The organism is Stenotrophomonas rhizophila (assembly GCF_003751305.1).
Taxonomy (GTDB): Bacteria; Pseudomonadota; Gammaproteobacteria; order Xanthomonadales; family Xanthomonadaceae; genus Stenotrophomonas; species Stenotrophomonas rhizophila_B.
Map to the genome: position 1 here is coordinate 950,976 of NZ_RJKV01000001.1, position 54,443 is coordinate 1,005,418.

Genomic DNA, 54,443 nt, shown 5'->3' on the forward strand with positions numbered 1-54,443 from the left:
CGCTCGGCACTGGATTCGGCGGAGACCGCCGTGGAGCTGGGCCTGCCGCGCGACCGCATCGTGCTGTCGGCCAAGGTCAGTGGCGTGCAGGAGCTGATCGCGGTGTACCGCGACCTGGCCCAGCGCTCGGATTTCGCCCTCCACCTGGGCCTGACCGAAGCCGGCATCGGCAGCAAGGGCATCGTCGCCTCCTCGGCGGCGCTGGCGGTGCTGCTGCAGGAGGGTATCGGCGACACCATCCGTATTTCGCTGACCCCCGAACCGGGCCAGTCGCGCACGGCCGAAGTGATCGTTGCGCAGGAGCTGCTGCAGACCACCGGGCAGCGGGCCTTCACGCCGCTGGTCACGGCCTGTCCTGGCTGCGGCCGGACCACCTCGGAGTTCTTCCAGGAGCTGGCCAAGGTCGTGCAGAACCACGTGCGCGAGAAAATGCCGGTCTGGAAGGTGAGCCACCCGGGTGCGGAGAACATGACCCTGGCGGTCATGGGCTGCATCGTCAACGGGCCGGGCGAATCGCGCCATGCCAACATCGGCATCTCGCTGCCGGGCACGGGTGAAACGCCGGCCGCGCCGGTGTTCGTGGATGGCGAGAAGACGGTCACCCTGCGCGGCGAGAACATTGCCCAGGACTTCGTCACGCTGATCGATGAGTACGTCGAACGCACCTATGTCCGACGCGTTGGATAAGCCGGCGGTGCTGGCCGCGCCGGAGCCGGCCGCCGGCGTCCGCCACTGGATGGGCCGCAACGCATGGCGCTTCGTGCTGCTGTTCGTGGGCGTGCTGCTGCCGTTGGCGGGCTTCGTGGCCCTGGCCGATGAAGTGCACGAGCTGGAGGCGATCTACTTCGACGACCTGTTGTTGTGGAAGCTGCACGCGCTGCATTCGCCGGGCCTGGACCGCTTCTTCGTGCTGCTGTCCAAGCTGGGCTACGAGTGGTTCCTGATTCCGGCCGACGTGCTGATCGTGGGCCTGCTTGCCTGGCGCAGACGCTGGCGCGAGGCCAGTTTCGTCGCGATCTGCTTTGCCGGCTCGGCCCTGTTGAACCTGGGCAGCAAGCGCTTCTTCCAGCGCGACCGGCCCAGCCTGTGGGAGTCCATCGCCCCGGAAAGCACCTTCAGCTTCCCCAGCGGCCACGCGATGGGCTCGATGACCTTGGCCGTCACGCTGATGCTGTTGGCCTGGAACACCCGCTGGCGCTGGCCGGTGGCCCTTGCCGCACTTACCTTTGCGGTCCTGGTGAGCGTCTCGCGCATGTACCTGGGGGTGCATTACCCCTCCGACATCCTGGCCGGCTGGTGTGCTGCCCTGGTGTGGGTGGTAGGGTGCTTCCTGGTCATGTTCCGCCGCCGGCATCCGTGGCGGCACCGCCACTGAGGGCATTACGGCGGTAAACTGGCCGAAAACGGCATGAAGGCCGGCCGCATCGATAGGCTGTCCCTTTGGAACAGGCTAGGATGAGAGGCGCAGGGGGAGGGGCAGGACAGCATGTCTGTGATGCGCGGACCAGAACGCGATGATGGGGAACCCGGTTCCTTGTGATCGACACATCCCGCGGCTAGGCTTGCCCCCGTTCACAGTGTTTGACGAGGTTGGCGGATGACGATTCGAGTGTATCTGGTGGACGATCATGCTCTGGTGCGTACGGGCATGAAGATGATCCTCTCCAACGAGACCGACATCGAGGTAGTCGGTGAGGCGGAGAGCGGTGAAGATGCGCTGCCGGATATCCGCCGCCTGCGGCCCGACGTCGTGCTGTGCGATCTGCACCTGCCGGGCGTGAGTGGCATGGAAGTCACCGAGCGCGTGGTCCGTGGCGATCACGGCACCCGCGTGGTGATCGTCTCCGTGCTTGAAGATGGCCCGATGCCCAAGCGCCTGCTCGAAGCCGGCGCGTCCGGTTACATCGGCAAGGCCTGCGATGCACAGGAACTGCTGCGCGCGGTGCGTGATGCCGCACTCGGCCGCCGTTACCTGGGCAACAGCATCGCGCAGAACCTGGCGTTGTCGAACGTGGAAGGCAACCATTCGCCGTTCGACACCCTGTCCCCACGCGAACTGGAAGTGGCGCTGCTGCTCACCCAGGGCCTGCGCCAGGAAGACATCGCCAAGCGCCTGAGCCTGAGTGCGAAAACCGTCAACACGCACAAGGCCCGCCTGTTCGAGAAGATGGGCATCAACGACAACATCGCGCTGGCGCGCATGGCCAGCCAGTATGGCCTGGTGAATCCGGCACGCCCGATGTAATCCGCGCACGCGATGGCCGACAAAAAAAACGCCCGGGCATGCCCGGGCGTTTTCGTTCAGTGCGCGCGCACCCGCGCCACGATCTTCGCGGCCTGGGCCGCACTCTCGCGCACCTTGTCCCACTCACCGCGCTCGATCCAACCGCCCGGCACCATCCACGAACCGCCGATGCAGACCACGTTCTTCTGCTCCAGATACTCGGCTGCCGTGTCTTCGGTGATGCCGCCGGTCGGGCACAGTTTCAGGTCCGGAATCGGACCGGCCAGACCCTTGATCATCGCCAGCCCGCCCACGGCCGAGGCCGGGAACAACTTGCAGACCCGGAAGCCGCGCGCATACAGCGCCAGCATTTCCGTCGGCGAGGCCGCGCCCGGCACCACCGGCAGCGGTGCCTGCGCCAACGCATCGGCCATATGCGCCGGCGTACCCGGCGTGACCAGGAAATCCGCACCCGCATCGATCGACTGCTGCATCTGCGCCACGGTCAACACCGTGCCCGCACCCACCACCACGTCCGGCAGCTCGCGCTTGAGCATGGCGAGCGCGTCCATCGCCACCGGCGTACGCAGCGTCAGCTCGATCGCCGGCAGCCCGCCCTCCAACAACGCCGCACTGACCGCACGGGCCTGATCCAGCGTATGCACGGTCACCACCGGCAGAATGCCGGCAGCCTTCAACAGGGTTTCAGCGCGTTTCTGATGTTCGGCGATGCTCATGCGTTTCCAATCCTTCTATCAAAAAGTACGACGCCACTGACGCGCCGAAATGTGTCCAAGGGCAGCGGATAGCCCTGGCCGGGACCGTTGTGCGGCATGGATGCCGCTCACGAGCCCCCATGGATGGGTTTACGGCGCGTCCCGGCCAGGGCTATCCGCTGCCCTGGCCAAGGAATCCCACCGCTGCGTCAGCTCAGGCGTCTTTCGCCTCATGCGGCGCATCCGCCGCCGCCGCATCGTGCCCAAGCTCATATTCCGCATCGTAATTCCAGATGCTGCCGTCATCGGCCGCCGGCCCGCACGAAATCGACATCGCGCCCTGATCGGCCGGACCCACCAGGCGGCGGCTCATCGCGAACAGATTGCGGCCCAGATCATGCGCCGCCGGCGCGGTGTTGGGCGCCGGCTCACGTGCCGCGAACTCCGCCGCATCCACCAACAGCTCCAGCGTGCCGGCCTCACCATCCAGACGGATGATGTCGCCCTCGCGCACCCGTGCCAGCGGACCGCCACGCGAGGCTTCCGGCGTCATATGGATCGCCGCCGGGAACTTGCCCGACGCACCTGACAGACGACCATCGGTGACCAGCGCCACGCGACGGCCCTGGTTCTGCAGCAGGCCCAGCAGCGGCGCCAGCGAATGCAGCTCCGGCATGCCATTGGAGCGCGGGCCCTGGTAACGGACCACCGCCACGAAATCGTGCGGCAGTACACCGGCGGCGTGCAGCTTGTTCAGCACCTGCGGCGCATCGACGACCACCGCCGGTGCCTCGATCGTGCGGAACTCCGGCTTCACCGCCGACAGCTTGATCAGCGAACGGCCGAGGTTGCCGCGCAGCAGGCGCAGGCCGCCCTGCGACTCGAACGGATTGGCCACGCCGCGCACCACATCCGGATCGGCACTCTCGCGCACGCCATCGATGTAGGTCAGCTTGCCGTCGCGCAGTGCCGGCTCCTGGCCGTACTGGTGCATGCCGCCTTCGGCCACGGTCTGCAGGTCGGCATGCATCAGGCCGGCCTCCATCAGCTCGCGGAACACGAACGCGGTGCCGCCGGCCGCGGCGAAGCGGTTCACGTCGGCTTCGCCGTTCGGATAGACCCGGGCCAGCAACGGGATCAGCTGCGAGAGCTGGTCCATGTCGTCCCAGGTCAGCACGATGCCGGCCGCACGCGCTACTGCGATCCAGTGGATGGTGTGGTTGGTCGAGCCGCCGGTGGCCATCAGGGTGACCACCGCGTTGACGATCGCGCGCTCGTCGATCAGGCGGCCGAGCGGACGGAAGTCGTCGCCCAGGGCACTGATTTCCAGTGCGCGTACTGCCGCGTGGCGGGTCAGTGCATCGCGCAGCGGCGTATCCGGATTGACGAACGAGGCGCCCGGCATCTGCACGCCCATCGCCTCGAGCAGGGTCTGGTTGGAATTGGCGGTGCCGTAGAAGGTGCAGGTGCCGGCGCCATGGTACGAAGCGGCTTCGGCTTCCAGCAGTTCCTCGCGGGTCGCCTGGCCGGCCGCATAGCGCTCGCGCACTTCGGCCTTCTGCTTGTTCGGGATGCCCGGGGTCATCGGGCCGGCCGGCAGGAAGATCGCCGGCAGGTGACCGAAGGCCAGCGCGCCGATCAGCAGGCCGGGCACGATCTTGTCGCAGACGCCGAGGTAGACACTGGCGTCGAACATGTCATGGCTCAGGCCGATAGCGGTCGACTGGGCGATGACATCACGCGAGAACAGCGACAGTTCCATGCCGCCGCGGCCCTGGGTGACGCCGTCGCACATCGCCGGCACGCCACCGGCAACCTGTGCGGTCGCACCGAGTTCCCGCGCGGTCTCGCGCAGGATCTCCGGGTAGTGCTCGAACGGCTGATGCGCCGAGAGCATGTCGTTGTACGCGGTGATGATGCCCAGGTTGGGCGTCACGCCGCCGCGCAGGCGCGACTTGTCGGTCGGGCCGCACGCGGCGAACCCGTGGGCGAGGTTGCCGCAGCTCAGGCGCGAACGGAACGGACCGTCGCGCAGTGCCGCGTCGACACCGGCCAGGTAGGCGGCGCGGGAGGCGACGCTGCGCTGGACGATGCGCTCGGTGATGGCATGGAGTTTGGGATGCAGGCTCATTGGCTACCGGCTATGAGAAGGCGAACGGAACAACACCGGGGCAACTCAGTCACACCAGTGGACGCGCAGTTTCGCGCCGTCGAGATCGATCGCATTGAGGATGGGATACAGCTGCGGATTGTTGCTTTCCAGCGCGTGCTTGAGCACTTCCAGCTTCTGCTTGCCACGCAGCAGCAACAGGCGCTGGCGGCTCTGCTTCAAGCCATGCGGGGTGAGGGTGATGCGCAGCGGCCACTGATTGGCACCGGGGCAGCCGGTGGCGTCCAGCGCTGCGTAGGGCAGGGTGCTTTCCAATGCGCGGGTCAGATCCTTCGAACCCGGGAACAGCGAGGCGGTGTGGCCGTCGTTGCCCATGCCGATCACGCTCAGGCACGGCCGCTGGCTGTGCTGGGCCTGCAGGTTGGCGCTGTAGACGCATTCGGGCAGCGGCTTGCCGACCCGCACCAGCGGATCGAAATGCGCGCCTTCGGCACGGGTGAGGAAACTCTCCCGCACCAGCCAGGCATTGCTGTCGCGATCCTGCGGAGACAGCCAGCGCTCATCGACCAGGCTCACTTCCACCCGGTCCCATTGAACGTCCAGCTCGGCCAGTGCCTGGTAGATCGGCGCCGGCGTGGTGCCGCCGGAGAGCAGCATGCGCGCCCGGCCGAATTCGGCAATGTCACGGTTGAGCTCGGCGGCCATTTCAGCGGCCACGGCCTCGATCCAGCCATCGGCATCGCCATGGCGGATCAGGGTGAAACGATCGGACGTATCCAGGGTATTCATGCAGTGCCTCCCGGCAGATCGCGTTCCACATCCGCCGCATACGCGGCCGCGCCGAGCAGGCCCGGGCTGGGGTGCATCACGGCCAGTGACGGCACCTTGGACATGATCGAAGAGAAGCGGCCCTTGTGTTCAAAGCGCTGGCGGAAGCCGGAGTGCTGCAGTGAATCCAGCATCTTCGGCACCAGGCCGCCGGTCAGGAACACGCCATCCCAGGCGCCCTGCATCAGCACCAGGTCACCGGCGATCGCGCCGAACACCGCGCAGAACACATCCACGGTCCGCATCGCCTGCGGGTCGCCATGCAGCGCACGCGCGGTGACGTCCACCGGCTGCAGCTGGCCCGGGTCGATGCCGGCCATCTCGCACACCGCGCGATGGATGTTGACCAGCCCGGGGCCACAGATCAGGCGCTCATTGGAGACACGGCCGAACTGCTCGGAGAGGATCTCCAGAATACGGATCTCTTCCGGCGTGCCCGGCGGGAAGCTGACGTGGCCACCCTCGGTTTCCAGCGGATAGCAGCGGCCGTGGCGCAGGATCAAGCCGCCCACGCCCAGCCCGGTGCCCGGACCGATCACCGCATAGTTGCGCGGCTGGCCGGGCTTGCCCGGCACCCACGCTGCGCCGCCGACCTGGATCACGTCCTGCGGCTGCAGCAGCGAAATGGCCATCGCCTGGGCGGCGAAGTCGTTGATCAGGTGCAGTTCGTCGAAGCCGAGCATGTGCGCGGTGCGCATGCGCGAAATCACCCAGGGGTGATTGGTGATGCGCGCCTCGTCGCCGTCCACGCGGCCGGCCACGGCGAACACGCCGCGTTTGGCCTGCGCGCCGATCTCTTCCAGGTAATGGCGTGCCGCTTCACCCAGCGAGGGGAACTCGGCGACGCGGAACTCGCGGATGCTGTCCTGCTGCAGCGGGGCATCGAGTGAGGTATCGGCAAGCGCGAAGCGTGCGTTGGTACCGCCGATGTCCGCCACGAGGACCGGTTGGGACACCAGCGTCATGCCTGGCCACCACGGCCAGCCTCGGCATCCACATCGGCCGGCAGGAAGCCAGCCGCTTCCTGCGGTCCCCATTCACCAGCCGGGTAGGGCTGCAGCGGCAGGCTGGCCGCTTTCCAGGCATCGCTGACGCTGTCGATCCAGGCCCAGGCGGCGCGCACTTCGTCATCGCGCACGAACAGCGCATGGTTGCCGTTGAAGGCATCCAGGAACAGGCGTTCATAGGCGATGCGGCGATGCAGGCCGGTGGGTACGGACAGTTCCAGTTCCAGCGGGTGCAGTTCCAGCGCGCCCCATTCCGGGCCCGCCAACGAGCTCATCAGGCCCAGCTCGATGTTCTCCTGTGGCTGCAGCTGGAAGGTGATGCGGTTCGGCGTGGCGTTGCCGCGGGCTGGACGTTCGAACAGCCAATGCGTGACCGGCTTGAGGTTGACCACCACGCGCGTGGTGCGCTCGGCCAGGCGCTTGCCGGTGACCAGGTGGAACGGCACACCACTCCAGCGCCAGTTGTCGATATGCGCGGTGACCCCGGCGAAGGTTTCCACGTCGCTGCCTTCCGGCGGCTGGTAGGCCTGCGCAGGCTGCCCGTTGATGGTGCCGGCGGTATAGCGGCCGCGCACGCTGTCACGTGCGGCGTGCTTGGCGTCCAGCGGGCGCAGGGCGCGCAGCACTTTGACCTTTTCATCGCGGATGCGGTCGGCTTCCAGCGACGCTGGCGGTTCCATCGCGACCAGGCACAGCAGCTGCAGGATGTGGCTCTGGACCATGTCGCGCAGTGCGCCGGAGCGGGCGTAGTACGCGTCACGGCCATCCACACCCTCGCTCTCGGCGACCAGGATGTGCACCGATTCGATGTAGTTGCGGTTCCAGACCGCCTCGAGCAGCGTGTTGCCGAAGCGCAGCGCGATCAGGTTCTGGACCGCGGCCTTGCCCAGGTAGTGATCCAGGCGGAACACGCGGTCTTCGTCGATCCACTGGCCGATGGTGGAGATGATCTCCTCGGCGCTGGCGCTGTCGCTGCCGATCGGCTTTTCCAGCATCAGCCGGTGCGGTGCGGCCAGTGCGCCGCCCTTGGCCAGACCTTCGCAGGTGGAGATGTACAGGCCCGGCGGAATCGCCAGGTAGCTCACGCAGTGGCGGTCGACCAGGTCATGCACCGATTCGGCCACGGACTCGGGATTGCGCAGGTCCACCGAGCGGTAGTCGATGCGCTGCAGCAGCGAGTGGATGTCGTCCTGGCTGGCCATCGGCATGGCCTGCTGCAGGCGCGGCCGCAGGATCTCGCGGAAGGCCTCGGTGTCGTGCGGCGACAATGCCAGCGCACGGACCTTGAAGTCTTCGGGGAGCAGACCGTCGCCGAGCAATCGCAGCAGCGAGGGGAACAGATAGCGCTGGGCCAGGTCACCTGTGGCGCCAAACAGGAAAAGGGTGTCGTGCATCGCTCGAGTTTCAGATCCGGGTGACATCGTTGTCAATCGCTTCTCGTCTATGTTCTCGGGGGTCGGGCGGGGTAGCTTGTCTGCCCGACATGATGGCCTGCCGACCCGGTGTCGGGAGAGATTTCGCATCCTCCCCGGCAATCAGGTCACGGCCGACCATCGGATAGTGCCACGTGAAAACGTTTACATGGCAGAATGCGCAGACTGTATTCGATTGCAGTGGTCGCCGTCATGCGGCACCACGCCATCGACCTGCCATCGGGAGGGCCGAAGGCAGTTCCGCATAACAGCCCGGAGACCGGGCGGACTGGAATGGTGATATGGCAAAAGTGCAGCTGCAGGGCGTTCGCAAGGTCTATGACAACGGTCAGGTGGCCGTGCAGGGCGCAACCTTCGAAGTGGCCGATGGTGAGTTGATGGTGCTGGTGGGGCCGTCGGGGTGTGGCAAGTCCACACTGCTGCGCATGGTCGCCGGCCTGGAAGAGATCAGTGGCGGCACGCTGACGATCGGCGACCGCGTGGTCAACGACGTGGCGCCCAAGGATCGCGACATCGCGATGGTGTTCCAGAGCTACGCGCTGTACCCGCACATGACCGTGGCCGAGAACCTGGCCTTCGGCCTGAAACTGCGCGGCCACGACAAGGCGACGATCAGCAAGCGGGTCAGCGAGGCGGCCGAAACGCTGGGCCTGACCGACATGCTGGACAAGCTGCCCAAGGCGATGTCCGGTGGTCAGCGTCAGCGCGTTGCGCTGGGTCGCGCCCTGGTGCGTGAGCCGGCGGTGTTCCTGCTCGATGAGCCGCTGTCCAACCTGGATGCCAAGCTGCGCCACAGCGTGCGCACGGAAATCGCGCAGCTGCACCGCAAGCTGGGCACCACCATGATCTACGTGACGCATGACCAGGTCGAAGCCATGACCCTGGGCCAGCGCATCGTGGTGCTCAAGGATGGTGTCATCCAGCAGATCGATACGCCGATGGCGCTGTATGACCGTCCGGCCAACCTGTTCGTGGCCGGCTTCCTCGGCAGCCCGGCGATGAACGTGCTGCGTGGCACTCTGCAGCGCACCGAGAACGGGTTTGCGGTGCAGGACACGGCGCTGACCGCGCCGCTGGGCCAGGCGCGTATCGCGCAGGACTGGGTCGGCAAGGCGATTGCCGTGGGCGTGCGCCCGGAGCATCTGCAGCCTGCCGCTGCCGGTGATGCGACCGCCTTCGAGGCGATGATCGACGGCATCGAACCGGTCGGCAACGAGATCTTCGTCAACATGACCAGTGGCGGCCAGCCGTTGGTGATGCGCGTGGCGCCGCAGGCGTTGCCGTCCGTCGGTGAGCCGATCCGGGTGGCGATCCAGCCGCAGGGTCTGCACTTCTTCGACGCAGGCACCGGCGAGCGCTTGAACGACGCGTAACGCGCGGAGGGGGTTACGGGGTTCGCCGACCAGCGGTCGGCGCCTACCCGGGCGGCAGGTCACGACCGCTGGTCGTGACCGCGATGCTTACCGCGCCAGACCGTCCAGCAACGGCAGGTGGGCGGCTTCAACCCCGCCGACCGTCAACGGCTCCGGCGCGATCTCCAGCGGCAGCACGGCCAGGGCCAGGTCACCGGCCACCGAGGCCACCGTGCCGATCCCCGCCGCGTTCTGGTGCACCTGCGTGCCGCTGGTCGTGCCCTCCACGACCCGCAGCAGCTGCAGGGCGCGCTTGGCCTTGCCGAGGAAATGGGTGCGGGCCACGATTTCCTGGCCCGGGTAGCAGCCCTTCTTGACGCTGTACCCGTTCAGGCGGTCCAGCCCGAGCTGCTGCGGCGTCCACTGCTCGCGCTGATCGGCATCCAGGCGCGGCAGGCCGTAGCGCAGATCGGACTGGCGCCAGGCCAGCGCGATATCCGCGCTGTCGGCCGCGGCGGCCACGGCATCGGCCGCACCGATCCGCAGGCTGCGCGGAAGTGCATCGCTGCCCAGGTCCAGTTCGAGGTTTTCGCCGGCAAGTTGCGCAATCGCGGCGCCGGAGGCCGATTCCGGCGCGGTGAAGCTCGCCACCACGGCGAGGTCATCGCGCACCTCGATCCGCACCTTGCGGCGGAACACGAAACGCTGCAACTGCGACGCAATCGCATCGGCGTCACCATCGGCGAGCACCAGCACGATGCGCTCCTCCTCCAGCCGCAACAGCTGGAACACAGCAATGGTGCGGCCCTTGGCCGTCAGCCAGGCGCTCCACTGCCAATGCCGCAGGGGCAGGGCGGTGACGTCGCTTGAGAATTGGGCATGGGCGAACGCGGCCGCATCGGCACCGCTGAGGCTGAGCAGCTGGTGACCGGGGAGGCGCGAAAAGCCGGCGAAATCGGAGGGCAGGTTGTCAGGCACGTGAACGGGGTCTAAAATTTGTGCGTTGCGAGAACACCCATGATAGGCCAAACAACCCCCACTCCAGATTCTGAAGCTGAAGGCACGCTGGTACCGGAGGAGCAACCGCTCCCCGAGACGCCGGCAGTGCCTTTGGAAATCGGCGGCCGCGGCGGACTTGATCCGGTGCGGTACGGAGATTGGGAAAAAAACGGACGCTGCATCGATTTTTGATCAGCATTGAGCCAACGCGGCATTGTGCCGCCCAGCCGAGATAACGAGCCCAGCGAATGGCCGCCAGAGAACGTCCCCTTTCCCCGCACCTTCAGGTGTATCGCTGGCAGATTCAGATGGCCACCTCGATCCTGCATCGAGCGACCGGCATCTTTCTGTCTGTTGGAGCCCTGATCATTGCCGGCGGCCTGCTCGCCCTGATGATGGGTCCTGAATCCTGGAACTGCTTCACCGGCCACGCCGGCAGCTGGTACGGCAAGCTCTTCCTGTTCGCCTGGACCTGGTCCTTCGCCTACCACCTGTGCAATGGCATCCGCCATATCGTGCAGGACTTCGCGATCGGCTTCTCCATCCCCGCCTTCGTGCGCAGCAGCTGGGTCTCGGTCTTCGCCAGCCTGGTGATCACCGCCCTGATCTGGGCCTATGTCTTCATGGGAGCGGCCGCATGAACAAGTACCGTACCCCGCTGAAGAACGTGCGTGGCCTGGGCGCCGCCAAGACCGGCACCGAACACTTCGTGATGCAGCGCCTGACCGCCACCGCGCTGGTCGGCCTGACCATCTGGTTCCTGGTGTTCGTGCTGAGCCTGATCGGTGCCGATTACGTGACCGCCACCGACGCGGTGTCCAAGCCGTGGAATGCGGTGCTGCTGGTCGGCTTCCTGGTCGCGATGTTCTGGCATGCCCAGCTCGGCCTGCAGGTCGTGCTGGAAGACTACATCCACAATTCGCTGCTGGCCCTGGCGCTGCAGACGACGGTGAAGTTCATCGCCGTGCTCGGCGCGATCGTCAGTGTGTTTGCGGTCGCCCGCATTACGCTCGGCGTTGCCTGAGTCCAGGCACCAAGACAGGAATCCAGATTAGATGTCCGCTTACAAGATTACGGAACACAAGTACGACATGGTCGTGGTCGGCGCCGGCGGTGCTGGCCTGCGCGCTACGTTCGGTCTTGCCGCCAAGGGCCTGCAGACGGTCTGCCTGACCAAGGTCTTCCCGACCCGTTCGCACACCGTGGCCGCGCAGGGCGGTATTTCCGCCGCGCTGGGCAACATGGGCGAAGACGACTGGCGCTACCACTTCTTCGACACCATCAAGGGTTCGGATTGGCTGGGTGACCAGGACGCCATCGAGTACATGTGCCGCGAAGCGATCCCGGCCATCATCGAACTGGAACACTACGGTGTGCCGTTCAGCCGTACCGAAGAAGGCAAGATCTACCAGCGCCCGTTCGGCGGCATGACCACCAAGTACGGCGAAGGCCCGTCCGCGCAGCGCACCTGCGCCGCCGCCGACCGTACCGGCCACGCCATGCTGCACACGCTGTACCAGCAGTCGCTGGCGCACAACGCGCGCTTCATGATCGAGTACTTCGCCCTCGACCTGATCTTCGATGACGAAGGCGTCTGCCGCGGCGTGCTCGCGCTGGACATGGCCGACGGCTCGCTGCACCTGTTCCGCGCCCATGGCGTGGTGCTGGCCACCGGCGGCTACGGCCGCGCCTACTTCAGCGCCACCTCGGCCCACACCTGCACCGGCGACGGCGGCGGTCTGGTCATGCGTGCCGGCCTGCCGATGCAGGACATGGAGTTCGTGCAGTTCCACCCGACCGGTATCTATGGCGCGGGCTGCCTGATCACCGAAGGCGTGCGTGGCGAAGGCGGCATCCTGCGCAACAGCAACGGCGAGCGCTTCATGGAGCGCTATGCACCGCACTACAAGGATCTGGCCTCGCGCGACGTGGTGTCGCGTTCGATGACCATCGAGATCCGCGAAGGCCGCGGCGTCGGCGAGCACAAGGATCACATCCTGCTCGACCTGACCCATCTCGGCCCGGGCGTCATCGACGACAAGCTGCCTGGCATCGCTGAAAGCGCCCGCATCTTCGCCGGCGTGGACGTGCACAAGCAGCCGATTCCGGTCATCCCGACCGTGCACTACAACATGGGCGGCATCCCGACCAACTACCACGGCGAAGTCGTGCGCAAGGTCGGCGACAACCCCGATGCGGTCGTGCCGGGCCTGTACGCCATCGGCGAAGCGGCCTGCGTGTCCGTGCACGGCGCCAACCGCCTGGGCTCGAACTCGCTGCTGGATCTGGTCGTGTTCGGCCGTGCGGTGGCCAACCGCTGCGCGGACACCATCAAGTCCGGCGCACCGCACAAGACCCTGCCGTCCGATGCCTGCGACAAGGCCCTGGGCCTGCTCGACAAGCTGCGTTACGCGAACGGCGACACCCCGACCTCGGTCATCCGCGATCGCATGCAGCGCACCATGCAGAACGACGCGGCGGTGTTCCGTACCAGCAAGACGCTGGAAGAGGGCTGCACCAAGATGGCCGAGATCTTCGACTCCTTCCAGGACGTCAAGGTCTCCGACCGTTCGCTGGTGTGGAACTCGGACCTGATCGAAACCTACGAGCTGAACAACCTGCTGCTCAATGCGGTGGCGACGATCAACTCGGCCGAACAGCGCAAGGAAAGCCGCGGCGCGCATGCGCATGAGGACTTCCCGGACCGCGACGACGTCAACTGGCAGAAGCACACGCTGGTCAACGTCGACGAGAACGGCAAGTGCGAGTTCGACTACCGTCCGGTCCACATGTACACGCTGAGCAAGGACGTGGACGTCGTCCCGCCCAAGCCGCGCGTTTACTAAGAGACCTGCGGCATGACCTCCGTCCACGCAGCGCTCGCCACCGCCACCACCCGCACGGGTGGGGTGGTGCGTGCGCCGCGGGCCGGTGGTGTCGACTTCCTCATCTTCCGTGCTACCCGCGCCTGCCCTGCAGCGCGAGCCGCCTGAGCCAACGAGAACAGCCATGGCCGAGTTTTCCCTCCCCAAGAATTCCAAGATCGGAAAGGGCAAGCACTTCCCCGCCCAGACCGGTGCGAAGAACACCCGCACCTTCAAGATCTACCGCTGGAGTCCCGACGACGACAGCAATCCGCGCACCGATACGTATGAGATCGATCTGGACGCCTGCGGCCCGATGGTCCTGGACGCGCTGATCAAGATCAAGAACGAGATCGATCCGACCCTGACCTTCCGCCGTTCGTGCCGCGAGGGCATCTGCGGTTCGTGCGCGATGAACATCGACGGCACCAACACGCTGGCCTGCACCCGCGCGATTGCCGATTGCGGCAAGGCCGAAGTGCCGATCTACCCGCTGCCGCACATGAGCGTGGTCAAGGATCTGGTGCCGGACCTGACCCACTTCTACGCGCAGTACGCCTCGATCAAGCCGTGGATCCGCACCCAGACCCCGCCGCCGCCGGATCGTGAGCGCCTGCAGTCGCCGGAAGACCGCAAGAAGCTCGATGGCCTGTACGAGTGCATCCTGTGCGCGTGCTGCTCGACCAGCTGCCCGAGCTACTGGTGGAACGGCGAGCGTTACCTGGGTCCGGCGATCCTGCTGCAGGCCTACCGCTGGATCATCGACTCGCGCGATGAAGACACCGGTGCGCGCCTGGACGAGCTGGAAGACCCGTTCAAGCTGTACCGCTGCCACACCATCATGAACTGCTCGCGGACCTGCCCGAAGGGCCTGAACCCGGCGCTGGCCATTGCTGAGATCAAGAAGCTGATGATGGCGCGTCGCGCCTGATCCAGACGTGCCCTGTAGCGCCACGCCATGCGTGGCCCTGCAACAAAGGATCGAAACGGTAGAGCCACGCCATGCGTGGCTTTGCCTTATCTGGAAACGTAGAAAAATGGACGAAGCAACCGAACTGAAAAAGCTGCGCTGGCGTTGCCGCCGCGGCATGCGCGAGCTGGACCAGCTGTTCGGCCGTTACCTGGACCGTTGCTGGCTGCAGGCACCGACAGACGAGCGCGAGGTTTTCCTGTTCCTGCTCGAGAGCGAGGACGATAAGTTGTGGCGCTGGTTCATGGGTTACGAGGAGTGCCCGCATGCCGCGCCCGCCGCCCTCATCGCCCGGATCCGCGCCCTTCCTGCGTGAGTGGCATCCCTCGCGCTGGCAGTGCCGCGCGCTGATCGCCATGGGCGTTGTGATGCCCTGGGCGTTGTGGGCGACCGATCTGCCCGCGCCGTGGGGCCTGGCGCTGGGCGTGGTGGCGATGGCCGGCACCTGGTGGGAGGCATGGCGGTATGCGCGCCGCCCGGGCTGCGTCTTTGTGATTCCGGCGGACGAAGACCCGGCGCAGGTGGATGGCGAACCCGTCGAGGCACTGCAGATGCGGCGCCGTGGCCCGCTGGTGCAGCTGGGGTGGCGGCAGGACGGGCGCCGCCACTGGCGCCTGTTCTGGCCCGATACCCTTCCAGCAGGGCAGGCACGTGAACTGCGACTAGCCGTCCGGGCACACTGCATTTCCCGTTCACCCCCTGCAGTGGCACCATAGCCTGAATTGTCCGGCGTACCTGCATGTTCAAACCCATACCTGTCTCGATTGGCCTGCGCTACCTGCGGGCCAAACGCCGCAACGGCTTCATCTCCTTCATCTCCATGGCCTCGATCCTCGGCATTGCCCTGGGCGTGACCGTGCTGATCACCACGCTGGCGGTCATGAGCGGTTTCCAGAAGGAGATCCGTGATCGCCTGCTGCAGATGACCGCGCATACCACCATCACCACCGACGGCGCCCCCATGGCCGATTGGGCGCATGCGGTGGAGGTGGCCAAGAAGGATCCGCGGGTTGCCGGCGCGGCGCCGTACATCGAAATCCAGGCCATGCTCAGCGGCCCCCGCGTGCAGGGCGCCATCGTGCAGGGCATCGACCCGGCGCTGGAGCCGAACGTCTCGGTGATCAACCAGAAGGTCAAGAAAGGCAGCTTCGACAGCCTGACCGCGGGCAGCTACAACCTGCTGGTCGGCCAGGAGCTGGCGATCTACCTGGGCGTCGGCGTCGGCGACACCGTGCTGGTCACGTTGGCCGAAGTGCAGGGCACGCCGATCGGTGCGATCCCGCGCATGAAGCGCTTCACCGTGAGCGGCATTTTCGAAGCCGGCTACAACGAGGTCGACCGCGGCGTGGCCTACGCCAACATGGCCGATCTGGAAAAAGTACTGCGCATCGATGGCGTCACCGGCGTGCGCCTGAAACTGCATGACATGGACAAGGCGCTGGAGGTCGGCGTCGATCTGGCCCACAACCTGACCGGTGCCTACCGGGTCAGCGACTGGACCCAGCAGAACGCGAACCTGTATCACTCGCTGCGCATGGAGAAGGTGGTGATGGGCATCCTGCTCTCGCTGATCATCGCCATGGGCGCGTTCAACCTGGTCTCGTCGCAGGTGATGCTGGTCACCGACAAGCAGGCTGACATCGCGATCCTGCGCACCCTGGGCCTGACCCCGGGTGGTGTCATGCAGGTGTTCATGGTGCAGGGCTCGCTGATCGGCATCTTCGGTACCGTGCTCGGCGTGATCGGTGGCATCACCCTGACCTTGAACCTGGAGCGCATCCTCGGCGCGATCGAGACGCTGTTCAACGTCAAGCTGCTGCCGGAGGACGTGTACTACATCACCGGCCTGCCGACCGACATGCAGACCCCGGACATCATCGTGATCACCGCCGTGGCGCTGATCATGAGCTTCCTTGCCACCCTGTATCCCGCCTGGCGCGCGGCACGTACCCAGCCGGCGGAGGCCCTGCGTTATGAATGAAGCACTCACCCTGGGCCAGGAAGTCATCCGCGCCGAAGCCCTGGCCAAGACCTATGCCGAAGGCCGTATGCAGACCCCGGTGTTCAACGGGCTGGACCTGCGCGTGGCGGCCGGCGAGACCGTGGCCATCATCGGTGCCTCCGGTGCCGGCAAGAGCACCCTGCTGCATCTGCTCGGTGGGCTGGATACGCCGACGGCGGGCGAGGTCTACGTGGCCGGCCAGCGCATGTCCGGCCTGTCCGACAGCCAGCGCGGCCAGCTGCGCAACCGCGCGCTCGGCTTCGTGTACCAGTTCCATCACCTGCTGCCCGAATTCACCGCGCTGGAAAACGTGATGATGCCGGTGCTGCTCGGCGGCGAAGAAGTGGTCGACGCGCGCACCCGTGCGCAGGCGCTGCTGGAATCGGTCGGCCTGGGCCATCGCCTGGACCACAAGCCGGGCGAGCTGTCCGGCGGTGAGCGCCAGCGTGCGGCCGTAGCCCGCGCCTTGGTCAACCGCCCGGCCTGCGTGCTCGGTGATGAGCCGACCGGCAACCTCGATGACAAGACTGCCGCGACCGTGTTCGAGCTGATGCTCGAGCTCAACCGCGCGCACCACACCAGCCTGGTGCTGGTGACCCATGACCGCTCCCTGGCGCGCAAGCTGGACCGCGTGCTGGAGCTGCGCGAAGGGCGGTTGCACAGCCTCGCGCACAGCGAGGTCTGAGTAGGCATCGCTGCCCGCCTGATCGCTGAACACCCGGCGGGGTCCTCTCGCCGGGACCACGCCGGGCGGCGCATGATCGCCGCACAGTCCCCAGCAGGAGGCGTCATGAAGCAGACCCTTGCCATCGCGGCCCTGTGCCTCGGCCTGGCCGCGTGTGCCAGTACCGGCCGGTTGTCCACCGCGCAGAAGCTCGACCTTTATCGGGCCCATGCCGGGCCGCCGCAGCAGGACATGCCGTTGTATGGCTCGCTGTCGGGCTGGAACGAGCTGGGTGACAGCGCGCTGGCGGTGTGGACACGCCCGAGCGAGGGCTATCTGCTGGAACTGGCCGGGCCGTGCCAAGGGCTGGACTACGCCCCGGCGATCGGCCTGACCAGCCGCGTCGGTCGTGTCTCGGCGCGCTTCGACAAGGTGCTGGTGCGCGACCCCACGCCTGGCCCGATGAACATGCCGTGCTTCATCAGCAGCATCCGCAAGCTGGATACCAAGGCCCTGCGCAGCTCGGAACAGGCGCTGCGCCAGGCACAGGTGCAGGAGCGCGAAGAGGGCCAGCAGCCACCGACCCGGTAGTGCCGGCCGCTGGCCGGCCAAGGTATATCGACGAGGGCACCGCGATCTGCCGGACGCCACATCCTCGCTGTCGCTACGACCTCGCGGTCGTCACAACCTCACGGTCGCCCCAACCTCGCGGTCGCCCCAACCTCGCGGTAGATACCGACCGTTGGTCGGTATCAGCAACGATCAGGCCTCCGGTACGAACCCGGCCGGCTTCTCCGCGCCACCGCTGAACAGGTACTTCACCAGCTCCTCTTCCAGGAACGCGCGGTGCTTGGGATCGCGCGGCGACAGCCGGTTTTCGTTGATCAACATGGTCTGGTGCGCCAGCCACGCGGCCCATGCCGGCTTGCCGATGTGGCTGAAAATGCGCTGGCCCAGTTCGCCGGGGTAGGGCACGAAGTCCAGGCCTTCGGCGTCGCGTTGTTCGTACTGGCAGAAAACGGTGCGGGGCATAGCGTTACTCGATGTCTTGGGATGTTGCTGCGCGCCGCATTGTACGGCGCTTGGGCTGAGCGGGCGGTGCACCGGTCTCCAGCAACTTGCGGATCGGTGCGGGCAGGCCCAGCGTGGCCAGCGCCTCGGCAGCGACCCAGCGCAGGTCAGCCTTCTCGTCGCGCAGCCCCTGTACCGTTGCCTTCAGCACCTGCAGATGCAGCCGGTAGTGGCTGAAGGTGTGCTCCAGCACCGGCAGCGGCTCGGCGTCGTCCAGCGAGCCGTCGATGTGCGCGTCGAACCAGTCCTGCAACGCGATCCCGCTGTCGGCCTGGGGCAGGGTCCACAGCTGCGCCCAGATGCCGGTGTCAGGCCGCTTCTGCAGCAGCACCCGGCCGCGCGCATCGCGCAGCAGCAGCGCCACCGCCTCGCGCTCGGGCAAGGTCTTGCCGGGCTTCGGCGTCGGCAGCTGATCGGTGCGCCCCTCGCGACGGGCGACGCAGGTGGCCTGCAGCGGACAGATCACGCAGGCAGGCTTGCTGCGGCTGCAGACACTAGCGCCGAGGTCCATCTGCGCCTGGGTGTAATCGACCATGCGCGTGTCAGGCACATGCTCGGCGTGCGCCTCGGCCACTGCCCACAGCTGCTTTTCGACGACCGGCAGGCCGGGAAAGCCCTCGATGCCGTGATAGCGGGTCAGTACGCGTTTGACGTTGCCATCCAGGATTGCGAACCGATCATTCCAGGCCTGGCTGAGGATCGCGCCCGCGGTGCTGCGGCCGATGCCCGGCAGCGCATGCAATGCATCGAAATCGCGCGGCAGCTCGCCGCCATGCAGGTCCACGCAGCGCTGTGCGGCGGCATGCAGGTTGCGCGCACGAGCGTAGTAACCCAGCCCAGCCCACTGCGCCATCACCGCATCGTTGCTGGCCGCGGCCAGGTCGGGCAGGGTCGGGAACGCCGCGAGGAACTTCAGGAAATACGGGATGACCGTGCTGACCTGGGTCTGCTGCAGCATGATCTCCGACAGCCACACCCGGTACGGCGAGCGCGGGTGCTGCCACGGCAGGTCATGCCGGCCGTGATCGTCGAACCAGTGCAGCAGCCGCGCGACGAAGACATCGTCGGTCGGCAACGTGGCGCTGGCGGGAGGCTGGCGGGTCATGCAGGTTCCGGAGGAGGGCTGGTGCCACGCCATGCGTGGCTGCATCAGCTCAGGCGCCGAGTGCTTCGGGCAGCAGTGCGTCGACAAAGGCTTCCGGATCGAACACGCGCAGGTCTTCGGGGCGCTCGCCGATGCCGCAGAAACGGATCGGAATGCCGAATTCACGCGCCAGCGCGAACACCACGCCGCCCTTGGCGGTACCGTCCAGCTTGGTCACCACCAGGCCGGTCACGTTGACCGCGGCATGGAACTGACGCAGCTGCGAGAGCGCGTTCTGGCCGGTGGTGCCATCGATGACCATCAGCACTTCGTGTGGTGCATTGGCATCGATCTTGCCGAGCACGCGGCGGATCTTGCCGAGCTCGTTCATCAGGCCGGCCTGGGTGTGCAGGCGGCCGGCGGTATCGGCGATCAGCACCTCGGTGCCGCGTGCCTTGCCGGCCTGCAGTGCATCGAAGGCGACGGAGGCGGCATCGGCGTTCTGGCCCTGCGCAACCACGGCCACGCCGTTGCGCTCGCCCCAGGCCTGCAGCTGCGCGACAGCAGCGGCACGGAAGGTATCGCCGGCGGCCAGCATCAGGCTGTGGCCGTCGTCCTTGAAGCGCTTGGCGAGCTTGCCGATGGTGGTGGTCTTGCCGACGCCGTTGACGCCGACGGTGAGCACCACGAAGGGCTTGGCGGTGCGGTCGATCACCAGCGGCTTGGCCACCGGCTGCAGGATCGCGATCAGCTCGGCGCGCAGCGCGGTGAGCAGCGCGTTGGCATCGGTGAACTCGCGCGCCTTCATGCGCTTGCGCAGGCCTTCGACCAGCGCCGTGGTCGCGCCGACGCCGACATCGGCGGTGATCAGCGCGGTTTCCAGTTCGTCGAGCAGGTCGTCATCGAGCTTGGGATTGCGCGAGAACAGACCTCCGAAGCTGCGTGCGATCACGCTGTTGCGCAGGCGCTCGCGCCAGCCGCTCTTGCCGGCGGCGGCGGGGGCCATGTCCTGGGAGGACGGGCGCTCGGTCACGATGGTGGGGGCGACCGGGGCAGCCGGGGTAACTGGAGTGATCGGAGCTGGAACAGCCGACGGCGCAACGACGGCCGGCGCCGGGTTGCTCACAGGAGCGGCCGGAATCGGGGTGGGCGCGGCGGGCGCGACACGGGCCTCCAGCGGAGGCGCTTGAACCGGTGCAGCCACCGTCGGGACGGGGGCGATAGGCTCCTGAACAACTGGCGCGGCCACCGCGTCCACCGCGGGTGCAGGGGCTGCCGGCGCCGGGGTCACCGGAGCAGGCACCACAGGTGTAGCCACCACGGGCGCGGGAATGACCGGGGCGGGAACCACGGGGGTCGGCGCGATTACCCGCTCGGCCGGCGCGGCAGCGGGAACAGGCGTTTCCACCGCGGGCGGCATCGGCTCAGGCGCTGGCGGTGCAGCGGGCTCGGCCCTGGCCTGCGGGAACGCGGCAGCCAGCTCCTCGGCGGAGTAATGCTGGGTCTTGGCCGCCTCTTGCGGGGCGTCCTGGGGCTTTTTGCGACGGAAGAAGCTGAGCATTGGCAAAAGACGCTGAAATCAGAGGGCTATGCTACCACTGCGCCCCGAATGCCCATGGGCGTGCAGGTGCGGTGGGGCGGGACTCAAGTAATGGCCGATGCGGCCGTTACCGGTTGTGAAGGGCTGCGCCATGCGGGCGCGGCCGGGACGGCGAAACGGGAAACGGTGAACGATGAGCGTGATGTCCATTGCCAGCGCCGGCATGCGTGCCGCCTCGCTGGGCGTACAGGCGGCCGCCTCCAACGTGGCGCGATTGCCGGTGGCTGATTCCACACGCCTGGGTGTGGCGCAGGCCGCAACGGCAGGCGGCGGAGTCACCGCCACCGTGGTCGCCGCCCCCGACGATGCCAACGCGCCGATCGCGGATATGCTCACGGCCAAGCAGGCTGCGCTGGCGTTTGCCGCCAACGCGACCGTGATCCGGCGTCAGGACGAGATGCTCGGCACCTTGCTCGACCGCTGGGCCTGACCCTAGCGCGCGCGGTGTCCGCCGTGCGGCGCCATGCATCATCAACCGCGGTGGGCGCCGACCGATGGCCGGCGCCCCTCTGCCGCACGACTTACGCCGACAGCTCCAGCAGCAGCTTGTTGAGCCGGCGCACATACGCCGCCGGGTCCTTCAGCGTGTCGCCCGCGGCCAGCGCGGCCTGATCGAACAGAACGCGGCTCAGGTCGTCGAAGCGTGCGGCATCGCCTTCCTGGTCCAGCTTGCCGATCAGCGGATGGGCCGGGTTGAACTCGAACACCGGCTTGCTGTCCGGCACCTTCTGCCCACTGGCTTCCAGGATCTGGCGCATCTGCAGGCCCAGATCCTGCTCGCCGATCGCCAGGATCGCCGGGGAATCGGTCAGGCGGTGCGAGACGCGCACGTCGGCGACGTCCTCCCCCAGTGCGGACTTGATGCGGTCCACCAGTGCCTGCTTGTCCTTGGCGACGGCTTCCTGGGCCTGCTTGTCTTCGGCGCTTTCCAGCGCGCCCAGGTCCAGATCGCCACGCGCGACATCGACGAACGACTTGCCGTCGAATTCGGTCAGGTACCCCATCAGCCATTCGTCGATGCGGTCGGTGAGCAGCAGCACTTCGATGTTCTTCTTGCGGAAGACTTCCAGGTGCGGGCTGTCCTTGACCTGGGTGTGGCTGTCGCCGGTCAGGAAGTAGATCTTGTCCTGGCCCTCGATCATGCGGCCCACGTAATCGGCCAGCGAGACGCTGGGCTCGCCACTGGCATCATGGGTCGAGGCGAAGCGCAGCAGGCCGGCGATCTTTTCGCGGTTGTTGAAGTCTTCGGCCGGACCTTCCTTGAGCACCTGGCCGAACTGCTTCCAGAAGCCGGCATAGATCTCCGGCTTGTCCTTGGCCAGCTTTTCCAGCATGTCCAGCGAGCGCTTGGTCAGCGCCGACTTCATCGAATCGATGACCGGGCCGGACTGCAGGATTTCGCGCGAGACGTTCAACGACAGATCGTTGGAATCCACCACACCCTTGATGAAACGCAGATACAGCGGCAGGAACTGCTCGGCCTGGTCCATCACGAACACGCGCTGCACGTAAAGCTTCAGGCCCTTGGGCGCGTCGCGGTGGTACAGATCGAACGGCGCATGGCCGGGGACATACAGCAGCGAGGTGTACTCGAGCTTGCCTTCCACCTTGTTGTGGCTCCACGCCAGCGGGTCCTGGTGGTCGTGCGCGGCGTGCTTGTAGAACTCCTGGTACTCGGCGTCGGTGATCTCGGTGCGCGGGCGCGTCCACAGGGCGCTGGCACGGTTCACGGTCTCCCATTCGATCTCGGCCGGGGCGTCTTCACCGTGGTGTTCCTTGACCATCTGGATCGGCAGGCCGATGTGGTCGGAGTACTTCTTGATGATGCCGCGCAGGCGCCAGCCATCGGCGAAGTCGCGCTGGTCGTCCTTCAGGTGCAGCACGATGCGGGTGCCGCGCTCGGGCTTGTCGATGCCTTCCACGTCGAACTCGCCTTCGCCGCGCGAAGACCAGTGCACGCCCTCGCTGGCGGGCAGGCCGGCGCGACGGGAATAGACATCGACCTGGTCGGCGACGATGAAGGCGCTGTAGAAGCCGACGCCGAACTGGCCGATCAGCTGCGAGTCCTTCTTCTGGTCACCGGAGAGCTGGCGCAGGAAGTCGCCGGTGCCGGACTTGGCGATGGTGCCCAGGTGCGCGATCGCCTCGTCACGGCTCATGCCGATGCCGTTGTCGTCGATGGTCAGGGTGTTGGCGGTGGCGTCGAAGCTGACGCGGATGCGCAGGTCGCCGTCGTTCTCGAGCAGGGCCGGCTGGGTCAGCGCTTCGAAGCGCAGTTTGTCCGAGGCGTCGGCGGCGTTGGAGATGAGCTCGCGAAGGAAGATTTCCTTGTTGGAGTACAGCGAGTGAATCATCAGCTGCAGCAGCTGTTTGACTTCGGTCTGGAAGCCCAGGGTTTCTTTTTGGGTCTGCACGGTCATGGGTCGTGTTGCTCCTTGGGGCATTGCCGCGCCCGGCGCGGCGGCTGGCTCAAGGGGTAGGGGTGGATTGTCCCGAATTCAAGAGTGTCGGCAGCCTCGGGGGCTGAATCGCAAGCAGGAGCGCGGCGCCTGCATGTCCGTGTGGGAGGGCGGCGGGTACGGGGGGCCGGGACGCGGCGTGAACCCATCCATGGGGCCTCGTGGGCAGCATCCATGCTGCCCAACGGTCCCGGCCCCCCGTACCCGCCACCCTCTACAAGGTGGGTCGGACGTGCGACAGGTAGAGCCACGCCATGCGTGGCTGCATTTCATTCCAGCATCGGGATGCCTGGCGGAGACAGCGACCGGACCGCCTAGAATGTCGTCCTGAACCGCCTGCCATCCGTGCCCATGACTCTCTTCCGCCCGTTCGCCCATCCCGCTTCCATCTGCCTCCGGAGCCACGCATGAAGCCGCGTCAGCCGGCGGGCGCCGTGGGCCAGGTGCGGATCATCGGGGGCAAGTGGCGCAATACGAAGCTGCCGGTGCCGCTGTCACCGGGGCTGCGGCCCAGCAGTGACCGGGTGCGCGAGACGCTGTTCAATTGGCTGATGCCGCGGCTGGGCGGGGCGCGGGTGCTGGATCTGTTCGCCGGCAGCGGGGCGCTGGGGCTGGAGGCGGTGTCGCGGGGGGCAGCGCAGGCGACGCTGGTGGAGCGGGATGTGGCGTTGTCCCGGCAGCTGCGCGAGTCGGTCGCCAAGCTGGGGGCGCAGGACCAGATCGCGGTGGTGCAGGCCGATGCGCTGCAGTGGCTGCGGCAGCCGGCCGGGGCGCTGGCGGATATCGTGTTCATCGATCCGCCGTTCGCCGATGGGCTGTGGGAGGCCGTGATCGCCGGGCTGCCGTCGCATCTGGCCGCCGAGGCCTGGCTGTACGTGGAGTCCCCGGCCGATCAGGCGCCGAAGATGCCCGCGCCGTGGCTGCTGCACCGTGAGGGGGGCACCCGGGAGGTCCGTTTTGCCCTGTATCGGCGCGCCACTGCTACACTTTCACCAGACCAACACGCGTAGCTGACGTATGACCGTGGCCAACCGCCGCATTGCTGTCTACCCGGGCACCTTCGATCCGATCACCAACGGTCACATCGATCTGGTGAACCGCGCTGCACCCCTGTTCGAGAAGGTGGTGGTGGGCGTGGCGCAGAGCCCGTCCAAGGGGCCGACCCTGCCGCTGGAGCAGCGCGTGCAGCTGGCTCGCGATGCGCTGGGCCACAACCGCAACGTGGAAGTGCGTGGTTTCGACACCCTGCTGGCGCATTTCGTGCGTTCGGTCCAGGGCGGCATCCTGCTGCGCGGCCTGCGCGCGGTGTCCGATTTCGAGTACGAATTCCAGATGGCGAGCATGAACCGCCATCTGATCCCGGAGGTCGAGACCCTGTTCCTGACCCCGGCCGAGCAACACAGCTTCATTTCGTCTTCGCTGGTCCGCGAGATCGCCCGTCTGGGCGGCGACGTGTCCGGCTTTGTGCCGTCCGCTGTGCTTGAGGCGCTGCGCAAGGTCCGTGAAGCGAAGTCGGCCCAAGCGTAGTACCTGCAAGACCCATACATACCAAGAATCACCAAGGGAGGAATTCCATGAACAACACCATGCGTGCCATGTTGATCGCGTCGTTCGCGCTGGCCTTCACCGCCTGCAAGAAGGAAGAGGCCGCGCCGGTCGTCGAAGCCCAGCAGGCGCTGGTCGCCCCGGCTGCCGATGACGATGCCGGCTGGAAGAAGTACCTGCAGGCCGTGGCCGTGCAGAACATGGGCAACATCAGCAACAGCCCGTACCTGTACTACCTCGCCCCGGAATCGGATCCGGAATTCGCGGCCAAGTATGAGCGTCAGGTCGAAAGCGCCACCCAGGCCGTGGGCCGTGGCGTGCAGCCGGGCAACATGCTGGCCTTCGGTTCCTCGGCCTCGGCCAAGATGGCCGACATGATCCAGGCCGTGTTCAAGGACGTCTCGCCGGACTCGATGAAGGGTGTGCGCGTGGTGTTCATCGGCAAGGCCGCCGACAACGCCCGCGTCCAGTCGATCATCCAGCCGACCGGCGCCGAGTACATCTTCGTCGAAGCCAAGTAACCCGTGCAGTGGCGGCTGCGCCGTGTGCGCAGCCCGGGTGGCGCCCGCAGGGGCGTCACCGATGACCGGCCCGCGCGCCCGCGTGGGCCGGTTCTCATCCGCCGGCGCGGGCGTGGAGTAACGCCATGTCGCTGAAAATCAATGAGCTCTGCGTCAATTGCGACGTCTGTGAGCCGGCCTGTCCCAATCAGGCCATTTCGATGGGTGAAACCATCTACGTGATCGATCCGGCCCGCTGCACCGAGTGCGTGGGGCATTTCGACGAACCCCAGTGCGTGGTCGTCTGCCCGGTCGAATGCATCGATCCCGATCCGGACATTCCGGAAACCCAGGACGCTCTGCTGGCCAAATTGCATGGGCTGCAGCGCGATCATCCCGAATTGTATGTCACGGAGTTTGTGCCCAAATGAGAACGCTGTCGCGTCGCTGGTTGCTGCTTGTCCTGCTGGTGGCCCCGGGTGCCTGGGCCGCGGAACCCGCGCAGGCGGCCCTGGCCAAACATCCTGACGGTGCCGCCGTCGCCAGTGGCCATCACCTGGCTACCGAAGCCGGCATGGAAATCCTGGCCAAGGGCGGCAACGCGTTCGATGCGGCCGTCGCGGTTTCGGCCACGCTGGCGGTGGTCGAGCCGATCAGTTCCGGCCTTGGCGGCGGCGGCTTCTTCCTGCTGCACGATGCGGCCACCGGCAAGGATGTGATGCTGGACGCGCGCGAAACCGCGCCGCAGTCCGCCACCCCCGAAGCCTTCCTGGACAAGAAGGGCGAGCTGGACCGCGACCGTTCGGTCAATGGTGCCTGGTCGGCCGGTATCCCGGGCCTGCCGGCAGCACTGGTGGAGCTGTCCTCCAAGCACGGCAAGCTGCCGCTGAAGACCTCGCTGGAACCGGCCATGCGCATCGCGCGCGAGGGCTTCCCGGTGTATGCACGCATGGCCAAGGGCTATCAGTCCCGGCGTGAGGTGATGCAGCGCTACCCTGGCACGCGCGAGGTGTATGAGCGCAACGGCAAGCCGATCGCCGAAGGCGACGTGTTCCGCCAGCCGGAGTTGGCCAGGACCATGGAGCGCCTGGCCGACCAGGGCTTCGATGGCTTCTATCGTGGCGAGACCGGCAAGCTGCTGCTCAAGGGCGTGAAGCAGGCCGGTGGCCAGTGGACCGCCGAGGAACTGGCCGGCTACCGGGTCAAGCTGCGCGAGCCGATCGCCTTCAAGTACCGCGACTGGACCATCACCACCGCCTCGCCGCCGTCTTCCGGTGGCATCGCGCTGGCGGCCATGCTGCAGATCCTGGAAGGCTGGGATCTGAAGTCGATGGACCAGGCCCACCGCACCCACCTGGTAGTGGAAGCGATGCGCCGCGCCTACCGCGACCGCACCTTCTTCCTGGGGGATCCGGACTTCGTGGATATCCCGCAGAAAGTGCTGACCAGCAAGGATTACGCGCAGGGCCTGCGTGCCACCATCCATCCGGAGAAGGCGACGCCGAGCGATCTGCTGTCGGGCAACCCGACCCCGCTGGAAGATGATGAGACCACGCATTTCTCGATCATCGACCGCGAAGGCAACCGCGTCGGTGCGACCCAGACCGTGAACCTGCTCTACGGCTCGGGCCTGATTCCGTCGGGTACCGGCGTGCTGCTGAACAACGAAATGGACGATTTCGCGCTGAAGCCGGGCACCCCCAACGCCTTCGGCGTGATGGGCTATGCGGCCAATGCGCCGAAGCCGGGCAAGCGCATGCTCAGCTCGATGACCCCGACGTTCATGGAGTCCGCCGACAAGGTCGTGGTGCTCGGCACGCCCGGTGGCAGCCGCATCATCACCATGGTGCTGCTGGGCATCCTCGGCTACGACGACGGCCTGACCGCGCAGCAGGTCGCCGCGCTGCCGCGCTACCACCACCAGTGGCTGCCCGACCGCATCGAGGCCGAGGACGGCACCTTCGATACGGACACCATCAAGCAGCTGCAGGCGATGGGCCACAAGATCGATCTGCCCGGCGATACCGCCGCGGGCGGTCGCGGCTCCAGCCATGTCTGGGGCAACCTGCAGACGGTGGAATGGGACCGCCGCAGCAATGTCCTCAGCGGTGGCAGCGACCCGCGCAACCCGGTCGGCAGCGCCGCGGTCAGCCAAGCGCATTGATTGATCGCAGCAACGAGAAACCCCGTCCCAGTGGCGGGGTTTTTTCATGGGCGACGGCTAGCGAATATTTAACGTGCGCCGCCGGATAATTTGCGAATGAAACTATGGTCCATCCGCGGTAACTCCCAGAAACTCGACGGCGGCGCGATGTTCGGCAATGCGCCGCGCGCGGTCTGGGAAAAATGGGCGGCACCGGACGATCTCAACCGGATCGAACTGGCGTGCCGTGCATTGCTTGCCAGCCCGCTGGCCGGCAAGACGGTGCTGTTCGAAACCGGTATCGGCGCGTTCTTCGAGCCGAAACTGCGGGACCGTTACGGCGTGCAGGAACCCAGCCACGTGCTGATCGAATCCCTGCGCGAGGCCGGGTTCGAGCACGAAGACATCGACGTGGTGGTGCTGAGCCACCTGCACTTCGATCATGCCGGCGGCCTGCTGGCACCGTGGAGCGAAGGGCGCTCGCCGGAACTGTTGTTCCCGAATGCGATCTTCCTGGTCGGTGCCGAACACTGGGCGCGTGCGCTGCATCCGCACCCGCGCGACCGGGCCAGTTTCATTCCGGAGCTTCCCGGCCTGCTGGAGGCGAGTGGGCGACTGGAAATCGTCGAGGGCCCGTACTCGACCACCCTGGGTGACAGTGTGCGTTTCAGCTTCAGCGACGGGCATACCCCGGGCCTGATGCTGGCCGAGATCATCGGGCCCGAAACAGTGGACGGCCAGGCGCGGGGTGGCGTGGTGTTCTGCGCGGACCTGATCCCGGGCCGGTCGTGGGTGCATGTGCCGATCACCATGGGTTACGACCGCAATGCCGAACTGCTGATCGACGAGAAGCGCAGCTTTCTGGAAGACAAGCTGGCCCGCAACGTCCATCTGTTCTTCACCCACGACCCCCAGTGCGCGCTGGCGCAGGTGTCACGCGATGAAAAGGGCCGCTTCGGCACCGTGCACGAACAGGGCGAACTGAAGGCCCGCGCGCTGGCGTAACGCCTGCGCAACCACACCGGTAGGTGCCGACCGTTGGTCGGTACGCGATCACGGGCACGGCCGACCGTCGTTCGGCACGTCATGACGGGTAGTGCCGGCCGCTGGCCGGCTCCACGTTACGCGTCCGAGGTTCATGAGGAGCCGGCCAGCGGCCGGCACTACCGTGGGGCGTCCGTCCAAGCAAGCCGGTAGGTGCCGACCGTTGGTCGGCACGGCACCCCACGGCACCGGGCATGAACCCGGTCCGAGGCGTCAATGCGCCTTCAAACACCCACTCATGAACGTCTTGCGCGCATCGCCGGCCAGCTTCTTCGCGGCCGCATCGGCGTTGCAGGTCTTCATGCGCTCCTGCGGGGTGCTCGCCATCGGGGCGGGGCCACTCAGACACGCCTTCTGCGCGGTCTTGTAGTCCTCGCCGGTCTTGCCTTTGTTCTTGGCCGAGCAATCGGCCATGCGCTGTTGCTGCGGCGTCGCCGCACTGACAACGGCCGGGCCACCCAGAAGCAGCAGACAAGCCAGCAGGGACAGGGTCTTCATGAGGCAGCTCCACGCACGGGGTGAGGATGCGCGCAGCTTCTGCCCGGGCCTGGCTAGGCCGTGTGAAGCACCGGCGGCTGGTGGTGGCCGCCGGTCAGAACGACGGAATCAACCGACCACGCGGGTCCCGAAAATCCGGTCGCCGGCGTCGCCCAGGCCCGGCAGGATGTAGCCCTTCTCATTGAGCTGGGCATCGATGGCGGCAGTGAAGATCTCCACATCCGGATGCACGGCCTGCACGGCCGCGATGCCTTCCGGTGCGGCGACCAGGAAGATGCCCTTGATCCGGCGTGCGCCAGCGCGCTTGAGCATGTCGATGGTGGCGATCAGGGTGCCACCGGTGGCCAGCATCGGGTCCAGGATCAGCGCATCGCGCTCTTCCAGGCGGCCGGTCAGGCGCTCGAAGTAGGGCACCGGTTGCAGGGTTTCCTCATCGCGCTGCAGGCCGACCACGCTCACGCGCGCGGCCGGAATCAGCGACAGCACGCCACTGAGCATGCCCAGGCCGGCGCGCAGGATCGGCACCACGGTGATCTTGGCGCCGGCAATGCGCTGCACCGTCACCGGGCCCGCCCAGCCGGCCATGGTGTGGGCTTCGGTATCCAGATCGGCCGTGGCCTCATAGGCCAGCAGCCCACCGAGCTCATTGGCCAGCTCGCGGAAGTCCTTCGTGCTCAGCGACGCATCGCGCATCAGGCCGATCTTGTGCTGCACCAGCGGATGGCGCACTTCGACGATTTTCATGGGGGGAATCAGGCGAGAGAAGAGACCGATAGTGTGCCGCAACACCCCACCGAAGCCAAAAGCCGACGCCGCCACCGACCGTTCGATGTCCCCGGTGTCATCCCCATGCAACCTCCCGGACATACCGTGCTGACCCATTCTTTACACAGATTGGGGAAGGCAGTGCAGAAGAAGCGTCCGTTGGGCCTGGCGATCAGCCTTTCGTTGCTGGCGGTGATCACCCCGTCGGCCCATGCCGCCGATACGCCCGATGGCGGCACGGTGGCCGGCAGCGCCGCCGCCAGTGCCGCCGCGATCGATCTGGACCGGGTCGAAGTCCGCCCGCAGCTGGAGTCGCAGACCCGGGCGGTCGACCTCAAGCGCAGCAGCGATGCGATCGAAGATGCGGTGTCTTCCGATGCCATGGGCGTCTACCCGGACCAGAACGTGGCCGAATCGCTGCAGCGCCTGCCGGGCGTCAGCGTTACCCGTGACCAGGGCGAGGGGCGCTTCGTGGTCATCCGTGGCCTGGATGCCAATCTCAACAGCGTCAGCGTCGATGGCATCGCGATTGGTACCCCGGAAGACTCCAGCCGCGCGGCCCCGCTGGACGTGATTCCCTCCGACTCGACCGAGCGCCTGCGCGTGGTCAAGTCGCCCACCCCGGACATGCCCGGCGACGCTATCGGCGGTGCGATCCTGGTCGAGTCCGCCTCGGCGTTCGATCGCGAAGGCCGCAACCTGCGCGGCAAGATCGAAGCCAGCCATCAGCAGCTCTCCGGCAACACCAGCCCGAAGGCCGCGATCAACTACAGCGAAGTGTTCGCTGATACCTTCGGCGTGGCGCTGGGGGTGAACTACCAGAACCGCAAGTTCGAATCGGACAACACCGAAGTGGAGTACGGCGAGTTCGACGGCGGTGCCGAGGACGACCTGTTCGCCAACAGCCTGCAGCAGCGCAAGTACGAGATCGAGCGCAAGCGCATCGGTGCGAACCTCAACCTGGATTGGCGCCCGGATGACGACAACCGCTACTACCTGCGCACGCTGTACAGCCAGTTCGATGATGCCGAGACGCGCCAGCGCACGATCTTCAATTTCGGCGATGGCGACGTCACCGCGCTGGGCAGCAATCAGTACCGTGTCGATGACCTGCCGGCCGATGCCATCCAGAAGCGCATGCGCTACCGCACCAAGAAGGAAAACACCTTTACCACCAGCGCCGGCGGCGAGAACCGCCTGACCAATGCGGTGGTCGATTACAAGGTGGGTTACACGCGTACCGAAGAGCGCGTCAACGATGAGATGGAGGCGCGCTTCGAGTACAACGGCGACGACCTCGGCGCCCGCGTCGATCAGAACAGTGGCATCCCGCGCTACAGCCTGACCAGCGCGGAGTGGATGGATAACGGCAACTACGATTTCGATCGTTTCGTGGTGTCGCCCAAGCAGGTCAACGACAGCGAACGCAGTGCGCAGATCAACGTGCGCTTCGATGGCGATTCCTCCAGCATCAAGCTTGGCCTGCTCGGTCGCTGGCGCGATCGCGACGTCAATGTCGATGAGCGCGAACTGCGCGTCGGTCCGGACGTGGCGTTGTCCGACTGGACCACCTCCACCCCCGATCACCGTGGCGGCAGCCTCGGCCAGGGCATGAGCTCGGATGCCATGCGCCGCTACTGGGCACAGTCCGGCAGCCGCTACAGCGCCCGCCCGCAGGATGCCGGCGGTAACGCGCTGACCTCGCTGGAAGAGGATTACACCGCCAGCGAAGATATCTTCGCCAGCTACGTGATGGGCACCTGGGATGTCGGCGCGCTGCGCATCATCGGCGGTGTCCGCGTGGAAAACACCCAGTTCAGCGCCACCGGCAACAGCGTCGAGGTGGCCGGTAACGGCCGCAGCTTCACGGTTACCCCGTTGAGCGTGAGCCGCAGCTACACCAACGTGCTGCCCGGCCTGCACCTGCGCTACGACGCCGGTGATGACTGGGTGCTGCGCGCGGCCGCCAACAAGACCGTCTCGCGTCCGTCGTTCGGCGATGTGGCACCGCGTGTCGGCCTGAGCCGGGGTGACGAGGAAGTCCGGATCGGCAATCCGCAGCTGGATCCGTATGAATCCAGGAACATCGACCTCTCGCTCGAGAAGTACATCGGCAGCACCGGCATCGTCTCGCTGGGCGTGTTCCACAAGTCGATCGACGGCTACATCGTCAACACGGTGAGCAACAACGATCCGGCGTATCCGGGCTTCGAGGTCACCCGGGTGATCAACGGCAACAAGGCCACGGTCAAGGGCGCCGAGTTCAACTGGCAGCAGCAGCTCGCCTTCCTGCCGGCCGGCTGGGATGGCCTGCTGGTGGGTGCCAGCGGTACCTGGCTGGATACCGATTTCGACCCCGGCGTGGCTGGCCGCGAGGCCGACGACTTCATGCTGCCGCGCGCCTCCAAACACGTGTACAGCGCGCACATCGGCTATGAAAAGGCCGGCTTCAGCACCCGCGTGGCCGCGGTCTACCGCAGCGAGTACCTGGATTCACTCGGCGACAGCCGCGCCTATGACATCTATGTGGCGCCCAACACCCAGCTCGATTTCAGCATGGACTACAAGATCACCTCGAACGTCAGCGTTTACTTCGAAGCGCAGAACCTGCTCGACAAGCCGCTGGAGCTGTACCAGGGCGTGCGCTCGCGCACTCTGCAGAACGAGGAATATGGTCGCACCTACGCCCTTGGCCTGAAGGTGGCCCTGTGATGCGCGCGTCCCATGGCCTGAGCCTGCTCGCACTGGCGCTGTTGACCGCCTGCAGGCCGGCAGCCGCGCCCGACGCAGCGGCGCCGGCCCCGGTGGTCGCACCGACCGGCACCGACGCCTCCACGCCACGTGATGTGGCCACCGTCGCCGAAGCGTTCCTCACTCCGATGACCCCGGACGACAACATCGACTCGCCGGCCAGCTGGACCACGCCCGACGGCCAGGTCTGGCTGATCGCGACCGCCAAGGCCACCGACAAGCTGGTGGTCTACGACGGGCAGACCGGGGCGAAGCTGCGTGACGTCGGCAGCCTCGGCACCGCCCCGGGTCAGTTCGATCGCCCCAACGGCATCGCCGTGGTCGATGACCTGGTGCTGATCGTGGAGCGCGACAACCACCGCGTGCAGGTGCTGCAGCTGCCGGACTTCACCCCGCTGGGCGTGTTCGGCGCCGACGATCTGCGCAAGCCGTACGGGCTGTGGGTGAACAAGCAGGGCAATGGCTACGACGTGTACGTCACCGATTCCTACGATGCGGGCGAAGACGCGCAGGGCAACGATGTGCTGCCGCCGCTGGCCGAACTGGACAAGCGCGTGCGTCGTTACGCGGTCACCGTGCAGGGCGGCAAGGCGCTGGCTGCATTGACGGCCAGTTTCGGTGACACCACCGAGGCCGGCGCGCTGCGCGTGGTCGAATCGATCTGGGGCGACCCGGCCAACGACCGCCTCCTGATCGCCGAAGAAGACGAAACCTACGCCAGCGAGTTCAAGGTCTATACGCTGGAAGGCCGCTTCAGCGGCACCACGTTCGGCCGCGATGCCTTCCAGGCCCAGGCCGAAGGCGTGATGCTGCGCACCTGCGGCAAGGACGGCTGGTGGATCACCACCGAGCAGGGCAAGCAGCGCAGCGTGTTCCATCTGTTCGACCGGCACAGCCTGAAACATGTCGGTGCATTCCAGGGCAACACGGTGGCCAACACCGACGGCATCTGGTCGATGCAGGCACCGTCCGCGCGCTTCCCGCATGGCGCGCTCTATGCCGTGCACGATGACCAGGGCGTGGTGGCCTTCGACTGGGCGAGCATCGCCAAGCAGTTGTCGCTGCCGCTGGAGTGTGGCGCGTGAGCCGCGTTCCCGCCGCCCTGACCGCGCTGGCGATGGCGCTGCTGCTGTGCAGTGGCAGCGCCCTGGCAAAGAAGGACGCCGGGACCGGTGCCGAGCCCAACACCCAGGTGCCGGCCGGCAGCCGTCACTACGCGGCGACCGGCTTCCCGGATCGATTGGTCGCCTCGCCGGCGCAGGACGCGGCGCGTGGCTTCTCGGTTGCGTGGCGGACCGATACCTCGGTCAAGGCCCCGGTGCTGGAATGGGTGCTGGCCGGTGATTCGCCGGATGTGGGGACGCCCACCCGGATCACCGCCACCACGCAGGCGCTGACCACCGAGCTGGGCGGGTCCCATCATCACCGTGCCGATGTGACCGGCCTGCAGCCGGACACGCTGTACCTGTGGCGCGTGCAGGGTCAGAACACCTGGAGTGCCTGGAACCAACTGCGTACCGCCGGCCGCGCCGACCAGCCGCTCACCCTGTTGTATTTTGGCGACACCCAGAACAAGAACCTCAGCCACGTTTCGCGCGTCATGCGGGCCGGCATCAAGGCCGCCCCGGACGCACGCCTGAGCCTGTTCGCCGGTGACCTGGTCAGCGGCGGCGACGGGCAGGACGACAGCGAGTGGGGCGAGTGGTTCGCCGCCGCCGGCTGGCTGCCGCAGGAAACCGCCGTGGCCCCGGCGATCGGCAACCATGAGTACTTCGAGGAATTCGAAGACACGCCGCAGGAGCGTCGCGTGCTCGGTAGTCACTGGCCGGTGACGTTCGCGCTGCCGCGTAATGGTGTGGACGCCGCGGATACCAGCACCTACTGGTTCGACTACCAGGGCGTGCGCATCGCCGTGCTCGACGGCACCTCCGCACTCGATCTCGGCACCGCCAAGGCGCAGGCCGCCTGGCTGGACACGGTGCTGGCCGATAATCCTCACCCGTGGAGCATCGTGCTGCTGCACCAGCCGTTCTACTCCCCGCGCGAAGGCCGTGAGAACACCGAGCTGCGCGATGTGCTGCTTCCCGTGGTGCGCCGCCACCAGGTCGATCTGGTGCTGCAGGGGCATGACCACACCTATGGCCGCCGTGGCGAAGGGCAGGGCGCGACGCCGCAGTTCGTGGTCACCGTGGCCGGGCCGAAGCAGTACCGGCTTTCGGATGAAGCCCGTGCCACCATGGCCCCGGTCGGCGAGGACACCCAGCTGTTCCAGGTGTTGAAGATCGATCCGAGCCGCCTGCGTTACGAGGCGCGCACCGTCACCGGCCGCCTGTACGACGGCTTCGAGTTGACACGCGGCGCCGATGGCCGCAAACAGAGAGCCGAACTGACGCAGGGCCGCATCGCCCCCCGTGACTGCGCGCGCGCCCAGACCCTGAAGGGCCGCGCCGACCGTTGCTGGGAATGACCGACCGACCGGCTGGGCCGCTGCGGCGCGCCCGGCCTTCCGTGGAGATCAAGATGATCCATCGCCGTTCCATCGCGCGGGCCGCCTTGGCCACCTCGCTGCTGCTGCTCGCCGGTGCCAGCGTAGCCGGCAATGCCGTCCTGCACCCCTTCCTCGCCGCGCAGCCGAAGAACGCGCCGGACGAAGTGCATCTGGCCGTGGAGATCCCGGCCGGCAGCTTCACCAAGTACGAGATCAAGGAAGACGGTCTGGTCCATGTGGACCGCTTCCAGTCCATGCCGGTGGCGTACCCGGCCAACTACGGCTCAATGCCGCGCACCCTGGCCGGCGACAACGACCCGCTGGATGCGCTGGTGTTGACCCGCGAGCCGCTGCATCCCGGCGTCATCGTGCGGTTCCGCCCGATCGGCTTCCTGAAGATGGTCGATGACGGCGAGCAGGATGAAAAGGTCATCGGCGTGCCGACCGACAAGATCGATCCCACCTACGCCACCATCCGCGATCTGGACGACCTGCCGCTGATCGAACGGCAGCGCATCGAAGCCTTCTTCCGCGTCTACAAAGACCTGCCGGCCGGCCGTAATCCGGTCCAGCTCAACGGCTGGGGCAATGCCGCCGAGGCCAAGGCGCTGATCCGTGCGTCCATGCAGCGCTTCGATGCGCAGCAGCGGCGCGCGAAGGGCGACTGATCAGCCACGTGCCATCCCGGGCGATCACGCCCGGCCCGCAGTTGCCTTCTGCAGCCGCCGCAGGAACACGGCCATCTCCTTGACCGCCTGTTTGTCGCCGTTGGCCCCGGCGACAGTACTACCTTCCTGCCAAGCCTGTGCCGCCGCGTCGGTATCGCCTGCGGCCAGCTGCGCCTTGCCCAGCCATTTCCAGCCCGCCGAATAGCGCGGATCCTGCGCGACACAGTGCTGCAGATGGATGACCGCCTCCGCGGTGTCACCCGCGTCGAGCAGGGCCTTGCCCAGGCCGAAGCGGAGCAGGGCGCTGTCGCGACCCCGCTCGAGCAGGCGTTGCAGTGCGGGGATATCCATCGGATGCGTCTACCGTGCAGGGCCCGCGTCCATCAACGGCCGCCGGCGGCCTCGTAGCGGCGCGCGACTTCGGTCCAGTCGATCAGTTCGAAGAAGGCGGCGATGTAGTCCGGGCGCCGGTTCTGGTAGTTGAGGTAGTAGGCGTGTTCCCACACATCCAGCCCGAGGATCGGGGTACCGCCGGAGAGGCCCGCGAAGTCGCCCATCAACGGGTTGTCCTGGTTCGGGCTGCTCTCCACCAGCAACTTGCCATCACGGCTCAACGTCAACCATGCCCAGCCACTGCCGAAACGGGTCTGCGCAGCCTTGGTGAAGGCGTCCTTGAACGCTGCGTAGCCGCCGAGGTCGCGCTCGATCGCCTGGGCCACGGCGCCTTCCGGCGTGCCGCCGCTGGCGGTCAGCACTGTCCAGAACAGGCTGTGGTTGGCATGCCCGCCGCCGTTGTTGCGGACGACGTTGCGCACACCCTCCGGCAGAGCCCCGATATCGGCGATCAGCGCGTCGATGTCGGTGCCCTCGATCCCGGCATCGGTGAGGGCGGCATTGAGGTTGCTGACGTAGGTCTGGTGGTGCTTGGCATGATGGATTTCCATCGTGCGTGCATCGAAGTGCGGTTCGAGCGCGTCGTAAGCGTAGGGCAGGGCGGGGAGGGTGTAGGCCATGTGCATCTCCAGAGGGGAAGCGGGAGGGAGGACGCCACGATAGAACCTCAAGCATGATTGAGGTCAAGCGCGGCGATGTGGAACAGTGCGGGCCATCCACGCGCGATCGCTGCCTCTCCTTCACCTGCACTGGCTATCATTGCCCTTCGAATCTTCCGGGGTAGTCTCGTGTCGGTAGCGTTGGTGTGGTTTCGCCGTGACCTGCGGTTGCAGGACAACCCGGCCCTGCAGGCCGCTCTGGATGCCGGCCATGTGCCGGTGCCGGTCTACATCCACGCGCCACACGAAGAAGGCGACTGGGCGCCCGGTGGCGCGTCGAACACCTGGCTGCATCGCTCGTTGGCCGCGCTCGACACGGACCTCCGCGAGCGCGGCTCGTCGCTGGTGCTGCGCCAAGGCGACAGTCAGGCACAGCTGCAGCAGCTGATCGAGCAGACCGGTGCGGTCGCGGTGTACTGGAACCGCAAGTACGAGCCGGCCACGCAGCCGCGCGATGCGAAAATCAAACGGGAGCTGCGCGAGCAGGGCATCGAGGCCGAAAGCCACAACGGCAGCCTGATGTTCGAACCGTGGGACGTAGCGACCCAGCAGGGCGGGCCGTACAAGGTGTTCACCCCGTTCTGGCGCAATGCGCTGACCCGTCTGCAGTTGCCGGCCCCGACCCGCTTGCCCGAGCGGCTGCCCGCGCACAGCGCCAGCGGCGAGAGTCTCGACACGCTTGGCCTGGCACCGTCGATTCCGTGGGATCGACAGTTCTGGGACCATTGGCAACCGGGCGAGGCGGGCGCGCACGAGGCGCTGACCGTCTTCATCGATGGGGCGCTCAACGGCTATCGCGAGCAGCGTGATCTACCAGACCGGGTCGGCACCTCGCTGCTGTCGCCGCACCTGCATTTTGGCGAGATCGCCCCGTGGCAGATCGCGCGCCGGCTGCAGGGCGAGCGCAGTGCCAGCCGCGATGCCGATATCGACGGCTACATCCGCGAGCTGGGCTGGCGCGAGTTCTCCTACCACCTGCTGCATCACTTCCCGCAGACCCCGGAGCACAACCTCAATCCACGCTTCGATCAGTTCCAGTGGGCCACACCGGACCCGGCGGCATTGCAGGCGTGGCAGCAGGGCCGCACCGGCATCCCGATCGTTGATGCCGGCCTGCGCGAGCTGTGGGCCACCGGCTACATGCACAACCGCGTGCGCATGATCGTCGCCAGCTACCTGTGCAAGCACATGCGCCAGCATTGGCGCGAAGGTGCACGCTGGTTCTGGGACACGCTGGTCGATGCAGACCTGGCCAACAACACCATGGGCTGGCAATGGGTTGCCGGCACCGGTGCGGATGCGGCGCCGTACTTCCGGATTTTCAACCCGGTCACGCAGTCGCAGAAGTTCGACCCGCAAGCGCGCTACATCGCGCGCTGGGTGCCGGAACTGGAAGCGCTTCCGTTGAAGGCACGCTTCGCACCGTGGCAATCGCCGCAGTTGCTGGCCGAGCTCGCACCGGGCTACCCGGCATTGCCACTGGTGGATCTGAGCGAGGGTCGGGATGCCGCGTTGGCAGCGTATCGGCATACCGGCGGGGCGTGACCGGCGTCCCGGAAAGGTCGCTTTCGCCGTAACCGTTTACCTGAACAGGGAGCTGCCGGGCGTGCCATTCATCATGCCGGCATCGCGTTCGGCTGTTTATGCTCTTCACCGCCCGCACGCCGGCGCCGTCCGGTAACCAAGGAGAAACCTCATGATTCGACCCGCAACCCGCAACGTGGCCTTGGCCCTGATGACTGCTGCCGCCCTGACGGCCTGCGCCACCGGTGGCTCCTACGTGCAGAGTGACCAGTACGGCAACCCCGTCGAACAGCAGAACCGTACCGGCCGCAATGCCCTGATCGGTACCGCCGTCGGCGTCGCTGCCGGCCTGCTCAGCGGCAACAGCGCCACCGAACGCCGCCAGCACGCCATGATCGGTGCCGGTATCGGTGCACTCAGCGGCGCGGCCGTGGGCCAGTACCAGGACCGCCAGGAACGCGCGCTGCGCGAACGTACCGCCAACACCGGTATCGACGTCTCCCGTAATGGCGACAACCTGGTCCTGAACCTGCCGGACGGCATCACCTTCGATTTCGGCAAGTCCACGCTGAAGCCGCAGTTCTACGGTTCGCTCAACGGCGTGGCCAGCACGCTGGCCGAGTACAACCAGACCATCATCGAAGTGGTCGGCCACACCGACAGCATCGGCAGCGACGCGGTCAACAACCGCCTGTCCAAGGAACGCGCCGACTCCGTCGCCGCCTACCTGGCCGGCCAGGGTGTGCAGCGCGCCCGCATTGAGACCCTGGGTGCCGGCAAGGCCTACCCGATTGCCGACAACAACACCGATGCCGGCCGCGCGCAGAACCGCCGCGTCGAGATCCGTGTGATTCCCTTGCAGCAATAACAGCGCGCCAGCGCGCTGTTATTGCGTGTTGCGAGCCCAGGTTCGCAACACGAAAATGCCGCCCTTACAGGCGGCATTTTTTGTAGGTACCGGCCGCTGGCCGGTACGCCCGGAACAACTCCGTCCGCTCGCACACCCACACGACCGCACCGCCCAAACGACAACGCCGCCCAAGGGCGGCGTTGTCGTTCATACGGCACTTCGCTGATGAAGCATCGACAGCATTACCCCGCGGTCACCGTCTCCAGAATCCGCTTCCCGGCCGCCTGCAGCTCCGTTTCCACCTGGGTCTGCTGCTGCTTGGCCAGCTTCGCGGCCGGGCACTGGGCCAGCATGTAGTTGGCGTCGAAGTTCATCTTCTCGACCAGGAAATCGACGAACGCGCGCACCTTTGGCGAGACCAGCCGGCCGCCTGCGAACACCGCGTTGAAGTCCACTTCCGGCCCGGTCCAGCCGGCGAGCACGCGGCGCACCATCCCCGATTCAACGAACGGCTTGGCCATCACGTCACCGGTCAACAGCAACCCTTCGCCGCACACCAGTGCACCGTTCAACGCGGACGGATCATTGGCCACCAGCAGCGGATTCACCGGGAAATCGAGCAGCTCGCCCCCGTTCTCGCCCAACTGCCAGAAGAAGCGGTTGTTGTTGAGGTTGCGCGCTTTGCGCATGGCCAGGATGCGGTGGAACTGCAGCTCATCCGGATGCAGCGGCTCGCCGTAGCGTTCGATGTAGGCCGGGCTGGCGAATACCTGCGTGCGCAGGCTGCCAAGCTTGCGTGCGACCAGGTTGGAGTCGGGCAGGGTGCCCACGCGCAGCGCAAGATCCGCTTCACCGGCGATCAGGTCGAGCTTCTCGTTGCCAAGATGCATGTCCAGCTGGATTTCCGGGTACTGCGCATGGAACTGGCCGAGCAGCGGTGCAATCCAGGTGATGCCGATCGAGTAGGGCACGGTGAAGCGCAGCCAGCCGCGCGGGCCGGACTGCAGCTGGTTGACCGCGCCTTCGGCTTCTTCGAGCTCCCGTGCGATGCGCTGGCAATGCTCGTGATAGACCGAGCCCGCTTCGGTAAGGCCGAGGCGGCGGGTGGTCCGGTGCAGCAGGCGCGCGCCGAGGCGCGTTTCCAGTTCCTGCACTTTGCGGCTGACCGTCGTCTTGGGCAGCCCCAGAGCAGTGGCGGCGGCAATGAAACTGCCTTGCTCGACCACTTTGACGAAGATCAGCGTGTCGTTGAGATCGTGGGCCATGACGGGATCCAAGGTCGGGGGAGGAGAGAGTGCCGCAAATGATTGTGCCGGGCACGGGATGATTATTCCCCTAAATCCGGACTAATCAAGGGGGAGTTTGAGGACTAATCTGGCGCCATTCCAGATATGAAGGACGACAACCATGTGGTTGCGGAACATTCTTGGCCGCCTGCGTAGCGGCCCAAACGCCCCGCTGGACCTGGCGCTGACCGTGGAACCCCGCTTGGGGTCCCTGTCCCGCAAGGCTTTCCGGGAATTCACGCCGCCTGCCAACATGCAGCGTGGCGGCAGCATTCGCCTTGGCGCCCGTGGCGGTGACCGACTGGGCCGAATTGGGATTATCCCGGCGACGGGAGTGAAAGTCCCATGAATGGGACATTGGCCCCCGAAGTGCTGGTGCTCGGTGGCACCGGCAGCGTGGGCCAGGGCATCGTGGCTGCGCTGCTGGAGGCCGGAAGCCCCGTGCTGGTGGTCGGCCGCGATCCCGCACGGCTGACCGCGCTGCAGGAGCAGTTCGCCGATGAGCCCGGGCTGGAAGTGCTGCTCGGCTCGTTGGGCGATGACGGCTCGGCGCGCACCGTGGCCCAGCGCCTGGCCGGGCGTCGGCGCACGCTGGCGGCCGTGGTCGATGCGATGGGCGGCCCGTACAACCGCGGCCGCGTGACCGACCGCAGCGGCGATGCGCTGCTGCAGGCGCTGCAGGCCGATGTGATGCCACATGTGCACGCCGGTCGGCATCTGCTGCCGCTGCTGCGTGGTGGCGCGCAGACGCGACGCTATGTGCTCGTCGGCGGCCCGGCCGGGTTCAAGCCGTGGGCCGGGCACGGTGAATCTTCCATCACCATGTCGGCCACGCGCATGTACGCGCAGGTGCTCCACCAGGAAGCCCAGGCGCTGGGCGTGCGCGCGCAGATGCTGGAAGTGTCCGACCCGGTCTGTACTCCCGCCAATGCAGCCAAAGCCTGCATCGAATGGCCGAGCGCGCTGCTGGTCGGCCGTCGCGTGGTCTCCCTGCTCGACAACTGCGCCGACAACCGCGCCATCGTCCGCTGCGACGCGCGAGATGCCGAACTGCCGCGCGGACTGCTGCATCTGGATTGGCCTCCCTCGCTGTCGCGCAACACCGCCGGCACCGCTTGACCTTCACCTAGGTTCAGGTCCCAGGCTACGCCCCCACGTCGCCCCGTCTCTTCGATTTCCCTGTATCACCACCCCTACGTACGGATGCATGTCATGACTTCTTCCTCTTCCACCCCGCACCGTTTCACCCGACGGCTGGCCCTGGCCGGCGTGTCGATTCTTGCCGCCGCGGTGCTGACCGCCTGCAGCGGCAGCCATGCTGAAGAAGCCGGCATTCCGCCGCCGCCCTCGGTCAGTGCCGCCCCGGTCCTGGTCAAGCAGGTCAGCCAATGGGACGACTTCAGCGGCCGCGTCGAAGCGGTCGAAAGCGTTGAACTGCGCCCGCGTGTCTCCGGCTACATCGACAAGGTCAACTATGTCGAAGGCCAGGAGGTCAAGAAGGGCGATGTGCTGTTCACCATCGATGCCCGCAGCTACCGCGCCGAACTGGACCGCGCCACCGCCGAGCTCAACCGCGCGCGCACCCAGGCCCAGGTGAGCCGCAGCGAAGCCGACCGTGCCCGCCGCCTCTCCGACCAGCAGGCGATCTCCACCGAGACCTGGGAACAGCGCCGTGCCGTGTCCGAGCAGGCCCTGGCGCAGGTGCAGGCCGCTCAGGCGGCTGTCGATGCGGCCCGCTTGAACATGGAGTTCACCCAGGTGCGCGCACCGATCAACGGCCGCGCCGGTCGCGCGATGGTGACCGCCGGCAACCTCGTCACCGCCGGCGACAGTGCCAGCGTGCTGACCACGCTGGTCTCGCTGGACAAGGTGCATGTGTACTTCGATGCCGATGAAGGCACCTTCCTGCGCTACGCCCAGATGGCGCGCAAGGGTGAACGCCCGAGCGAGCGCGACAGCGAACTGCCGGTGAAGGTCGGCCTGTCCGGTGAGGAGGGCTTCCCGCACGAAGGCAAGGTCGACTTTCTGGACAACCAGGTGACCCGCAGCACCGGCACCATCCGCGTCCGCGCGCTGCTGGACAATGCCGACCGCGCCTTCACCCCGGGCCTGTTCGCCCGCGTGCAGCTGCTCGGCAGCGGCCAGTTCCAGGCCATGCTGATCGATGACAAGGCCGTGCTGACCGATCAGGACCGCAAGTTCGTTTACGTGGTCGACAAGGACAACAAGGCACAGCGCCGCGATATCGAACTCGGTCGCACGGCCGACGGCCTGCGCATTGTCGAGCAGGGCCTGAAGGCTGGTGACCGCGTGATCATCGACGGCGTGCAGAAAGTCTTCATGCCCGGCATGCCGGTCCAGGCCAAGGCGGTTGCGATGCAGCCGGTTGCCGCACCGGTAGCCGCGCCGGCTGTTGCAAAGAATTGAAGGGCTGCCGACTGACCGTCGGTTCTACATAGCAGCCGACCAACGGTCGGCTCTACCGTGACTGCCATCGCCCCGTGCAGGGGAACCCGCCACCGCTGTCGCCTGCGACAGCGGCCGGGGTCGTGCACGCCGGCGCTGGTGAAACCCCAGGAATCCACCCATGGACTTTTCCCGTTTTTTCATTGACAGGCCGATCTTCGCGGCGGTGCTGTCGATCGTGATCTTCGCCGCCGGCCTGATCGCGATTCCCATGCTGCCGATCAGCGAGTACCCCGAAGTGGTGCCGCCCTCGGTGGTGGTGCGCACGGTGTACCCGGGCGCCAACCCCAAGGTGATTGCTGAAACCGTGGCCACACCACTGGAAGAAGCGATCAACGGCGTGGAGGACATGATGTACATCAAGTCCGTCGCCGGCTCCGACGGCGTGCTGCAGATGACCGTGACCTTCCGCCCGGGCACCGACCCGGACGAAGCCGCGGTCAAGGTGCAGAACCGTGTGGCCCAGGCGCAGGCGCGCCTGCCTGAAGACGTGCGCCGCCAGGGTGTGTCCACCCAGAAGCAGTCGCCGACCTTCCTGATGGTGGTTCACCTGACCTCGCCGGACGGCAAGTACGACTCGCTGTACCTGCGCAACTACGCGCGCCTGCACGTCAAGGATTCCCTGGCACGCCTGCAGGGCGTCGGCGATGCACAGATGTTCGGTGGCGGTGACTACGCGATGCGTGCGTGGCTGGACCCGGACAAGATCGCCGCCCGTGGCCTGACCGCCAGCGACGTGGTGCGCGCGATGCGCGAGCAGAACGTGCAGGTCTCGGCCGGCCAGCTCGGCGCCGAACCGATGCCGAGCAGCGACTTCCTGACCCTGATCAACGCCCAGGGTCGCCTGCGCAGCGAGCAGGAGTTCCGCGACATCGTGCTCAAGGCCGGTGACGACGGTGAAGTGGTGCGCCTGTCCGATGTCGCCCGCCTGGAACTGGGCGCCGGTGACTACACGCTGCGCTCGCAGCTGGACGGCAAGAACGCGGTCGGCATCGGTATCTTCCAGGCCCCGGGTGCCAACGCGCTGGAGATCCGTGACTCGGTGATCCATACGATGGACGAGCTGACCAAGCAGTTCCCGGCCGGCGTGAAGTACGAAGCGGTGTATGACACCACCATCTTCGTGCGTGACTCGGTCAAGGCCGTGGTTTCCACGCTGCTGGAAGCGATCGCGCTGGTGGTGCTGGTGGTGATCCTGTTCCTGCAGACCTGGCGCGCCTCGATCATTCCGTTGATCGCCGTGCCGGTGTCCATCGTGGGTACGTTCGCGGCGCTGTACGTGCTGGGCTTCTCGATCAACACCTTGACCCTGTTCGGGCTGGTGCTGGCGATCGGCATCGTGGTCGATGACGCGATCGTGGTGGTGGAGAACGTCGAGCGCAACATCGAAGAAGGCCTGACCCCGCTGGCCGCTGCGCACCAGGCGATGCGTGAAGTGTCCGGGCCGATCGTGGCGATCGCGCTGGTGCTGTGCGCGGTGTTCGTGCCGATGGCGTTCCTGTCGGGCGTGACCGGTGCGTTCTACAAGCAGTTCGCCGTCACCATCGCGATCTCGACCGTGATCTCGGCGATCAACTCGCTGACCCTGTCGCCGGCGCTGGCCGCACGCCTGCTCAAGCCGCACGGTGCACCGAAGGATGGCCTGACCCGTCTGATCGATCGTCTGTTCGGCTGGATCTTCCGTCCGTTCAACCGCTTCTTCAAGACCAGCTCGGAGAAGTACCACGGTTCGGTCGGCCGCCTGCTGGGCCGCCGTGGCCTGGTGTTCGTGGTCTACGCGGGCCTGCTGCTGGCCACCGGTCTGATGTTCAAGGCGGTGCCGGCCGGCTTCATCCCGACCCAGGACAAGCTGTACCTGATCGCCGGTGTGAAGCTGCCGGAAGGCTCCTCGATCGCACGGACCGACGCCATGCTGGCCAAGGTCGCCGAGATCGCGCGCAACACCGATGGCGTGGCGCACACGATCCAGTTCCCGGGTCTGAACGCGCTGCAGTTCACCAATACACCCAACACCGGTGTGGCGTTTGTTCCGCTCAAGCCGTTCAGTGAACGCAAGGGCCGCACCGCCGCGCAGATCAATGCCGAGATCAACGCCAAGATCGCCGGGCTGCAGGAGGGCTTCGCGTTCTCCATGATGCCGCCGCCGATCCTCGGCCTGGGCAACGGCAATGGCTACCAGATGTTCATCCAGGACCGTGGCAACCTCGGTTACGGCGCACTGCAGACCGCGGTGAGCACGATGCAGGGTGCCGTCGCGCAGACCCCGGGCATGGCGTTCCCGATCACCAGTTACCAGGCCAACGTGCCGCAGCTGGATGCCGAAGTGGACCGCGTCAAGGCCAAGGCCCAGGGCGTGGAACTGACCGAGTTGTTCGACACCCTGCAGACTTACCTGGGCTCGTCGTACGTAAATGACTTCAACCAGTTCGGTCGTACCTGGCAGGTGATTGCCCAGGCCGACGGCCAGTTCCGTGACAGCGTGGAAGACATCGGTCGCCTGCGTACCCGCAACAACCGTGGCGAGATGGTGCCGATCGGCTCGATGGTCACCGTGAAGGAAACCTACGGTCCGGATCCGGTGCTGCGCTTCAACGGTTACCCGGCGGCCGATCTGGCCGGCGAAGCCGACCCGCGCATGCTGTCCTCGGCCGAGGCCATGGCCAAGCTGACCGAGATCGCCGGGCAGGTGCTGCCGGTGGGCATGCAGACCGAGTGGACCGACCTGAGCTACCAGCAGGCCACCCAGGGCAAGGCCGCCTTCATCGTGTTCCCGGTAGCGATCCTGCTGGCGTTCCTGGTGCTGGCTGCGCTGTATGAAAGCTGGTCGCTGCCGCTGGCGGTGATCCTGATTGTCCCCATGACCCTGCTGTCTGCGTTGTTCGGCGTATGGATGACGGGCGGTGACAACAACGTGTTCGTGCAGGTCGGCCTGGTGGTGCTGATGGGCCTGGCATGCAAGAACGCCATCCTGATCGTCGAGTTCGCCCGAGAACTGGAAATGGGCGGCAAGGGCATCGTGGAGGCTGCACTGGAAGCGTGCCGCCTGCGTCTGCGCCCGATCGTGATGACCTCCATCGCGTTCATCGCCGGCACCATCCCGCTGGTGATCTCGCATGGCGCCGGTGCGGAAGTCCGCTCGGTGACCGGTATCACGGTGTTCGCCGGCATGTTGGGCGTCACCCTGTTCGGCCTGTTCCTGACCCCGGTGTTCTACGTGGCCCTGCGCAAGTTCGTCAGCCGCAATGGCGGCGGGCAGCTGGTGACCCACGGCGAACCGACCATCCACCACTGATTCCTTCCCCCGCGAGGTTTTTCCTATGAATACCGCTACCCAAAAGATCGCCCTGGTCACCGGTGCCACCCGCGGCATCGGCCTGGAAACCGTCCGTCAGCTGGCCCAGGCCGGCGTGCATACGCTGCTGGCCGGGCGCAAGCGCGACGTCGCCGTGGACGAGGCGCTGAAGCTGCAGGCCGAGGGTCTGCCGGTGGAAGCGATCCAGCTCGACGTCGGTGATGCCGCCAGCATCGCCGCCGCCGTGCAGACCGTGACCGAGCGTCATGGCCGTCTGGACATCCTGGTCAACAACGCCGGCATCCTGCTCGACGACATCAAGCTGGCCCCCTCGGCGCAGACCCTGCAGACCTGGCGCGATACCTTCGACACCAACGTGTTCGCGGTGATCGCTGTCACCCAGGCGTTCCTGCCGCTGCTCAACGCCTCGCCGGCTGGCCGCATCGTCAACGTGTCCAGCATCCTGGGCTCGCTGACCCTGCACAGCCAGCCGGGCTCGCCGATCTACGGCTTCGCGGTGCCGGCCTACAACGCCTCCAAGAGCGCGGTGAATGCCTGGACCGTGCAGCTGGCCTATGAGCTGCGCGAGAGCACCACCAAGGTCAACACCGTGCATCCGGGCTACGTCAAAACCGACATGAACGGTGGCGAGGGTGAGATCGAAATCAGCGAAGGCGCGCGTTCCAGCGTCGGCATGGCACTGATCGATGCCGATGGCCCGAACGGCAGCTTCACCTACCTCGGCGAGGTGCTGCCATGGTGATCCGCCTGTTGACCGCGGCCGTGACCAGCGCGCTGCTGGCCGGCTGCGTCAGCGTCGGCCCCAACTACCAGGCGCCGCCGGCCGAGCCGGTGACCCTGCAGGGCGCCGCCGCGCCGGTGTTCACCACCACCTCGCCGGTGGCGAGCTGGTGGGCCCAGTTCGACGACCCGGTGCTGGAGCAGCTGGTGCACGAAGCACTGGGCACCAACCTGGACCTGCGCATCGCGATGTCGCGCGTGCGCGAGGCCCGCGCGGTGTTTGTCGAGCAGCGCCTGGACCAGTTGCCCCACGTGACCAGCGGCGGCAGCTACGACCGTCGCAAGCAGCCCGATGCAACGGTGGGTGGCGAGCGTGTCTTCAGCGAAAGCTATCAGCTCGGCTTCGATGCCGGCTGGGAACTGGATCTGTTCGGCCGCCAGCGCCGTGCCGCCGAAGCAGCGCGCGCGGACCTGGGCGCCGAGCAGGACAACCTCGCCGATGCACAGGTCACCGTCGCCGCCGAAGTGGCCCGCAACTACTTCGAACTGCGTGGTACCCAGAAGCGCATCGCGGTGGCAAAACGCACGCTGGTCAACCTGCGCGACACTCAGAAACTCACCGAAACCCGGTGGGAACTGGGCGCCGGCAGCGAACTGGATGTGCAGAGCAGCCGCGCGCGTCTGAAGGCGATCGAGGCCGACATCCCGCTGCTGGAAGTGGCCGAAGTGCAGTCGCGTCATCGCTTGGCGGTGCTGCTGGGCCAGCGCCCGGATGCACTGGACAGCCTGCTGCAGCCGCGCGAGATGCGGCCGTACGCCAAGGCGTTGCCGCTCGGTGACACCACCGATCTGCTGCGTCAGCGCGCCGATGTGCGCGTGGCCGAGCGTCGGCTGGCTGCGGCGACCGCGCGCGTTGGCGTGGCCACGGCTGACCTGTTCCCACGGATCAGTCTGAGCGGGTTTGTCGGGTTCCTGTCCGGTGATGCCAGTGGCCTGGTCAACGGCAGCAACAAGGCATGGTCGGTCACCCCGTCGATCAGCTGGGCCGCGTTCGATTTCGGCACGGTGAAAGCCCGGTTGCGCGCGAGCAAGGCGCAGGCCGACGGTGCCGCGGCCGAGTACGAAAAGGCCGTGCTGCTGGCACTGGAAGACACCGAGAACGCACTGACGCGTTACGCCAAGCAGCAGGCCCGCCTGGCGATCGTCGCCGAGCAGGCCCAGGCGGCAGGGCGCGCCGAGGAGTTGGCGCAGATCCGCTTCCGCGAGGGCTCGGAAGACTTCCTGACCCTGTTGGACGCACAGCGCACGCAGCTGGCTGCAAATGATGCGCTCGCCGAGGCCGAATCCACGGTCAACGTCAGCGTGGTCGGTGTGTACAAGGCCTTGGGTGGTTGGGGCCAGCAGCAGGATGCGGCCAACACCCCGGTCGCTGTCACGCAACGCTGACCGGCGCGTGGGTCAGGGGGCGGCGAGGGCGCCGTCCCGACAGCAAGAAAGGCAACAGCCGTCACATCCGCTGCGCAGTGCGTCGCGGTTGACGGCTTTGCCTCTGCACGGTTTCTGCGCACGGTGCTAAAAGCGTGGGTCGTTTTCTGGAGTGGCCCGCATGCAACCCAATCCGTGGCGTTCTGTCCGCCTGCATCTGCACGACCCGGGACCTGCATCCGGCGCGGGACTTTCCCGTGGCGTGATCGCGCTGTTGGTGGTGGCGATTCTTGCGGTGGTCACGGGATTCTGTTGCCTGACCGAAGGTCTGTTCGAGATCGGCCTGATCGCCACCGGTGTGTTCATCGCCATCGGCGCGCGGATCTGCCAGGCACGTGAGCAGCACCAAGCGCTGTACCGGCTGCTGCAGCAGATCGATGAGCGGCAGACGTGATGCGGTGATGGACGCGCATGGCCGCCGGGCGGCCATGCTGAAGCCGATGGACGGTGCTGTGACCGCCCATCGCGCGTTTCCTTACTTGCCCGTCGTCGTGCCCGCGGGGAACCGGAGTTCCGCCTGCACCGGGTAATGATCCGACGGCAATACGCCACCGGGCTTCTGGTCCAGCGTGCTGAAGCTGTCCACGCTGAAGCCGCGCACCAGGATCCAGTCCAGCTCCACCGTGGGCTTGCCGGTGAAATCATGGAAGGTCAGGCGCGGGCCATCGACCTTGCCAGCGAGTTTGCGAGCATCGCCCAACGCGGCGGTAAAGGCTGTGTAGGTGTCGCTGCCCGGCTCGCTATTGAAATCGCCGGTCACGACCACCGGGATGTCCTTGGGCAGTGCAGCCAGACGGGAGACGATCAGCTTGGCACCGAGCACGCGGCGTGGCTCATCCTCATCGCGGTAGGGCAGGTGGGTGTTGAACAGATAGAAACGCTGGCCGTCGGCCTGACGCTGGAACAGCGCCCAGGTCACCATGCGCGGGAACAGGTTGCCCCAGGTGATGCTGCCCGGCACGTCCGGTGTATCGGAGAGCCAGAAGTCGCCTGATTCGATCACCTTCAGGCGCGTCTTGTCGTACAGCACGCCCATGTGTTCATCGCCACTGCCGCCGCGCCGGTCCCTGCCGAACAGGGTATAGCCGGGCAGGTGCGAGACCAGATAGTCGCCCTGTTTTTTGACCAGTTCCTGGGTGCCGATGACCTCGGGCTTCTGCTCGCGGATCAGCGTGACCATCGCATCGCGGCGGTCTTCCCAGCGCTTGCCCGGATCGGTGTCGGCCGGTGTGCGTACGTTGAACGACATCACCTTCAACGCATCCGGTGCCTGCGCCCAGGCGCTGCCCAGCGGGGCGGCGAGCATCATCAGGGCCAGCAGCGCGGGCCGATGGAAACGAGACAGCATGTGGAATCCCTCCATTCCATGAAAACGTTCCCAAAGGGTCGCATGGAAGGGCGGGGGAAGGATATGCGGGACATGGCGGTTGGTCGGCAGTGGCGCCCTCAGCTCGAGAGCAGGATCACGCCGATCGTCATGTTGATCGCAGCGCCGAGTACCAGTACCCACAGGGTGGAGAGGATCGTGTTGAGCCACGAGCGCTGCAGCGCGACTTTCAGCCACCCGGCCTGGACCACCGCATACCACAGCGCGGCAAGCACGCCGACCGCGATGCCCAGCGTGGTCGACAGCTGGCCCGGCAGCCGCACGAACACCATGCTGGTGGACAGGGCCACCGCGAACGGTGCGGTCAGGTAGCACTGCATGAAAAACGGACGGCGCAGCGACTCGCGGGTCATCGGCACGTGCTTGCGCCGCAGCAGGTGCGTGGTGGTCACCAGCGGCCAGATCGCGAAGGTGATCGAGCGGTACAGCAGCAGGCTCTCTTCATTGCCGAAGATCGAGCGCGACAGTGCCCCGGTGCCAACCACCTGCTGGTGCAGCATCAGCTCCACCCCGTGCGCGACCAGCACCGCCAGCATCAGGAACATCGGCGGGCTGATCGCGTCGTCGAACTGGCGCTCCAGCTTTTCCTTCAGCTCGGTATCCACGTACTGGGCCATCCGACGCGGAGACACGATCACGCGGTACAGCGTGCGTGGGAAAAACAGGAACCAGGTGCACAGCTCGTAGAGGAACTCTTCCAGCGACCGTAGCAGTTTGAGGAAGTCCATCCCGGGGTCCTTGCGAGGGGGAAGCCAGCACCGCCGAGGATACCCGGGACAGGGCTCAGCGGATCGCGACCGTCAGGCTGTGCGGTGCCTTTTCGTTGCGACGCGCCTGGGCACGCATCTGGTAGACCTGCACGACATAGGTGCCGGTGGTCGGCAAGGTGCCGCTCCAGCGTCGCTTCTCGTCGTTGCTGCCCAGTGCCTCACCCTGGCCGGGCGTCACGCCGGGGGCAAACACATTGAAGTTGGCGTTGGGACTGCCGTCGATCGTCACCGCCATGGTCTGGCCGGCCCGTGCGGCGATGGTGTACCGAACGGTGTCATAGCCGGACACCGTGCCGCGCAGGGTGGCGCTGCTGGCGCCCTTGGTGAAGTGCACGGGCGTGGTGGTGACCTTGTCCGCTGCGGTGGCCAGCATCGGCGTCAGGGCGAGCAGGGTGGTCAGCAGCAGCGAGCGGAGCGGCGTCATGGCATGTCCTTGGTGGCCCCCGACCGGGGCGTTTCGTCACGAGCATGAGCGCGATCCGATCAAGGAATTGTCGAGGATCTCCACTTCACTGCCGACGGGTGATGAACGCAATGTGCTCTATCGGTGCCGTTTCCCAGTGTGTTCTGAATTGTTTACGCAGGTGCCCGGCGCGTGCATGCACAAGCGCCCATCACGCACACATGGGTAACGCCGGCAGGCCTAGCGTGGATTCACCGGCACCACTTCGATGCCGAACACCGGAGATACGGCAATGGCCAACACCCCGAACCCGCAGCAGGGTCAGAATGATCCGCAGCGCAACGCCCCGCAGCAGGGCCAGCAGGAGCAGCGCGATCGCGATGCCCAGAAGCAGCAGCAACAGCAGGACCAGGATCAGCAGGGCCAGCGCTCGGGCCAGCAGAGCGACCAGGAAGAATAAAGCGGGTCCGCACGCACCGTGGCCCGGCCGGGTTGGCCGGGCCGTTTGTGTTGCCGTCAGCGAGAAAGCAACGCGTGTTACTGAACGTCTTCCAGCGCTCGCCCGGCTGACCGGCTACCATGCCCGCATGAGCATCCCCGTACCAGATAGCAGCGTGCCGCGCCTGCTGGGTTTTGACGTCCCGACATTGCAGACCATTGTCGATCACGGCGCGGATGAGGCCATTGTCGCCATGCTCGATGTTGTGCCCGATGCCCACTGGTTGAAGCTGTTCGACGAACGGGTGGCCGCGCTGAAGGGCGAACTCGGGCTGGCCGGTGTCGAACTCGACGGCACCTCGATTCTGTTCTTCGGCTCCATCTCGGACAGCCGCCGCCTGGCGACCGCCGTGTCGGCCCTGATCAATGCCATCAACATGGAAGTGGCCGGCCACACCGATCCGTTCCAGCCGACGGCGCCCTAGCTCCTCACGAATCGATACGGCACGCGCGCAGCAGCGCACTGTCACTCAGGGCCGCATCTGCCGTGCGATACGGAGCCGGGCAGGTGCCGCGGATCTCGGTCACCCACATCACCATCATGCCGACGATGCGATGGGCCTCGGCAGGCCATTGCGCGATCAGTCGATCGTGGATCGCGTCATACGCCGCCCATCGCTCGGCGGCCGACACCCCGCCTGCCCAGCACTGCGCCAACTCGGCCTGCGCCATTCGAAAAGCGTCTTTCTGTCCGTCCATAGCGTTCCCCCGACACAATCCATACCGGGCAGGCGCCTGCCTGCCCGGGTGAGCCCCCTGCAATGAGGTAAACGCAGTTGGGGCGGCGCAGCGGCCAGCGCGCAGCGCGCAGAAGGTGCGTCGCCACAGGCTGAACGCGTCGGCGGTACACGGGTCAAACATAACAGGACGTCCTGTATAGTTACGATCCCGTTGACCCTCCTGACGCCCCATGACCCCGACCAAGACCCAGCGCTGGAGCCTGTTGCTCACCGTAGCCGCCGGCCTGTTGCTGATCACCCTCGACAACTCCGTGCTGTACACCGCCTTGCCCACGCTGACCAAGGAACTGGGCGCGACCCCGCTGCAGGGCCTGTGGATCATCAACGCTTATCCCCTGGTGATGGCTGGCCTGCTGCTGGGTGCCGGTACGCTGGGCGATCGCCTGGGGCACCGCCGCATGTTCCTGATCGGCCTGGCGATCTTCGGCATCGCCTCGCTGCTGGCCGCGTTCGCGCCGGATGCCAATCTGCTGATCGCTGCTCGCGCGCTGTTGGCCGTGGGTGCAGCGGCGATGATGCCGGCCACGCTGGCGCTGATCAGCCTGACCTTCGAGGACGAACGCGAGCGCAACCTGGCCATCGCGGTGTGGGGCTGTATCTCCATCATCGGCAGCGCCATCGGCCCGATCGTCGGCGGCGTGCTGCTGGCGCACTTCTGGTGGGGCGCGGTGTTCCTGATCAATGTGCCGATCGTGCTGCTGGCCATGGTCGGGGCGGTGCTGTTCGCGCCGCACGGCACGCCCGATGCAGGCAAGCCGTGGGATCTGATCTCCTCGCTGCTCAGCCTGGTCGCCTTGTCCGGGCTGGTGGTGGCGATCAAGGAGGTCGCGCATGCGCCGCCGAACGGGGTGCTGGCAGCCGGCGCGGCGCTGATCTTCGTTGTCGGTCTGGTACTGTTCCTGCGTCGCCAGCGCCGCCTGCCGTATCCGATGCTCGACGTGGCCATCTTCCGCAATGCGCCGTTCCTGGCCGGCGTGCTCTCGGCGGCGTTCGCGATGTTCGCCATCGCCGGCCTGCAACTGCTGACCACCCAGCGCTTCCAGCTGGTCGCCGACTACACCCCCTTGCAGGCGGGCCTGCTGGTGTCCGTGGTGGCGATCGGGTGCCTGCCCAGCGCCATTTTCGGCGGCATGTTCCTGCACCGCGTCGGGCTGTTGCCGTTGATCACCGGCGGGCTGGGCGTGGGCACCGCCGGTGTGGTGCTGGTCGCGGCCACCTTTGGCGGCCACCTTGGCTGGACCCTCGCCGGGCTGCTGCTGACCGGGCTGGGCATGGGCGCCACCATCTCCGTGGCTTCCACCGCGATCATCGGCAACGTTCCCCCGCACCGCGCCGGCATGGCGTCGTCGGTGGAGGAGGTGTCCTATGAGTTCGGGAGCCTGTTCGCGGTGTCCCTGCTGGGCAGCCTGATCGCCGCGCTGTACTCGGCCACCGTGACGCTGCCGGACGGCGTGGACGCCGGTGCGGGCCAGAGCATCCAGCAGGCGCTTGCACTGGCCGCACAACCTGGCGGCGACGCCGGGTGGCTGTCAGCGGCCAGCACCGCGTACGACGCCAGCTACGTTTGGGTACTGTATGTGATTGCCGGGGTGCTGCTGGTCGGCACCGTCACCACCGGCGTACTGCTGCGCCGCCATGGCCCCGGCACGGCCACCACCGTCTCCCACGCCCACTGAGCCCATGCGCCCGAGCAACCGAACCAACATCCTGGATGCCGCCGTCCGCGTGATCGAACGCGACGGCATCACCGCGCTCACTTTCGAAGCGGTCGCCACCGAATCCGGCATCGCCCGGGGCGGGTTGCTGTACCACTTCCCCTCGCGCGATGCGCTGCTGCAGGGCATCCACCAGCACCTGGCCGGCGTGTGGGAGGCGAGCATGATCGATGCGGCCGGCAAGCCGGGCGAGGCCGCGGCTGCGACTGAACGCTACCAGGCCTACGCACTCACCTGTGCCCAGACCGCGAGCCGGGCCGAGCTGCAGCTGATGTTCGATGCAGCCGCCACCGACGAGAACATGCAGCCCTGGACCACGGTGGTGGAGCGTTGGTCGCCGCCCACGCCGCAGGACCTGAGCGACCCGGCCGCGCTGGACCTGTTCATCGCTAAGCTCGCCGCCGACGGCATGTGGGTGTTCGAAGCGCTATCGCGCTCGCGGCTGGCGC

Annotated in this window: 57 protein-coding genes (2 of these 57 cut by a window edge); 38 read left to right on the forward strand and 19 right to left on the reverse strand. The window is 66.6% G+C overall.

What is annotated here, in order from left to right; translation table 11 throughout:
- From ispG to EDF74_RS04445, 3 genes are all read left to right on the forward strand, one after another.
- Nucleotides 1-687, forward strand: the 3' portion of a protein-coding gene (ispG, locus tag EDF74_RS04435) for a flavodoxin-dependent (E)-4-hydroxy-3-methylbut-2-enyl-diphosphate synthase (RefSeq protein WP_123728956.1). 579 nt of this gene lie to the left of the window's left edge; 687 of the gene's 1,266 nt are visible here — the last part of the coding sequence; its start codon lies beyond the left edge, outside the window; its stop codon occupies nucleotides 685-687.
- On the forward strand, nucleotides 668-1,375 hold the full coding sequence (locus tag EDF74_RS04440; protein WP_123728957.1) for a phosphatase PAP2 family protein: 708 nt from the start codon (nucleotides 668-670) through the stop codon (nucleotides 1,373-1,375). The genes ispG and EDF74_RS04440 overlap by 20 nt, the downstream gene beginning before the upstream one ends.
- 222 nt (nucleotides 1,376-1,597) lie before the next feature.
- Entirely contained in the window at nucleotides 1,598-2,245 is a 648-nt protein-coding gene (locus EDF74_RS04445) for a response regulator (RefSeq protein WP_123728958.1), read from the forward strand.
- A 56-nt stretch (nucleotides 2,246-2,301) separates the two neighbouring features.
- Here the strand turns inward: EDF74_RS04445 and EDF74_RS04450 are convergent, their stop codons facing one another.
- From EDF74_RS04450 to zwf, 5 genes are all read right to left on the reverse strand, one after another.
- Nucleotides 2,302-2,961: a bifunctional 4-hydroxy-2-oxoglutarate aldolase/2-dehydro-3-deoxy-phosphogluconate aldolase gene (locus tag EDF74_RS04450; protein WP_123728959.1), complete on the reverse strand. Its 660-nt coding sequence runs from the start codon at nucleotides 2,959-2,961 to the stop codon at nucleotides 2,302-2,304.
- Between the two features lie 193 nt (nucleotides 2,962-3,154).
- Nucleotides 3,155-5,071, reverse strand: coding sequence for a phosphogluconate dehydratase (edd, locus tag EDF74_RS04455; protein WP_123728960.1), 1,917 nt, complete (start codon nucleotides 5,069-5,071; stop codon nucleotides 3,155-3,157).
- A gap of 45 nt (nucleotides 5,072-5,116) precedes the next feature.
- Nucleotides 5,117-5,839 (reverse strand): 6-phosphogluconolactonase, encoded by a 723-nt coding sequence (pgl, locus tag EDF74_RS04460; protein ID WP_123728961.1) that lies wholly within the window; start codon nucleotides 5,837-5,839, stop codon nucleotides 5,117-5,119.
- A complete protein-coding gene (gene glk / locus EDF74_RS04465; protein ID WP_123728962.1) occupies nucleotides 5,836-6,843 on the reverse strand; it encodes a glucokinase in 1,008 nt (335 codons plus the stop codon). The genes pgl and glk overlap by 4 nt, the downstream gene beginning before the upstream one ends.
- A complete protein-coding gene (gene zwf, locus EDF74_RS04470) occupies nucleotides 6,840-8,279 on the reverse strand; it encodes a glucose-6-phosphate dehydrogenase (RefSeq protein ID WP_123728963.1) in 1,440 nt (479 codons plus the stop codon). Before zwf ends, glk begins: the two co-directional genes overlap by 4 nt.
- Nucleotides 8,280-8,599: 320 nt before the next feature.
- Here zwf and EDF74_RS04475 point away from each other — a divergent pair, with 320 nt between their 5' ends.
- Nucleotides 8,600-9,691 carry an ABC transporter ATP-binding protein gene (locus EDF74_RS04475; protein ID WP_123728964.1) on the forward strand — a complete coding sequence of 364 codons (1,092 nt, stop codon included), beginning with the start codon at nucleotides 8,600-8,602 and terminating at the stop codon, nucleotides 9,689-9,691.
- 87 nt (nucleotides 9,692-9,778) lie between these two features.
- Here EDF74_RS04475 and EDF74_RS04480 read toward each other — a convergent pair whose 3' ends face one another.
- Complete coding sequence (locus tag EDF74_RS04480; protein ID WP_123728965.1) at nucleotides 9,779-10,648, reverse strand: YgfZ/GcvT domain-containing protein; 870 nt, start codon at nucleotides 10,646-10,648, stop codon at nucleotides 9,779-9,781.
- A gap of 39 nt (nucleotides 10,649-10,687) precedes the next feature.
- Here EDF74_RS04480 and EDF74_RS04485 point away from each other — a divergent pair, with 39 nt between their 5' ends.
- From EDF74_RS04485 to EDF74_RS04530, 11 genes are all read left to right on the forward strand, one after another.
- Nucleotides 10,688-10,861 carry a DUF1674 domain-containing protein gene (locus EDF74_RS04485; RefSeq protein WP_080341549.1) on the forward strand — a complete coding sequence of 58 codons (174 nt, stop codon included), beginning with the start codon at nucleotides 10,688-10,690 and terminating at the stop codon, nucleotides 10,859-10,861.
- A gap of 56 nt (nucleotides 10,862-10,917) precedes the next feature.
- Nucleotides 10,918-11,310: a succinate dehydrogenase, cytochrome b556 subunit gene (gene sdhC, locus EDF74_RS04490; protein ID WP_046273608.1), complete on the forward strand. Its 393-nt coding sequence runs from the start codon at nucleotides 10,918-10,920 to the stop codon at nucleotides 11,308-11,310.
- On the forward strand, nucleotides 11,307-11,693 hold the full coding sequence (sdhD, locus tag EDF74_RS04495; protein ID WP_123728966.1) for a succinate dehydrogenase, hydrophobic membrane anchor protein: 387 nt from the start codon (nucleotides 11,307-11,309) through the stop codon (nucleotides 11,691-11,693). The genes sdhC and sdhD overlap by 4 nt, the downstream gene beginning before the upstream one ends.
- Nucleotides 11,694-11,724: 31 nt before the next feature.
- Complete coding sequence (gene sdhA, locus EDF74_RS04500; RefSeq protein ID WP_121041870.1) at nucleotides 11,725-13,515, forward strand: succinate dehydrogenase flavoprotein subunit; 1,791 nt, start codon at nucleotides 11,725-11,727, stop codon at nucleotides 13,513-13,515.
- A 12-nt stretch (nucleotides 13,516-13,527) separates the two neighbouring features.
- The gene (locus EDF74_RS18325; RefSeq protein WP_260232181.1) at nucleotides 13,528-13,662 is read left to right on the forward strand and encodes a hypothetical protein; all 135 of its coding nucleotides are present in this window, start codon (nucleotides 13,528-13,530) and stop codon (nucleotides 13,660-13,662) included.
- Between the two features lie 16 nt (nucleotides 13,663-13,678).
- Nucleotides 13,679-14,464: a succinate dehydrogenase iron-sulfur subunit gene (locus tag EDF74_RS04505; protein WP_088432210.1), complete on the forward strand. Its 786-nt coding sequence runs from the start codon at nucleotides 13,679-13,681 to the stop codon at nucleotides 14,462-14,464.
- A gap of 106 nt (nucleotides 14,465-14,570) precedes the next feature.
- Nucleotides 14,571-14,819 (forward strand): succinate dehydrogenase assembly factor 2, encoded by a 249-nt coding sequence (locus tag EDF74_RS04510; RefSeq protein ID WP_019183252.1) that lies wholly within the window; start codon nucleotides 14,571-14,573, stop codon nucleotides 14,817-14,819.
- Nucleotides 14,770-15,219, forward strand: coding sequence for a hypothetical protein (locus tag EDF74_RS04515; RefSeq protein WP_123728967.1), 450 nt, complete (start codon nucleotides 14,770-14,772; stop codon nucleotides 15,217-15,219). Before EDF74_RS04510 ends, EDF74_RS04515 begins: the two co-directional genes overlap by 50 nt.
- 23 nt (nucleotides 15,220-15,242) lie before the next feature.
- Nucleotides 15,243-16,484: a lipoprotein-releasing ABC transporter permease subunit gene (locus EDF74_RS04520; RefSeq protein WP_123728968.1), complete on the forward strand. Its 1,242-nt coding sequence runs from the start codon at nucleotides 15,243-15,245 to the stop codon at nucleotides 16,482-16,484.
- Nucleotides 16,477-17,190, forward strand: coding sequence for a lipoprotein-releasing ABC transporter ATP-binding protein LolD (gene lolD / locus EDF74_RS04525; protein WP_121041874.1), 714 nt, complete (start codon nucleotides 16,477-16,479; stop codon nucleotides 17,188-17,190). Before EDF74_RS04520 ends, lolD begins: the two co-directional genes overlap by 8 nt.
- A gap of 105 nt (nucleotides 17,191-17,295) precedes the next feature.
- On the forward strand, nucleotides 17,296-17,760 hold the full coding sequence (locus EDF74_RS04530; RefSeq protein WP_123728969.1) for a DUF6491 family protein: 465 nt from the start codon (nucleotides 17,296-17,298) through the stop codon (nucleotides 17,758-17,760).
- A 171-nt stretch (nucleotides 17,761-17,931) separates the two neighbouring features.
- On the opposite strand, the gene EDF74_RS04535 is transcribed toward EDF74_RS04530, so the two are convergent.
- The 3 genes from EDF74_RS04535 to ftsY are packed head-to-tail and all read right to left on the reverse strand — an operon-like array spanning nucleotide 17,932 to nucleotide 20,885.
- Nucleotides 17,932-18,201, reverse strand: a complete 270-nt coding sequence (locus tag EDF74_RS04535; RefSeq protein ID WP_123728970.1) for an oxidative damage protection protein — start codon at nucleotides 18,199-18,201, stop codon at nucleotides 17,932-17,934.
- Between the two features lie 4 nt (nucleotides 18,202-18,205).
- The gene (mutY, locus tag EDF74_RS04540; protein WP_123728971.1) at nucleotides 18,206-19,345 is read right to left on the reverse strand and encodes an A/G-specific adenine glycosylase; all 1,140 of its coding nucleotides are present in this window, start codon (nucleotides 19,343-19,345) and stop codon (nucleotides 18,206-18,208) included.
- A gap of 49 nt (nucleotides 19,346-19,394) precedes the next feature.
- Nucleotides 19,395-20,885, reverse strand: a complete 1,491-nt coding sequence (gene ftsY / locus EDF74_RS04545) for a signal recognition particle-docking protein FtsY (protein ID WP_123728972.1) — start codon at nucleotides 20,883-20,885, stop codon at nucleotides 19,395-19,397.
- Nucleotides 20,886-21,057: 172 nt separating this feature from the next.
- Between ftsY and EDF74_RS04550 the strand changes: the two genes are divergently transcribed.
- Nucleotides 21,058-21,354 carry a hypothetical protein gene (locus EDF74_RS04550; protein WP_123728973.1) on the forward strand — a complete coding sequence of 99 codons (297 nt, stop codon included), beginning with the start codon at nucleotides 21,058-21,060 and terminating at the stop codon, nucleotides 21,352-21,354.
- Nucleotides 21,355-21,445: 91 nt separating this feature from the next.
- Here the strand turns inward: EDF74_RS04550 and htpG are convergent, their stop codons facing one another.
- The gene (htpG, locus tag EDF74_RS04555; RefSeq protein ID WP_123728974.1) at nucleotides 21,446-23,344 is read right to left on the reverse strand and encodes a molecular chaperone HtpG; all 1,899 of its coding nucleotides are present in this window, start codon (nucleotides 23,342-23,344) and stop codon (nucleotides 21,446-21,448) included.
- Between the two features lie 446 nt (nucleotides 23,345-23,790).
- Between htpG and rsmD the strand changes: the two genes are divergently transcribed.
- The 6 genes from rsmD to EDF74_RS04585 all read left to right on the forward strand — a co-directional run bounded on the left by rsmD (nucleotide 23,791) and on the right by EDF74_RS04585 (nucleotide 28,576).
- A complete protein-coding gene (rsmD, locus tag EDF74_RS04560; RefSeq protein ID WP_123728975.1) occupies nucleotides 23,791-24,393 on the forward strand; it encodes a 16S rRNA (guanine(966)-N(2))-methyltransferase RsmD in 603 nt (200 codons plus the stop codon).
- A 7-nt stretch (nucleotides 24,394-24,400) separates the two neighbouring features.
- Nucleotides 24,401-24,910 carry a pantetheine-phosphate adenylyltransferase gene (gene coaD, locus EDF74_RS04565; protein WP_123728976.1) on the forward strand — a complete coding sequence of 170 codons (510 nt, stop codon included), beginning with the start codon at nucleotides 24,401-24,403 and terminating at the stop codon, nucleotides 24,908-24,910.
- A 47-nt stretch (nucleotides 24,911-24,957) separates the two neighbouring features.
- A complete protein-coding gene (locus EDF74_RS04570; protein ID WP_019183240.1) occupies nucleotides 24,958-25,449 on the forward strand; it encodes a hypothetical protein in 492 nt (163 codons plus the stop codon).
- A 125-nt stretch (nucleotides 25,450-25,574) separates the two neighbouring features.
- Entirely contained in the window at nucleotides 25,575-25,859 is a 285-nt protein-coding gene (locus EDF74_RS04575; RefSeq protein WP_123728977.1) for a YfhL family 4Fe-4S dicluster ferredoxin, read from the forward strand.
- Nucleotides 25,856-27,592: a gamma-glutamyltransferase gene (gene ggt, locus EDF74_RS04580; RefSeq protein WP_123728978.1), complete on the forward strand. Its 1,737-nt coding sequence runs from the start codon at nucleotides 25,856-25,858 to the stop codon at nucleotides 27,590-27,592. Before EDF74_RS04575 ends, ggt begins: the two co-directional genes overlap by 4 nt.
- Before the next feature lie 96 nt (nucleotides 27,593-27,688).
- Nucleotides 27,689-28,576, forward strand: a complete 888-nt coding sequence (locus tag EDF74_RS04585) for an MBL fold metallo-hydrolase (RefSeq protein ID WP_123728979.1) — start codon at nucleotides 27,689-27,691, stop codon at nucleotides 28,574-28,576.
- 252 nt (nucleotides 28,577-28,828) lie between these two features.
- Here EDF74_RS04585 and EDF74_RS04590 read toward each other — a convergent pair whose 3' ends face one another.
- Both EDF74_RS04590 and upp read right to left on the reverse strand, forming a co-directional pair.
- On the reverse strand, nucleotides 28,829-29,113 hold the full coding sequence (locus EDF74_RS04590) for a PsiF family protein (RefSeq protein WP_123728980.1): 285 nt from the start codon (nucleotides 29,111-29,113) through the stop codon (nucleotides 28,829-28,831).
- Nucleotides 29,114-29,221: 108 nt separating this feature from the next.
- Entirely contained in the window at nucleotides 29,222-29,857 is a 636-nt protein-coding gene (upp, locus tag EDF74_RS04595; protein WP_019183235.1) for a uracil phosphoribosyltransferase, read from the reverse strand.
- Between the two features lie 162 nt (nucleotides 29,858-30,019).
- Between upp and EDF74_RS04600 the strand changes: the two genes are divergently transcribed.
- Genes EDF74_RS04600 through EDF74_RS04615 form a run of 4 tightly spaced genes read left to right on the forward strand, consistent with a single transcriptional unit; the run spans nucleotide 30,020 to nucleotide 35,785 of the window.
- Nucleotides 30,020-32,590, forward strand: a complete 2,571-nt coding sequence (locus tag EDF74_RS04600) for a TonB-dependent receptor (RefSeq protein ID WP_123728981.1) — start codon at nucleotides 30,020-30,022, stop codon at nucleotides 32,588-32,590.
- A complete protein-coding gene (locus EDF74_RS04605) occupies nucleotides 32,590-33,714 on the forward strand; it encodes a phytase (RefSeq protein WP_123728982.1) in 1,125 nt (374 codons plus the stop codon). Before EDF74_RS04600 ends, EDF74_RS04605 begins: the two co-directional genes overlap by 1 nt.
- Nucleotides 33,715-33,746: 32 nt before the next feature.
- A complete protein-coding gene (locus EDF74_RS04610) occupies nucleotides 33,747-35,096 on the forward strand; it encodes a purple acid phosphatase family protein (protein WP_260232226.1) in 1,350 nt (449 codons plus the stop codon).
- A 53-nt stretch (nucleotides 35,097-35,149) separates the two neighbouring features.
- Complete coding sequence (locus EDF74_RS04615) at nucleotides 35,150-35,785, forward strand: inorganic diphosphatase (protein WP_123729711.1); 636 nt, start codon at nucleotides 35,150-35,152, stop codon at nucleotides 35,783-35,785.
- A 24-nt stretch (nucleotides 35,786-35,809) separates the two neighbouring features.
- On the opposite strand, the gene EDF74_RS04620 is transcribed toward EDF74_RS04615, so the two are convergent.
- Nucleotides 35,810-36,136, reverse strand: a complete 327-nt coding sequence (locus EDF74_RS04620; protein ID WP_123728984.1) for a tetratricopeptide repeat protein — start codon at nucleotides 36,134-36,136, stop codon at nucleotides 35,810-35,812.
- A 32-nt stretch (nucleotides 36,137-36,168) separates the two neighbouring features.
- Nucleotides 36,169-36,798, reverse strand: coding sequence for a superoxide dismutase (locus EDF74_RS04625; RefSeq protein ID WP_123728985.1), 630 nt, complete (start codon nucleotides 36,796-36,798; stop codon nucleotides 36,169-36,171).
- A gap of 168 nt (nucleotides 36,799-36,966) precedes the next feature.
- On the opposite strand from EDF74_RS04625, the gene EDF74_RS04630 reads away from it, so the two are divergent.
- Both EDF74_RS04630 and EDF74_RS04635 read left to right on the forward strand, forming a co-directional pair.
- On the forward strand, nucleotides 36,967-38,382 hold the full coding sequence (locus tag EDF74_RS04630; protein ID WP_123728986.1) for a cryptochrome/photolyase family protein: 1,416 nt from the start codon (nucleotides 36,967-36,969) through the stop codon (nucleotides 38,380-38,382).
- 151 nt (nucleotides 38,383-38,533) lie between these two features.
- Nucleotides 38,534-39,229: an OmpA family protein gene (locus EDF74_RS04635; protein ID WP_123728987.1), complete on the forward strand. Its 696-nt coding sequence runs from the start codon at nucleotides 38,534-38,536 to the stop codon at nucleotides 39,227-39,229.
- A 224-nt stretch (nucleotides 39,230-39,453) separates the two neighbouring features.
- On the opposite strand, the gene EDF74_RS04640 is transcribed toward EDF74_RS04635, so the two are convergent.
- A complete protein-coding gene (locus EDF74_RS04640; RefSeq protein ID WP_121041912.1) occupies nucleotides 39,454-40,476 on the reverse strand; it encodes a LysR family transcriptional regulator in 1,023 nt (340 codons plus the stop codon).
- A gap of 366 nt (nucleotides 40,477-40,842) precedes the next feature.
- On the opposite strand from EDF74_RS04640, the gene EDF74_RS04650 reads away from it, so the two are divergent.
- The 6 genes from EDF74_RS04650 to EDF74_RS04675 all read left to right on the forward strand — a co-directional run bounded on the left by EDF74_RS04650 (nucleotide 40,843) and on the right by EDF74_RS04675 (nucleotide 48,875).
- Nucleotides 40,843-41,616 carry an SDR family NAD(P)-dependent oxidoreductase gene (locus EDF74_RS04650; protein WP_123728989.1) on the forward strand — a complete coding sequence of 258 codons (774 nt, stop codon included), beginning with the start codon at nucleotides 40,843-40,845 and terminating at the stop codon, nucleotides 41,614-41,616.
- Between the two features lie 93 nt (nucleotides 41,617-41,709).
- Nucleotides 41,710-42,924, forward strand: coding sequence for an efflux RND transporter periplasmic adaptor subunit (locus EDF74_RS04655; RefSeq protein ID WP_123728990.1), 1,215 nt, complete (start codon nucleotides 41,710-41,712; stop codon nucleotides 42,922-42,924).
- A 160-nt stretch (nucleotides 42,925-43,084) separates the two neighbouring features.
- A complete protein-coding gene (locus EDF74_RS04660) occupies nucleotides 43,085-46,255 on the forward strand; it encodes an efflux RND transporter permease subunit (protein WP_123728991.1) in 3,171 nt (1,056 codons plus the stop codon).
- Nucleotides 46,256-46,280: 25 nt separating this feature from the next.
- A complete protein-coding gene (locus EDF74_RS04665; RefSeq protein WP_123728992.1) occupies nucleotides 46,281-47,018 on the forward strand; it encodes an SDR family oxidoreductase in 738 nt (245 codons plus the stop codon).
- Nucleotides 47,012-48,442: an efflux transporter outer membrane subunit gene (locus tag EDF74_RS04670; RefSeq protein ID WP_123728993.1), complete on the forward strand. Its 1,431-nt coding sequence runs from the start codon at nucleotides 47,012-47,014 to the stop codon at nucleotides 48,440-48,442. The genes EDF74_RS04665 and EDF74_RS04670 overlap by 7 nt, the downstream gene beginning before the upstream one ends.
- Nucleotides 48,443-48,602: 160 nt before the next feature.
- Nucleotides 48,603-48,875 carry a hypothetical protein gene (locus EDF74_RS04675; RefSeq protein ID WP_123728994.1) on the forward strand — a complete coding sequence of 91 codons (273 nt, stop codon included), beginning with the start codon at nucleotides 48,603-48,605 and terminating at the stop codon, nucleotides 48,873-48,875.
- An 81-nt stretch (nucleotides 48,876-48,956) separates the two neighbouring features.
- Here the strand turns inward: EDF74_RS04675 and EDF74_RS04680 are convergent, their stop codons facing one another.
- From EDF74_RS04680 to EDF74_RS04690, 3 genes are all read right to left on the reverse strand, one after another.
- Nucleotides 48,957-49,829 carry an endonuclease/exonuclease/phosphatase family protein gene (locus EDF74_RS04680; protein ID WP_123728995.1) on the reverse strand — a complete coding sequence of 291 codons (873 nt, stop codon included), beginning with the start codon at nucleotides 49,827-49,829 and terminating at the stop codon, nucleotides 48,957-48,959.
- A gap of 98 nt (nucleotides 49,830-49,927) precedes the next feature.
- Nucleotides 49,928-50,596 carry a hypothetical protein gene (locus tag EDF74_RS04685; RefSeq protein WP_123728996.1) on the reverse strand — a complete coding sequence of 223 codons (669 nt, stop codon included), beginning with the start codon at nucleotides 50,594-50,596 and terminating at the stop codon, nucleotides 49,928-49,930.
- Between the two features lie 55 nt (nucleotides 50,597-50,651).
- Nucleotides 50,652-51,062 carry a g-type lysozyme inhibitor gene (locus EDF74_RS04690; protein WP_123728997.1) on the reverse strand — a complete coding sequence of 137 codons (411 nt, stop codon included), beginning with the start codon at nucleotides 51,060-51,062 and terminating at the stop codon, nucleotides 50,652-50,654.
- A 271-nt stretch (nucleotides 51,063-51,333) separates the two neighbouring features.
- On the opposite strand from EDF74_RS04690, the gene EDF74_RS18190 reads away from it, so the two are divergent.
- Both EDF74_RS18190 and EDF74_RS04695 read left to right on the forward strand, forming a co-directional pair.
- Nucleotides 51,334-51,501: a hypothetical protein gene (locus EDF74_RS18190; RefSeq protein WP_184997064.1), complete on the forward strand. Its 168-nt coding sequence runs from the start codon at nucleotides 51,334-51,336 to the stop codon at nucleotides 51,499-51,501.
- 127 nt (nucleotides 51,502-51,628) lie between these two features.
- Nucleotides 51,629-51,964, forward strand: a complete 336-nt coding sequence (locus EDF74_RS04695) for a hypothetical protein (RefSeq protein ID WP_260232182.1) — start codon at nucleotides 51,629-51,631, stop codon at nucleotides 51,962-51,964.
- Nucleotides 51,965-51,968: 4 nt separating this feature from the next.
- Here the strand turns inward: EDF74_RS04695 and EDF74_RS04700 are convergent, their stop codons facing one another.
- Entirely contained in the window at nucleotides 51,969-52,211 is a 243-nt protein-coding gene (locus EDF74_RS04700; RefSeq protein WP_123728999.1) for a hypothetical protein, read from the reverse strand.
- A gap of 238 nt (nucleotides 52,212-52,449) precedes the next feature.
- On the opposite strand from EDF74_RS04700, the gene EDF74_RS04705 reads away from it, so the two are divergent.
- The gene (locus EDF74_RS04705; RefSeq protein WP_123729000.1) at nucleotides 52,450-53,955 is read left to right on the forward strand and encodes an MFS transporter; all 1,506 of its coding nucleotides are present in this window, start codon (nucleotides 52,450-52,452) and stop codon (nucleotides 53,953-53,955) included.
- Nucleotides 53,956-53,959: 4 nt separating this feature from the next.
- A protein-coding gene (locus tag EDF74_RS04710) for a TetR/AcrR family transcriptional regulator (RefSeq protein ID WP_123729001.1) crosses the window boundary here: on the forward strand, nucleotides 53,960-54,443 show its 5' portion. It continues 68 nt past the right edge of the window; only the first 484 of its 552 coding nucleotides appear in the window; its start codon is at nucleotides 53,960-53,962; the stop codon falls past the right edge of the window.

Bases quoted from the DNA above. Each gene is read 5' to 3' on its own strand.
- EDF74_RS04440 (WP_123728957.1), top strand. From the start codon at position 668: ATGTCCGACGCGTTGGATAAGCCGGCGGTGCTGGCCGCGCCGGAGCCG.
- EDF74_RS04445 (WP_123728958.1), top strand. From the start codon at position 1,598: ATGACGATTCGAGTGTATCTGGTGGACGATCATGCTCTGGTGCGTACG.
- EDF74_RS04450 (WP_123728959.1), bottom strand. From the start codon at position 2,961: ATGAGCATCGCCGAACATCAGAAACGCGCTGAAACCCTGTTGAAGGCT.
- edd (WP_123728960.1), bottom strand. From the start codon at position 5,071: ATGAGCCTGCATCCCAAACTCCATGCCATCACCGAGCGCATCGTCCAG.
- pgl (WP_123728961.1), bottom strand. From the start codon at position 5,839: ATGAATACCCTGGATACGTCCGATCGTTTCACCCTGATCCGCCATGGC.
- glk (WP_123728962.1), bottom strand. From the start codon at position 6,843: ATGACGCTGGTGTCCCAACCGGTCCTCGTGGCGGACATCGGCGGTACC.
- zwf (WP_123728963.1), bottom strand. From the start codon at position 8,279: ATGCACGACACCCTTTTCCTGTTTGGCGCCACAGGTGACCTGGCCCAG.
- EDF74_RS04475 (WP_123728964.1), top strand. From the start codon at position 8,600: ATGGCAAAAGTGCAGCTGCAGGGCGTTCGCAAGGTCTATGACAACGGT.
- EDF74_RS04485 (WP_080341549.1), top strand. From the start codon at position 10,688: ATGATAGGCCAAACAACCCCCACTCCAGATTCTGAAGCTGAAGGCACG.
- sdhC (WP_046273608.1), top strand. From the start codon at position 10,918: ATGGCCGCCAGAGAACGTCCCCTTTCCCCGCACCTTCAGGTGTATCGC.
- sdhD (WP_123728966.1), top strand. From the start codon at position 11,307: ATGAACAAGTACCGTACCCCGCTGAAGAACGTGCGTGGCCTGGGCGCC.
- sdhA (WP_121041870.1), top strand. From the start codon at position 11,725: ATGTCCGCTTACAAGATTACGGAACACAAGTACGACATGGTCGTGGTC.
- EDF74_RS18325 (WP_260232181.1), top strand. From the start codon at position 13,528: ATGACCTCCGTCCACGCAGCGCTCGCCACCGCCACCACCCGCACGGGT.
- EDF74_RS04505 (WP_088432210.1), top strand. From the start codon at position 13,679: ATGGCCGAGTTTTCCCTCCCCAAGAATTCCAAGATCGGAAAGGGCAAG.
- EDF74_RS04510 (WP_019183252.1), top strand. From the start codon at position 14,571: ATGGACGAAGCAACCGAACTGAAAAAGCTGCGCTGGCGTTGCCGCCGC.
- EDF74_RS04515 (WP_123728967.1), top strand. From the start codon at position 14,770: ATGCCGCGCCCGCCGCCCTCATCGCCCGGATCCGCGCCCTTCCTGCGT.
- EDF74_RS04520 (WP_123728968.1), top strand. From the start codon at position 15,243: ATGTTCAAACCCATACCTGTCTCGATTGGCCTGCGCTACCTGCGGGCC.
- lolD (WP_121041874.1), top strand. From the start codon at position 16,477: ATGAATGAAGCACTCACCCTGGGCCAGGAAGTCATCCGCGCCGAAGCC.
- EDF74_RS04530 (WP_123728969.1), top strand. From the start codon at position 17,296: ATGAAGCAGACCCTTGCCATCGCGGCCCTGTGCCTCGGCCTGGCCGCG.
- EDF74_RS04535 (WP_123728970.1), bottom strand. From the start codon at position 18,201: ATGCCCCGCACCGTTTTCTGCCAGTACGAACAACGCGACGCCGAAGGC.
- mutY (WP_123728971.1), bottom strand. From the start codon at position 19,345: ATGACCCGCCAGCCTCCCGCCAGCGCCACGTTGCCGACCGACGATGTC.
- ftsY (WP_123728972.1), bottom strand. From the start codon at position 20,885: ATGCTCAGCTTCTTCCGTCGCAAAAAGCCCCAGGACGCCCCGCAAGAG.
- EDF74_RS04550 (WP_123728973.1), top strand. From the start codon at position 21,058: ATGAGCGTGATGTCCATTGCCAGCGCCGGCATGCGTGCCGCCTCGCTG.
- htpG (WP_123728974.1), bottom strand. From the start codon at position 23,344: ATGACCGTGCAGACCCAAAAAGAAACCCTGGGCTTCCAGACCGAAGTC.
- rsmD (WP_123728975.1), top strand. From the start codon at position 23,791: ATGAAGCCGCGTCAGCCGGCGGGCGCCGTGGGCCAGGTGCGGATCATC.
- coaD (WP_123728976.1), top strand. From the start codon at position 24,401: ATGACCGTGGCCAACCGCCGCATTGCTGTCTACCCGGGCACCTTCGAT.
- EDF74_RS04570 (WP_019183240.1), top strand. From the start codon at position 24,958: ATGAACAACACCATGCGTGCCATGTTGATCGCGTCGTTCGCGCTGGCC.
- EDF74_RS04575 (WP_123728977.1), top strand. From the start codon at position 25,575: ATGTCGCTGAAAATCAATGAGCTCTGCGTCAATTGCGACGTCTGTGAG.
- ggt (WP_123728978.1), top strand. From the start codon at position 25,856: ATGAGAACGCTGTCGCGTCGCTGGTTGCTGCTTGTCCTGCTGGTGGCC.
- EDF74_RS04585 (WP_123728979.1), top strand. From the start codon at position 27,689: ATGAAACTATGGTCCATCCGCGGTAACTCCCAGAAACTCGACGGCGGC.
- EDF74_RS04590 (WP_123728980.1), bottom strand. From the start codon at position 29,113: ATGAAGACCCTGTCCCTGCTGGCTTGTCTGCTGCTTCTGGGTGGCCCG.
- upp (WP_019183235.1), bottom strand. From the start codon at position 29,857: ATGAAAATCGTCGAAGTGCGCCATCCGCTGGTGCAGCACAAGATCGGC.
- EDF74_RS04605 (WP_123728982.1), top strand. From the start codon at position 32,590: ATGCGCGCGTCCCATGGCCTGAGCCTGCTCGCACTGGCGCTGTTGACC.
- EDF74_RS04610 (WP_260232226.1), top strand. From the start codon at position 33,747: ATGGCGCTGCTGCTGTGCAGTGGCAGCGCCCTGGCAAAGAAGGACGCC.
- EDF74_RS04615 (WP_123729711.1), top strand. From the start codon at position 35,150: ATGATCCATCGCCGTTCCATCGCGCGGGCCGCCTTGGCCACCTCGCTG.
- EDF74_RS04620 (WP_123728984.1), bottom strand. From the start codon at position 36,136: ATGGATATCCCCGCACTGCAACGCCTGCTCGAGCGGGGTCGCGACAGC.
- EDF74_RS04625 (WP_123728985.1), bottom strand. From the start codon at position 36,798: ATGGCCTACACCCTCCCCGCCCTGCCCTACGCTTACGACGCGCTCGAA.
- EDF74_RS04635 (WP_123728987.1), top strand. From the start codon at position 38,534: ATGATTCGACCCGCAACCCGCAACGTGGCCTTGGCCCTGATGACTGCT.
- EDF74_RS04640 (WP_121041912.1), bottom strand. From the start codon at position 40,476: ATGGCCCACGATCTCAACGACACGCTGATCTTCGTCAAAGTGGTCGAG.
- EDF74_RS04650 (WP_123728989.1), top strand. From the start codon at position 40,843: ATGAATGGGACATTGGCCCCCGAAGTGCTGGTGCTCGGTGGCACCGGC.
- EDF74_RS04655 (WP_123728990.1), top strand. From the start codon at position 41,710: ATGACTTCTTCCTCTTCCACCCCGCACCGTTTCACCCGACGGCTGGCC.
- EDF74_RS04660 (WP_123728991.1), top strand. From the start codon at position 43,085: ATGGACTTTTCCCGTTTTTTCATTGACAGGCCGATCTTCGCGGCGGTG.
- EDF74_RS04665 (WP_123728992.1), top strand. From the start codon at position 46,281: ATGAATACCGCTACCCAAAAGATCGCCCTGGTCACCGGTGCCACCCGC.
- EDF74_RS04670 (WP_123728993.1), top strand. From the start codon at position 47,012: ATGGTGATCCGCCTGTTGACCGCGGCCGTGACCAGCGCGCTGCTGGCC.
- EDF74_RS04675 (WP_123728994.1), top strand. From the start codon at position 48,603: ATGCAACCCAATCCGTGGCGTTCTGTCCGCCTGCATCTGCACGACCCG.
- EDF74_RS04680 (WP_123728995.1), bottom strand. From the start codon at position 49,829: ATGCTGTCTCGTTTCCATCGGCCCGCGCTGCTGGCCCTGATGATGCTC.
- EDF74_RS04685 (WP_123728996.1), bottom strand. From the start codon at position 50,596: ATGGACTTCCTCAAACTGCTACGGTCGCTGGAAGAGTTCCTCTACGAG.
- EDF74_RS04690 (WP_123728997.1), bottom strand. From the start codon at position 51,062: ATGACGCCGCTCCGCTCGCTGCTGCTGACCACCCTGCTCGCCCTGACG.
- EDF74_RS18190 (WP_184997064.1), top strand. From the start codon at position 51,334: ATGGCCAACACCCCGAACCCGCAGCAGGGTCAGAATGATCCGCAGCGC.
- EDF74_RS04695 (WP_260232182.1), top strand. From the start codon at position 51,629: ATGAGCATCCCCGTACCAGATAGCAGCGTGCCGCGCCTGCTGGGTTTT.
- EDF74_RS04700 (WP_123728999.1), bottom strand. From the start codon at position 52,211: ATGGCGCAGGCCGAGTTGGCGCAGTGCTGGGCAGGCGGGGTGTCGGCC.
- EDF74_RS04705 (WP_123729000.1), top strand. From the start codon at position 52,450: ATGACCCCGACCAAGACCCAGCGCTGGAGCCTGTTGCTCACCGTAGCC.